This window comes from Streptomyces sp. NPDC087263, assembly GCF_044744645.1.
Taxonomy (GTDB): domain Bacteria; phylum Actinomycetota; class Actinomycetes; order Streptomycetales; family Streptomycetaceae; genus Streptomyces.
This window is the reverse complement of the sequence record NZ_JBIUYT010000006.1, coordinates 56,726-113,573: the sequence shown is the minus strand read 5'-3', so window position 1 is coordinate 113,573 and position 56,848 is coordinate 56,726. Positions and strand designations below refer to the sequence as shown.

Annotated in this window: 51 protein-coding genes and 4 pseudogenes (2 of these 55 cut by a window edge); 30 read left to right on the top strand and 25 right to left on the bottom strand. The window is 69.6% G+C overall.

Annotated features, from left to right (window positions below; all coding sequences use genetic code 11):
* Positions 1–570: the start of a ferric reductase-like transmembrane domain-containing protein gene (locus ACIPC1_RS20850; RefSeq protein WP_402518950.1), read on the bottom strand. It extends 768 nt beyond the left edge of the window; 570 of the gene's 1,338 nt are visible here — the first part of the coding sequence; it begins with the start codon at positions 568–570; its stop codon lies off the left edge, out of view.
* Positions 571–721: 151 nt separating this feature from the next.
* On the opposite strand from ACIPC1_RS20850, the gene ACIPC1_RS20845 reads away from it, so the two are divergent.
* Positions 722–1,420, top strand: coding sequence for a response regulator transcription factor (locus tag ACIPC1_RS20845; protein ID WP_402518948.1), 699 nt, complete (start codon positions 722–724; stop codon positions 1,418–1,420).
* Positions 1,417–2,841: an ATP-binding protein gene (locus ACIPC1_RS20840; RefSeq protein WP_402518947.1), complete on the top strand. Its 1,425-nt coding sequence runs from the start codon at positions 1,417–1,419 to the stop codon at positions 2,839–2,841. Before ACIPC1_RS20845 ends, ACIPC1_RS20840 begins: the two co-directional genes overlap by 4 nt.
* 51 nt (positions 2,842–2,892) lie before the next feature.
* Here ACIPC1_RS20840 and ACIPC1_RS20835 read toward each other — a convergent pair whose 3' ends face one another.
* Together ACIPC1_RS20835 and ACIPC1_RS20830 are read right to left on the bottom strand one after the other, a co-directional pair.
* A complete protein-coding gene (locus ACIPC1_RS20835; RefSeq protein ID WP_402518946.1) occupies positions 2,893–5,205 on the bottom strand; it encodes an FtsX-like permease family protein in 2,313 nt (770 codons plus the stop codon).
* Positions 5,202–5,918 (bottom strand): ABC transporter ATP-binding protein, encoded by a 717-nt coding sequence (locus ACIPC1_RS20830; RefSeq protein WP_402518944.1) that lies wholly within the window; start codon positions 5,916–5,918, stop codon positions 5,202–5,204. Before ACIPC1_RS20830 ends, ACIPC1_RS20835 begins: the two co-directional genes overlap by 4 nt.
* A 139-nt stretch (positions 5,919–6,057) precedes the next feature.
* On the opposite strand from ACIPC1_RS20830, the gene ACIPC1_RS20825 reads away from it, so the two are divergent.
* Positions 6,058–6,942, top strand: a complete 885-nt coding sequence (locus ACIPC1_RS20825; RefSeq protein ID WP_402518943.1) for a sensor histidine kinase — start codon at positions 6,058–6,060, stop codon at positions 6,940–6,942.
* Positions 6,939–7,631 carry a response regulator gene (locus tag ACIPC1_RS20820; protein WP_402518942.1) on the top strand — a complete coding sequence of 231 codons (693 nt, stop codon included), beginning with the start codon at positions 6,939–6,941 and terminating at the stop codon, positions 7,629–7,631. The genes ACIPC1_RS20825 and ACIPC1_RS20820 overlap by 4 nt, the downstream gene beginning before the upstream one ends.
* A gap of 90 nt (positions 7,632–7,721) precedes the next feature.
* On the opposite strand, the gene ACIPC1_RS20815 is transcribed toward ACIPC1_RS20820, so the two are convergent.
* Positions 7,722–8,897, bottom strand: coding sequence for a PucR family transcriptional regulator (locus tag ACIPC1_RS20815; RefSeq protein WP_402518940.1), 1,176 nt, complete (start codon positions 8,895–8,897; stop codon positions 7,722–7,724).
* 184 nt (positions 8,898–9,081) lie between these two features.
* Between ACIPC1_RS20815 and ACIPC1_RS20810 the strand changes: the two genes are divergently transcribed.
* Positions 9,082–10,869, top strand: a complete 1,788-nt coding sequence (locus tag ACIPC1_RS20810) for an FAD-binding dehydrogenase (RefSeq protein ID WP_402518938.1) — start codon at positions 9,082–9,084, stop codon at positions 10,867–10,869.
* Between the two features lie 311 nt (positions 10,870–11,180).
* Here the strand turns inward: ACIPC1_RS20810 and ACIPC1_RS20805 are convergent, their stop codons facing one another.
* Complete coding sequence (locus ACIPC1_RS20805; protein WP_402518937.1) at positions 11,181–13,169, bottom strand: hypothetical protein; 1,989 nt, start codon at positions 13,167–13,169, stop codon at positions 11,181–11,183.
* 1,001 nt (positions 13,170–14,170) lie between these two features.
* Here ACIPC1_RS20805 and ACIPC1_RS20800 point away from each other — a divergent pair.
* Complete coding sequence (locus ACIPC1_RS20800; protein WP_402518936.1) at positions 14,171–14,683, top strand: tetratricopeptide repeat protein; 513 nt, start codon at positions 14,171–14,173, stop codon at positions 14,681–14,683.
* A 299-nt stretch (positions 14,684–14,982) separates the two neighbouring features.
* Here ACIPC1_RS20800 and ACIPC1_RS20795 read toward each other — a convergent pair.
* From ACIPC1_RS20795 to ACIPC1_RS20785, 3 genes and pseudogenes are all read right to left on the bottom strand, one after another.
* Positions 14,983–15,234, bottom strand: a pseudogene (locus tag ACIPC1_RS20795) (biotin carboxylase N-terminal domain-containing protein); the annotation flags it as partial.
* A gap of 62 nt (positions 15,235–15,296) precedes the next feature.
* The gene (locus ACIPC1_RS20790; RefSeq protein ID WP_402518934.1) at positions 15,297–16,952 is read right to left on the bottom strand and encodes a purine-cytosine permease family protein; all 1,656 of its coding nucleotides are present in this window, start codon (positions 16,950–16,952) and stop codon (positions 15,297–15,299) included.
* A gap of 118 nt (positions 16,953–17,070) precedes the next feature.
* The gene (locus ACIPC1_RS20785; protein ID WP_402518933.1) at positions 17,071–17,829 is read right to left on the bottom strand and encodes a GntR family transcriptional regulator; all 759 of its coding nucleotides are present in this window, start codon (positions 17,827–17,829) and stop codon (positions 17,071–17,073) included.
* Positions 17,830–17,957: 128 nt separating this feature from the next.
* Between ACIPC1_RS20785 and ACIPC1_RS20780 the strand changes: the two genes are divergently transcribed.
* The 9 genes and pseudogenes from ACIPC1_RS20780 to ACIPC1_RS20740 all read left to right on the top strand — a co-directional run.
* Positions 17,958–18,176, top strand: a complete 219-nt coding sequence (locus tag ACIPC1_RS20780) for a hypothetical protein (protein WP_402518932.1) — start codon at positions 17,958–17,960, stop codon at positions 18,174–18,176.
* Positions 18,157–18,423 carry a hypothetical protein gene (locus ACIPC1_RS20775; protein ID WP_402518930.1) on the top strand — a complete coding sequence of 89 codons (267 nt, stop codon included), beginning with the start codon at positions 18,157–18,159 and terminating at the stop codon, positions 18,421–18,423. Before ACIPC1_RS20780 ends, ACIPC1_RS20775 begins: the two co-directional genes overlap by 20 nt.
* A gap of 185 nt (positions 18,424–18,608) precedes the next feature.
* Positions 18,609–18,791: a hypothetical protein gene (locus ACIPC1_RS20770; RefSeq protein WP_402518929.1), complete on the top strand. Its 183-nt coding sequence runs from the start codon at positions 18,609–18,611 to the stop codon at positions 18,789–18,791.
* Between the two features lie 302 nt (positions 18,792–19,093).
* Positions 19,094–19,639 (top strand): hypothetical protein, encoded by a 546-nt coding sequence (locus ACIPC1_RS20765; RefSeq protein WP_402518927.1) that lies wholly within the window; start codon positions 19,094–19,096, stop codon positions 19,637–19,639.
* Between the two features lie 65 nt (positions 19,640–19,704).
* The gene (locus ACIPC1_RS20760; protein ID WP_402518926.1) at positions 19,705–20,214 is read left to right on the top strand and encodes a hypothetical protein; all 510 of its coding nucleotides are present in this window, start codon (positions 19,705–19,707) and stop codon (positions 20,212–20,214) included.
* A gap of 778 nt (positions 20,215–20,992) precedes the next feature.
* Positions 20,993–21,220, top strand: a pseudogene (locus ACIPC1_RS20755) (polymorphic toxin type 44 domain-containing protein); the annotation flags it as partial.
* Positions 21,221–21,244: 24 nt separating this feature from the next.
* Positions 21,245–21,379, top strand: coding sequence for a hypothetical protein (locus ACIPC1_RS20750; RefSeq protein WP_402519587.1), 135 nt, complete (start codon positions 21,245–21,247; stop codon positions 21,377–21,379).
* A gap of 204 nt (positions 21,380–21,583) precedes the next feature.
* Positions 21,584–21,877, top strand: coding sequence for a hypothetical protein (locus tag ACIPC1_RS20745; protein ID WP_402518925.1), 294 nt, complete (start codon positions 21,584–21,586; stop codon positions 21,875–21,877).
* Positions 21,878–22,004: 127 nt separating this feature from the next.
* A pseudogene (locus ACIPC1_RS20740) lies at positions 22,005–22,109 on the top strand (IS5/IS1182 family transposase); the annotation flags it as partial.
* Between the two features lie 701 nt (positions 22,110–22,810).
* On the opposite strand, the gene ACIPC1_RS20735 reads toward ACIPC1_RS20740, so the two are convergent.
* Entirely contained in the window at positions 22,811–23,971 is a 1,161-nt protein-coding gene (locus ACIPC1_RS20735; protein ID WP_402518924.1) for a magnesium and cobalt transport protein CorA, read from the bottom strand.
* A gap of 200 nt (positions 23,972–24,171) precedes the next feature.
* On the opposite strand from ACIPC1_RS20735, the gene ACIPC1_RS20730 reads away from it, so the two are divergent.
* Entirely contained in the window at positions 24,172–25,278 is a 1,107-nt protein-coding gene (locus ACIPC1_RS20730) for a winged helix DNA-binding domain-containing protein (RefSeq protein WP_402518923.1), read from the top strand.
* A gap of 66 nt (positions 25,279–25,344) precedes the next feature.
* On the opposite strand, the gene ACIPC1_RS20725 is transcribed toward ACIPC1_RS20730, so the two are convergent.
* From ACIPC1_RS20725 to ACIPC1_RS20710, 4 genes are all read right to left on the bottom strand, one after another.
* On the bottom strand, positions 25,345–25,989 hold the full coding sequence (locus ACIPC1_RS20725) for a LysE family translocator (protein WP_402518922.1): 645 nt from the start codon (positions 25,987–25,989) through the stop codon (positions 25,345–25,347).
* Between the two features lie 233 nt (positions 25,990–26,222).
* On the bottom strand, positions 26,223–27,014 hold the full coding sequence (locus ACIPC1_RS20720; RefSeq protein ID WP_402518921.1) for a S1 family peptidase: 792 nt from the start codon (positions 27,012–27,014) through the stop codon (positions 26,223–26,225).
* 279 nt (positions 27,015–27,293) lie between these two features.
* Positions 27,294–30,128: an AAA family ATPase gene (locus ACIPC1_RS20715; protein ID WP_402518920.1), complete on the bottom strand. Its 2,835-nt coding sequence runs from the start codon at positions 30,126–30,128 to the stop codon at positions 27,294–27,296.
* Between the two features lie 152 nt (positions 30,129–30,280).
* The gene (locus ACIPC1_RS20710) at positions 30,281–31,120 is read right to left on the bottom strand and encodes a LuxR C-terminal-related transcriptional regulator (protein ID WP_402518919.1); all 840 of its coding nucleotides are present in this window, start codon (positions 31,118–31,120) and stop codon (positions 30,281–30,283) included.
* A gap of 101 nt (positions 31,121–31,221) precedes the next feature.
* On the opposite strand from ACIPC1_RS20710, the gene ACIPC1_RS20705 reads away from it, so the two are divergent.
* On the top strand, positions 31,222–32,901 hold the full coding sequence (locus ACIPC1_RS20705; RefSeq protein ID WP_402518917.1) for an AMP-binding protein: 1,680 nt from the start codon (positions 31,222–31,224) through the stop codon (positions 32,899–32,901).
* Positions 32,898–34,505, top strand: a complete 1,608-nt coding sequence (locus ACIPC1_RS20700) for an AMP-binding protein (protein WP_402518916.1) — start codon at positions 32,898–32,900, stop codon at positions 34,503–34,505. The genes ACIPC1_RS20705 and ACIPC1_RS20700 overlap by 4 nt, the downstream gene beginning before the upstream one ends.
* Positions 34,506–34,514: 9 nt before the next feature.
* Here ACIPC1_RS20700 and ACIPC1_RS20695 read toward each other — a convergent pair whose 3' ends face one another.
* On the bottom strand, positions 34,515–35,300 hold the full coding sequence (locus tag ACIPC1_RS20695) for a hypothetical protein (protein WP_402518914.1): 786 nt from the start codon (positions 35,298–35,300) through the stop codon (positions 34,515–34,517).
* 274 nt (positions 35,301–35,574) lie between these two features.
* On the opposite strand from ACIPC1_RS20695, the gene gcl reads away from it, so the two are divergent.
* Positions 35,575–37,359, top strand: coding sequence for a glyoxylate carboligase (gene gcl / locus ACIPC1_RS20690; protein WP_402518913.1), 1,785 nt, complete (start codon positions 35,575–35,577; stop codon positions 37,357–37,359).
* A 169-nt stretch (positions 37,360–37,528) separates the two neighbouring features.
* Here gcl and ACIPC1_RS20685 read toward each other — a convergent pair.
* The 4 genes and pseudogenes from ACIPC1_RS20685 to ACIPC1_RS20670 all read right to left on the bottom strand — a co-directional run.
* Positions 37,529–38,131: pseudogene (locus ACIPC1_RS20685) on the bottom strand (TIGR04222 domain-containing membrane protein); the annotation flags it as partial.
* Between the two features lie 136 nt (positions 38,132–38,267).
* Positions 38,268–38,498, bottom strand: a complete 231-nt coding sequence (locus ACIPC1_RS20680) for a hypothetical protein (protein WP_402518911.1) — start codon at positions 38,496–38,498, stop codon at positions 38,268–38,270.
* Between the two features lie 597 nt (positions 38,499–39,095).
* The gene (locus ACIPC1_RS20675; protein ID WP_402518909.1) at positions 39,096–39,989 is read right to left on the bottom strand and encodes a 2-hydroxy-3-oxopropionate reductase; all 894 of its coding nucleotides are present in this window, start codon (positions 39,987–39,989) and stop codon (positions 39,096–39,098) included.
* A 44-nt stretch (positions 39,990–40,033) separates the two neighbouring features.
* A complete protein-coding gene (locus ACIPC1_RS20670; RefSeq protein ID WP_402518907.1) occupies positions 40,034–40,873 on the bottom strand; it encodes a TIM barrel protein in 840 nt (279 codons plus the stop codon).
* 167 nt (positions 40,874–41,040) lie between these two features.
* Between ACIPC1_RS20670 and ACIPC1_RS20665 the strand changes: the two genes are divergently transcribed.
* The 7 genes from ACIPC1_RS20665 (at position 41,041) to ACIPC1_RS20635 (ending at position 46,948) form a co-directional block, all read left to right on the top strand.
* The gene (locus ACIPC1_RS20665; protein ID WP_402518906.1) at positions 41,041–41,301 is read left to right on the top strand and encodes a hypothetical protein; all 261 of its coding nucleotides are present in this window, start codon (positions 41,041–41,043) and stop codon (positions 41,299–41,301) included.
* Positions 41,298–41,666 (top strand): helix-turn-helix domain-containing protein, encoded by a 369-nt coding sequence (locus ACIPC1_RS20660; RefSeq protein WP_384383214.1) that lies wholly within the window; start codon positions 41,298–41,300, stop codon positions 41,664–41,666. The genes ACIPC1_RS20665 and ACIPC1_RS20660 overlap by 4 nt, the downstream gene beginning before the upstream one ends.
* Before the next feature lie 174 nt (positions 41,667–41,840).
* The gene (uraD, locus tag ACIPC1_RS20655) at positions 41,841–42,359 is read left to right on the top strand and encodes a 2-oxo-4-hydroxy-4-carboxy-5-ureidoimidazoline decarboxylase (RefSeq protein ID WP_402518905.1); all 519 of its coding nucleotides are present in this window, start codon (positions 41,841–41,843) and stop codon (positions 42,357–42,359) included.
* Positions 42,356–42,754, top strand: coding sequence for a hydroxyisourate hydrolase (gene uraH, locus ACIPC1_RS20650; protein ID WP_402518903.1), 399 nt, complete (start codon positions 42,356–42,358; stop codon positions 42,752–42,754). Before uraD ends, uraH begins: the two co-directional genes overlap by 4 nt.
* Before the next feature lie 5 nt (positions 42,755–42,759).
* Positions 42,760–43,707 carry a factor-independent urate hydroxylase gene (pucL, locus tag ACIPC1_RS20645; protein ID WP_402518901.1) on the top strand — a complete coding sequence of 316 codons (948 nt, stop codon included), beginning with the start codon at positions 42,760–42,762 and terminating at the stop codon, positions 43,705–43,707.
* Positions 43,708–43,838: 131 nt separating this feature from the next.
* Positions 43,839–45,227, top strand: a complete 1,389-nt coding sequence (locus tag ACIPC1_RS20640; RefSeq protein ID WP_402518899.1) for an 8-oxoguanine deaminase — start codon at positions 43,839–43,841, stop codon at positions 45,225–45,227.
* Positions 45,228–45,616: 389 nt separating this feature from the next.
* Positions 45,617–46,948, top strand: coding sequence for a nucleobase:cation symporter-2 family protein (locus ACIPC1_RS20635; RefSeq protein WP_402519517.1), 1,332 nt, complete (start codon positions 45,617–45,619; stop codon positions 46,946–46,948).
* 146 nt (positions 46,949–47,094) lie between these two features.
* Here ACIPC1_RS20635 and ACIPC1_RS20630 read toward each other — a convergent pair whose 3' ends face one another.
* Positions 47,095–47,910, bottom strand: a complete 816-nt coding sequence (locus ACIPC1_RS20630; protein WP_402518898.1) for a chitosanase — start codon at positions 47,908–47,910, stop codon at positions 47,095–47,097.
* A gap of 138 nt (positions 47,911–48,048) precedes the next feature.
* On the bottom strand, positions 48,049–48,879 hold the full coding sequence (locus ACIPC1_RS20625; RefSeq protein WP_402518897.1) for a helix-turn-helix domain-containing protein: 831 nt from the start codon (positions 48,877–48,879) through the stop codon (positions 48,049–48,051).
* Positions 48,880–48,975: 96 nt separating this feature from the next.
* Here ACIPC1_RS20625 and ACIPC1_RS20620 point away from each other — a divergent pair, with 96 nt between their 5' ends.
* Complete coding sequence (locus ACIPC1_RS20620) at positions 48,976–49,821, top strand: NAD(P)H-binding protein (RefSeq protein WP_402518895.1); 846 nt, start codon at positions 48,976–48,978, stop codon at positions 49,819–49,821.
* On the opposite strand, the gene ACIPC1_RS20615 is transcribed toward ACIPC1_RS20620, so the two are convergent.
* Positions 49,794–51,308 carry an MFS transporter gene (locus ACIPC1_RS20615; RefSeq protein WP_402518893.1) on the bottom strand — a complete coding sequence of 505 codons (1,515 nt, stop codon included), beginning with the start codon at positions 51,306–51,308 and terminating at the stop codon, positions 49,794–49,796. The two genes, ACIPC1_RS20620 and ACIPC1_RS20615, sit on opposite strands and share 28 nt — an antisense overlap.
* A 66-nt stretch (positions 51,309–51,374) precedes the next feature.
* Here ACIPC1_RS20615 and ACIPC1_RS20610 point away from each other — a divergent pair, with 66 nt between their 5' ends.
* Positions 51,375–51,776, top strand: coding sequence for a winged helix-turn-helix transcriptional regulator (locus ACIPC1_RS20610; protein ID WP_402518892.1), 402 nt, complete (start codon positions 51,375–51,377; stop codon positions 51,774–51,776).
* Between the two features lie 130 nt (positions 51,777–51,906).
* Here the strand turns inward: ACIPC1_RS20610 and ACIPC1_RS20605 are convergent, their stop codons facing one another.
* Genes ACIPC1_RS20605 through ACIPC1_RS20590 form a run of 4 tightly spaced genes read right to left on the bottom strand, consistent with a single transcriptional unit; the run spans position 51,907 to position 55,610 of the window.
* On the bottom strand, positions 51,907–53,112 hold the full coding sequence (locus tag ACIPC1_RS20605; protein ID WP_402518890.1) for an ABC transporter permease: 1,206 nt from the start codon (positions 53,110–53,112) through the stop codon (positions 51,907–51,909).
* Complete coding sequence (locus ACIPC1_RS20600) at positions 53,109–53,810, bottom strand: ABC transporter ATP-binding protein (RefSeq protein ID WP_402518889.1); 702 nt, start codon at positions 53,808–53,810, stop codon at positions 53,109–53,111. Before ACIPC1_RS20600 ends, ACIPC1_RS20605 begins: the two co-directional genes overlap by 4 nt.
* Complete coding sequence (locus ACIPC1_RS20595; RefSeq protein WP_402518887.1) at positions 53,807–55,093, bottom strand: efflux RND transporter periplasmic adaptor subunit; 1,287 nt, start codon at positions 55,091–55,093, stop codon at positions 53,807–53,809. The genes ACIPC1_RS20600 and ACIPC1_RS20595 overlap by 4 nt, the downstream gene beginning before the upstream one ends.
* A complete protein-coding gene (locus ACIPC1_RS20590) occupies positions 55,086–55,610 on the bottom strand; it encodes a hypothetical protein (protein ID WP_402518886.1) in 525 nt (174 codons plus the stop codon). The genes ACIPC1_RS20595 and ACIPC1_RS20590 overlap by 8 nt, the downstream gene beginning before the upstream one ends.
* A gap of 200 nt (positions 55,611–55,810) precedes the next feature.
* Between ACIPC1_RS20590 and ACIPC1_RS20585 the strand changes: the two genes are divergently transcribed.
* Both ACIPC1_RS20585 and ACIPC1_RS20580 read left to right on the top strand, forming a co-directional pair.
* Positions 55,811–56,467 (top strand): response regulator transcription factor, encoded by a 657-nt coding sequence (locus tag ACIPC1_RS20585; RefSeq protein WP_384383242.1) that lies wholly within the window; start codon positions 55,811–55,813, stop codon positions 56,465–56,467.
* Between the two features lie 110 nt (positions 56,468–56,577).
* A protein-coding gene (locus tag ACIPC1_RS20580) for a sensor histidine kinase (protein ID WP_402519514.1) crosses the window boundary here: on the top strand, positions 56,578–56,848 show its 5' end (the start). It continues 938 nt past the right edge of the window; 271 of the gene's 1,209 nt are visible here — the first part of the coding sequence; its start codon is at positions 56,578–56,580; the stop codon falls past the right edge of the window.

Here is a 56,848-nt window from a genome sequence, read left to right as displayed (position 1 = left end):
GGTGAACGTCGTACCGACCCCGACCTGGTGCGTGAACGCCAGCACCACGGCCACGTAGGTGTAGAGGTGGATGAAGTGCCAGGTCTCGTACGCCAGTCGGCGCCGGGCGTACCTCGCCGACACCGCGCCTATCACCATGATCAGCACCAGCGCCACGATCGCCCGCAGCACGCCCTCGACGGTCTCGGCCAGGTTCACCAGCTGGTCCACCGGACCCATCGACGAGGACTCGGCGTAGCCGAAGGTGATGAAGACGGCGTGTCCGAGCAGCGTCCACAGCAGACCGAAGCCGACCCAGCGGTGCCAGGACGTCAGCCGGTCCATGCCGATCCGCCGGTCGAGCCAAGGCAACCGGGCCACCAGCAGCAGCTGGAACGCCATCAGAAGAGCGCCGTACAGCCCGCACAGCCGCCCCAAAAGGATCAGGGCGTTCGTGTCGCGCGGGGACTGGAGGAAGAAGAAAGCCACCACGCCCACGTTCACCGCCAGCAGGGCGTACAGGCCCGCGCGGGCCACCACCTTCGGGCGTACCGCCGTGGGGGGCGGTTGGAGACGTTCGACAGTCGTCACGGACGGGAGCTCCTCGTTCGGGTCCGGGGACACCGAGCCTGCCGGGTGGGAGCTGTCGTTTTCCTGTCGGGTGACTTTCAACTTCTTACCGATACGCGTCCGGCGAGCCCGCGGGTATGGCGTCCGGAGACAGGTGAAGCACTATGGGCACGTGGAAAAAGTACGACTTCTCGTTGTGGACGACGATCCGCCCATCGCCGACCTGGTCGCGACGGTCGCCCGCTACGAGGGGTGGGAGGCCGTCACCGCCAACACGGGCGAAGAGGCGCTGAGCCGCGCCGCCGAGTTCCATCCGGACATCGTGGTGCTCGACCTGATGCTCCCCGGCCTCGACGGCTTCGGCGTCCTGGACCGGCTGCGCCGGACCGGCACGATGGTGCCCGTGGTGTTCCTGACCGCGCGGGACGGCGTGGCCGACCGGGTCGCGGGCCTCACCCGGGGCGGCGACGACTACCTCGTCAAGCCGTTCGCCGTGGAGGAGCTCATGGCGCGGCTGCGGACCGTGCTGCGCCGCGCGGCCGGTCCCGGGTTCCAGCGGTCCGTGCTCAGGGTGGCCGACCTGACGATGGACGAGGACACCCGCGAGGTACGGCGCGACGAGAAGCTCCTCACACTCACCCCCACCGAGTACGAGGTGCTCCGCTACCTGATGCGCAAGTCGCCCACCGTGCTCACCAAGGCCCAGATCCTCGACCACGTATGGGAGTACGGCTTCGGGGGCCGCTCCAATGTCGTCGAACTGGTCGTCAGCCGTCTGCGCCGCAAGCTCGACGGCTTCGACGAGGCGGGCGAACCGCTGCTCCACACCGTGCGGGGCGTCGGGTACGTGGTGCGGCAGGTCGCGGAGTGATCCGCCGGTTCCGGGGGGCCTACCGCAGGATGCGCCTCGGCACCCGGCTGGCCCTGGGTCTTGGCGTGCTGTCGCTCGTGGCGTTCGCCGTCGTCGGCACGGCGCTTTCGATGTCCATGCGGGACTACCTGGAACGCCAGCTGAGCGAACAGATGAGGCTCGTCCAGCTCACCCAGACCGAGGACGTCAAGGCGAACGACGACATGCACGGCGAGCCGTACTGGGGCTGGTACACGGCCTCTTACCAGGTCTCGGGCGGTACGGCCACGATCCGGCTGCCCGCCGACGCGCCGGCGGACGACGCCGCACTCGCCGCCACTGCCGAGGCGCTGTCCGCCTCGGATTCCGACGAACTCGTCCGTATCGCCGACATCAAGGGGGAGGGCACCTACCAGCTGCGCGCCTGCGCCGTCGAACCCGGCGTGGTCCTGGTCACCGCGGCGCCCATGAAAGGCATCGACGACACCATGCGGCAGCTGGTGACGGTCCAGGTCGTCGCGTTCCTGCTGGCGCTGCTCGCGCTCGTCGTGATCGGCCGGGCGGCCCTGCGGCGCGGCCTGAAACCGCTCAGCGACATGGCGCACACGGCCCGCGGCATCACCTCGCACGACTTCACCGAGTCGGCCCGGCTGCCGGTCCGCGCCGACCGCGGCAACGGCGGCCCCGAGGTCGAGGAACTGCGCACCGCGTTCAACACCATGCTGGAGCACATCGACGACTCCCTCGCCGTCCGCACCGAGGCCGAACAACGCCTGCGCCGCTTCGTCGCCGACGCCTCGCACGAGCTGCGCACCCCCCTGATGTCGGTACGCGGCTACGCGGACCTCTTCCAGTACGCGGCCGCCAACGAGCCCGCGGAACGCGACAAGCACCTGGCCCGCCTGCGCGCCGAGGCTGCCAGGATGGGCGTACTCCTGGACGACCTGCTGTTGCTCGCACGCCTGGACGCCGGCGAGGTCGAGGCACCGCTCCGCCTGGTGGACGCCGACCTGGCGGAGCTGGCACGCGAGGCGGCCGACGCCTTCCGCGCCGGCCACCCCGAGCACGAACTGACCCTGACAACAGGGCCCGAGCCGGTCCGGCTGCGCCTCGACCCCCTGCGTATCCGGCAGGTACTCGACAATCTCCTCACCAACTCCGCGGTGCACACCCCGGTCGATACGAAGGTGTCCCTGGACGTGTCCGTCTCCTTCGGTGCGGCGGTGGTGCGGGTCGCCGACTCGGGCCCGGGCATTCCCGCCGACGACCAGGAACGAGTCTTCGACCGCTTCTACCGCGTCGACAAGGCCCGCACCCGCGACCGGGGCGGCAGTGGACTGGGCCTGGCGGTCGCCCTGTCCCTGGTGCGAGCCCACGGCGGCACGGTCGAACTGACCAGCCGCCCGGGTGCGACGGTGTTCACCATCAGGCTTCCCCTCTGATGTCCACCATCGGGCTCCCTCTCTGAGGGGAAGCCGTCGGCGTCCGTGGCCTCACTCGCTGTGCAGCACCTCCGCGATCGTCAGCCGCGCCGCACGCCGGGCCGGGACGTACGCCCCCAGGACCGCGATCGCGACGCCCGCCAGGGCCATGCCGGCCAGCGCCGGGGCCTGCCAGACGTCCGTCATGTACGAGGGCAGGGAGATGGACACCGCGTCCGCCATGAGCGGCACCACCAGGTGGTGGCCCGCGATGCCCAGCGGGATGCCGAACAGCGAGCCGATCGCGCCGAGTACGGCCATCGAGGTCACCATCATCGCGGTGACCTGCCGTGGCGTCATGCCGATGGACTTGAGCATGCCCAGATCCCGGCGGCGGTCACGGGTGTTGAGGACGACCGTGTTGAAGACGCCGAGCGAGGAGACCACGGCGAGTATCAGGGTGAGGACCGTGGCGGAGCCGATGATGGTCTGGACGATGGTGTTCGGCCCCTTCGGCGTCGGGCTGATCCCGGGGTCGGCGGCGCCTGCCGCACGTGCGTAGGCGACCGGATCCGTACCCTCGTCGAGCTTGACGTGGTAGGCGATGGGCTTCTCCTGGGGGGCCAGGGCCGTCATGGTCGACCAGCCGGTGGCGATCTTGTCCCCGGCGCTCTCCATGAACTCTCCGACGATGGTCACCTCCTCCTGGCGGTCGCCCTTCGCCAGCTCGAGGTGGTCGCCGACGGCCAGGCCCCGCACTCGCAGGAAGGCCGAACCGGCCACGACCTCGCCCGTGCGCTGCATCCACCGGCCCTCGGTGAGCACGTTGTCCAACTGCGGCCGGTCCCCGCGGCGGCCCTCGAACGTCACCTGCTGTGTGGTGCCCGCGATGTGCACGTCCGCGTCCGCCCGGGCGGTGACCTCGCTCGCGCCGGGCAACGAGCCCAGCAGCGACTGGAGTTCGAGATCGCTGTGCACCGGCTTGATCTCCGTGCCCTGCTGGTATCTGCTCGCGTAGACCGTGACCTGGTAGGCGTCGAGTCCCGCCTCCCCGAACCTGGTCATCGTCGTGGCCAGACCGGTCGCGAACGTCACGGTGGTCACCCCGAGGACCACCGCGGCGAGCGTGAGGCCGCTCCGGCCCGGCCGGGCGAACGGCAGCCCAAGGCCCAGGCTCATCGACCGCGGCAGCCTGCTGCCCGCCAGCCGGCGCTGGATGCCCAGCGCCCGCCCGGCACGCGGGGCACTGCCCGCGCTGATCGCCCGCGCCGCGGACAGCCGGTGCGCGCGCGCCGAGGGGGCGAGCGCGGCAAGGACGCAGACGCCGGGCATACCGAGCAGGGCGAGAGCGTTCACCCAGGTCGGGATGCCGACAGTGCCGTGGAACACCCCCGCCTCGGGCCCGGTGAACACGAACTCGAAGAAGGGACGCGCCAGGGCGTTGCCGAGAACGGTGCCGAGCACGCAGCCGGCGAACGCGGGGACCGAGGTCATCGTGAGGTAGACGGCGACGACCTGTCCCGGCGTGAACCCCAGGGCCTTGAGGATCCCGATGTGCCGCAGGCCGGAAACCACCGCGCCGCCCACCACGTTGGCGACGATGAGCACCGCCACCACGATCCCGAGGATGCCGAAGGCCATCAGGTACGGGGCGTACGCCCGCGCCGAACTGCCGATCGCCTGCTTGAGGGTGAGATACGACTGGGGAGAGGTCAGCGCGTCCTTCGGCAGCCCTTCGGTGACGGAGACCAGGTTCGCGTCGATCCGGCTCTGCGACGAGGCGTCCGTGAAGCGGAAGAGCATCTGAGTGGTCGTCGGGTGCAGTGCCGCCATCTGTTCGGGGGCGACCCAGGCGTCGGCGGTGCGGCTCAGGTCGAAGGCGAACCCGACGATGGTGAGGGCCGGGCCCGAGGACACCTGGACCTTCCTGCCCAGGTCGTCCGGGCCCCAGCCCGGGTACCGGTTCACGACGATCTCGCCGGGCCCGGTGGCCCAGCGGCCCGCCCAGAGGTCCAGCCGGCCCACCGGGCCTTGCGGGTCGGAGCGGCCCACGACCGTGGTCGCGCCGTTCACGGGGTATTGGGCGGGATCCATCGGCAGGTCGATGGTGACCTGGGCGAAGGGCCCCGCGGCGGCCGCGACCCCGGGCTGCCGGGCCGTCTGCGCCAGCTGCGCGTCGGACACCTTGGAGGGATCGAACGCGGCGACGACATGCGGGCCGCGTTGCGCGGCGAACGCCTTGTCGAACGGCGCGGACGCCGCGTCGACCAGGCCGAGTGCGATCACCATCGCCCCGGTCGAGGCCAGCGTGACCAGCGCGATGACGAGTGTCTGGAGCCTGCGCCGCCGCACCGCCGCGCGGGCGGCCCGCCACACCGCCCTCATGCGGACGGCTCCAACGCGTGCTCGCCGGTCACCCGGCCGTCGGCGACCTCGACAAGCCGGCTGGCGCACCGCCGGGCGAGCTGCTCGTCGTGCGTGACCAGGATCAGCGTCTGGCCGATCTGGTTGAGGTCGAGCAGCAGGTCCATCACCTGCTCGCCGGCCCGGCTGTCCAGGGCGCCGGTCGGCTCGTCGGCCAGCAGCAGCGCGGGGCGGTTCATCAACGCCCGGGCCACGGCGACGCGTTGGCGTTCGCCGCCGCTGAGCACCGCGGGATAGGCGTTCCTGCGGTCCGCGATGCCGAGTTCGTCGAAGAGCTCGAGCGCGCGGCGACGGGCCTGCCGGGCGGGACTGCCGGTCAGCTGCGCGGCCAGGGCGACGTTGTCCAGCGCCGACAGGTCGTCGATCAGGTTGAAGAACTGGAAGATCATGCCGATGCGACGCCGCCGGTACAGGGCGAGTCCCTTCTCACTCAGTCCGCCCACGTTCTCGCCATGCACCACGACCGTGCCGCCCGTCGGACGGTCAAGACCGGCGATCATGTTGAGCAGGGTGGACTTGCCACACCCCGAGGGACCCATCACGGCGACGGCCTCCCCGGCGCGGATCTCCAGCGACACGCCGTCCAGCGCCGTCGTCTCGCCGAACTCCTTGCGTACGCCGTCGAGTTGTACGACGGGTTCTTCTCTGCTGTTGTTGCTGCCCTCGGTGACCATGTACAGGACGCTAATTCGGGCGCCGTGCCCAGGACATCCCTCCCCGGGTGGCAAACCGACCCGCTCCTCATCCTGGAGATGCAGGGCCCTGCGTCCACCGGCCGATGCGGACCGGGCGGTCATCTGCGAAGGTGAGCCCGTGGGGAAGTGGGAGCTGGACGCGCTGGTGGCGGCGCTCGGGGTGGCATGTACGGCCGCCGGATGGCTGGGGGTCGCGTGGGCGGGTACCCGGCGCCGGTGGCAGTCGGCAGTGGGGGAACGCGGCTGGCTCCTTGAGCGGGAGCGGCAGAGCGCCGCCCAGGACGCGGTCGCGGCCGAACGCGACCGCATCGCCCGGGAGTTGCACGACATCGTCAGCCACAATGTCAGCCTCATGGTCGTCCAGGCCGGGGCCGCCCGCGAGGTGCTTGGCACGATGCCCGACGAAGCCGCGAAGGCACTGCGGGCCGTCGAGGACGCGGGACGCGGCGCGATGACCGACCTGCGACACCTGCTGGGCTTGCTGGCCCCGTCACAGAGCGGCGAGGAGGAGGACCAGGACGTGGACTTGGGCGCGGGCGGTGCGAGAAGGTACTACGGCGGTACGGCGGGACTGGCGCCCCAGCCCGGCCTCGGCCGCCTTGGCCAACTCGTCGACCGGATATCGTTCGCCGGGCTGCCCGTCGAGGTGCGGATCTCCGGCGAGCCGCGCCCGCTGCCGGCCGGGATCGACGTGACCGCGTACCGGATCGTCCAGGAGGCCCTGACCAACGCGCTCAGACACGGCGACGGCGGCAGCGCCGAGGTGACCGTGCGGTACGCGGACCACGCGCTGCGCGTGGAGGTGCTGAACACCGGCCCGAGCATCCTGACCGGCGGTGCGCCGGTGCCGTCGCTGCCGGTCCCACGACACCGGGAGGGCGCGGGCCGCGGACTGCTGGGCCTGCGCGAGAGGGTCGCGGTGTACGGCGGGGACCTGGACGCCCGGCGCCGTCTCGGCGGCGGATTCCGGGTCCGGGCGCGCATCCCGCTGGACCGGCCGTGAACGCAGGCGTGGGCGAGCGTGCCCCCCGTGTGCTCGTCGTCGACGACCAGACGCTCATCAGGACCGGCTTCCGGCTGATCCTCACCGCCCGCGGCATCGAGGTCGTCGGCGAGGCGGCCGACGGCGCGGAGGCGGTGGCGGCGGCCCGTGAACTCCGTCCCGACGTCGTGCTGATGGACATCCGCATGCCGAACATGGACGGCCTGGAGGCCACTCGCCGCATCCTGGCGCAGGCTCCGGACTGCCGGGTCCTCATGCTGACGACCTTCGACCTGGACCGCTATGTGTACGCGGCGCTGTCGCTCGGAGCCAGCGGTTTCCTGCTGAAGGACGTCACCCCCGAACACCTCGCGGCGGCCGTACGCCTCGTCGACACCGGCGACGCCCTGCTGGCCCCGTCGATCACCCGACGCCTGGTGGAGCGCTTCGCCTCGGACACCGGCCGCCCACCCGCACCGCACGCCGACCTCGCGTCCCTGACACCCCGTGAGCTGGAGGTCCTCACCCTGCTGGGCCGAGGCCTGTCCAACACGGAACTGGCCGGCGAACTGACCCTGAGCGAGGCCACGGTGAAGTCCCACGTGGCCCGGATCTTCGCCAAACTGACCCTCCGCGACCGCTCCCAGGCGGTGGTCCTCGCGTACGAGACGGGGCTCGTCAAGGCGGGGGAGCCGGGAGCGAGTTCCTAATCGCGGATGCGCGGAGGGTGCTGGACCGGCTCGGACGGATGGCGCTCCACCGTCAGTGCTCCGACGGGCACACCAGGTGAACCGGGTTGCTCACCGATCCAGGGACTCCCCGCCGGGCCGCAGCCAGGTGGTCAGGGCCCACCACCAGTGCAGGGTGCTCAGTGGCCCGGAGCGGCTCTCCGCCGGGGCGTCGGTCAGTGATTCGCCGGTGATCTGCTGGAGTCGGCCGAGCCGGTAGCGAACGGTGTTGGGGTGGGTGAACAGGGCTGTCGCGGTCTGGTCCAGACGACGGCCGTTGTCGAGGAAAGTCAGTGCGGTGAGCGCGAGTTGGCGGTGGAAGGTGTCCGACTGGTCGAGCCCGTTCAGGAAACGAGCGCTCAGCACGGAGCCCAGTAGCGGCTGGTCCGCCAGGGCGATCTCGGCGGCGAAGTCCGTGAGGTCGTACAGTCCGCGTCGGCCCTGGCGGCGGCCGATGTCCACCGCGCGTACGCACAGCCGGTAGAGCGGGCGAAGTTCGTTCAGGGGAGCGGCCGGGGAGACGACGGCAAGGGTGGTCGCCTCGATCTCCTCGCGTGTGGGCGTGCGGGGGCACAGGCCGACCAGATGCCCTTCGACCAGCCCGAAGGTCCCGCGCGGCGCGGCGGGTCGGCTCATCGGCGGACGTGTGTGCGCGGGGTCACCCATGTCCCGGACCAGGCAGTGGTGTTGGCCGCCGGGGCGGATGCCGGCCCGCACCAGTTCCTCGGCGGACGGGGTGACACCGCCGACCAGTAACTGCCGCAGGATCCGGGTCAGGGCACCGAGCGGCTCGTGCGGCGTGCCCTGCTCCGCGGCACGGTATCCGTTGATCACGTGACGCTCGACCGCGTCCCCGTACTCCTTCAGGCGCATGACCATCGTGAGCAGGGCGCCGTCGGACAGCCCGTCGGACCGGCAGCGGTCGACCATGATCTCCGTGGTGCGCGTGAACGCCGCCTGGAGGCCCTGTAGTACGGCGGTCATCGGGACGCCCTGGCCCGCGCGGTCGGCGCCGAGCAGCAGGGCGGCGGTGAAGTCCTGCTCCTCGACCCGCTCGAAGGTGTCGAACCAGGTATCGGCCGCGCGGATCATGGCGGTGACGTGCGAGCGGGTCTCCGCCTCGGCGAGCCGGGCCAGTTCGGGCGACCGGCCTCTCGCCGCTTCGACGAGGGCACCGCACACGTCCACGTCCACGACCATGCTCCGCAGGATCCCGGCCACCGAGTCGTGCTCGTCGGCGACGTTCACGATCACCCTCCCCGTCCAGGACTGTCACCGGACCACAACAAAGCGGTGGAGCGTTGGAGCCGGGCTCCTACCACACCGCTGTCATCGACTGATTTCCTGAGGGCTACCGAAGGTAACAGGACAGCTGTCGCAGTAACACCCTAGGCGTCGCCATGCCCCGCGCATCTCTTCTGGAAGGCAGCCCATGGAGAACTCAGCGACCCCGTCGGGCGTCAGCCGCCGACACGCCCTGACCGTGACGGGGGGCGTGCTCGCCGGTGCCGCCCTCGCGGCGAACGCGTCGTCGGCCTTCGCGGCCGGTTCCTCGGACGCGGACGCGATCGTCGTCGGCGGCGGCCTCGCCGGTCTCGTCGCGACGGCGGAACTGGTGGCCGCGGGACGCAAGGTACTGCTCCTCGACCAGGAGCCCGAAAGCAACCTGGGCGGGCAGGCGTTCTGGTCCTTCGGCGGTCTGTTCCTGGTCGACTCCGACGAGCAGCGGCTGATGGGCGTCAAGGACTCCCGCGAACTGGCGTGGCAGGACTGGCTGGGCACGGCCGGCTTCGACCGCGGCGTCACCGACCCGGGCGGCCAGGACTACTGGGCCCACAAGTGGGCCGAGGCGTATGTGGACTTCGCCGCGGGGGAGAAGCGGTCCTGGCTGTACGAGCTGGGAGTGCGCTGGTTCCCGATCGTCGGCTGGGCCGAGCGGGGCGGCGGCCTCGCGGACGGGCACGGCAACTCGGTGCCCCGCTTCCATGTCACCTGGGGTACCGGTCCGGCCGTGGTCGAGCCGTTCGAGAAGAAGGTACGGGCCGCGGTCGCGGCCGGGAAGGTGACGTTCAAGTTCCGGCACCGCGTCGACGAGGTCGTCACGACCGCAGGCGTCGTGACCGGCGTCCGCGGGGCGGTGCTTGAGCCGAGTTCCGCCGCGCGTGGCAAGGCCAGTTCCCGCACGGTGGTCGGGGACTTCGAGCTGAACGCCCCGGTCGTGATCGTCACCTCCGGCGGCATCGGCGCCAACCACGACCTCGTACGACAGAACTGGCCGGCTCGGCTCGGCACCCCGCCCAAGACCATGATCACCGGTGTGCCGGCGTACGTGGACGGCCGGATGCTCGCGATCACCGAGCAGGCGGGCGGGCGGATCGTGAACCCCGACCGGATGTGGCACTACACCGAGGGCCTGCGCAACTACGACCCGATCTGGGCCAATCACGGCATCCGTATCCTGCCGGGTCCTTCGTCGATGTGGTTCGACGCCACCGGCAAGCGCTTCTCGGCCCCCGACCTCCCCGGCTACGACACCCTCCACACCCTCAAGTCGATCACCACCTCCGGCTACGACTACTCCTGGTTCGTCACGACCCAGAAGATCATCGCGAAGGAGTTCGCGCTGTCCGGCTCCGAGCAGAACCCGGACCTCACGAACAAGGACATCCTGATGCTGCTCTCGCGCATCTGGCAGACCCCCGAGCCGATCGAGAGGTTCAAGAAGAACGGCGTCGACTTCGTCGTCGCCACCACGCTCTCCGAACTGGTCCGCGGGATGAACAAACTGACCGGCGAGGGCCTCATCGACCTGGCCGATCTCCAACGCCAGATCGATGCGCGGGACCGCGAGATCGACAACCCGTACACCAAGGACGTCCAGGTCATGGGCATCCGCAACGCCCTCGCCTACCCCGGGGACTCGCTCAGCCGTACCGCCGCGGCTCACAAGATCCTGGACCCCAGCGCCGGCCCGCTGATCGCCGTACGCCTGAACATCCTCACCCGCAAAACCCTGGGCGGCCTGCAGACCGACCTCTCCGGCCGGGTCCTGGCCGCCACCGGCGCCCCCGTTCCCGGTCTGTACGCGGCCGGTGAGGTCGCCGGATTCGGCGGCGGCGGAGTCCACGGATACCGCTCCCTGGAGGGCACCTTCCTGGGCGGCTGCCTCTTCTCCGGCCGCCAGGCGGGCCGAGCGGCAGCCGCGGCCACCGCGACCTGAGGCACCGTGAGCCCTCAAGGCGTCCAGAAGCCTTGAGGGCCAGGTCCTGTCGTCACATTCCCCCTCCGCCGCCCGGAGGGCGGCCTCGCGGCGTCAGGGCCAGGTGTATTGACCCGCAGGGTTGTTGACGCGGCTGATGGGTGGGTGTCCGTCCAGGGCGGTGTGGCAGCGGTGGTGGCGGCGGTGATGCCGCCGCCCAAGGCGTCCCAGGACACTTGACCACAAGTCGACCCATCTGCCTGTCCGGCCGTCGACAGCGGAACGGGGAGGCGCCCGGTGCATCGCCCGGGTGCCTCCCCGTCCTGCGGTCCTCAGCGCACGGTGACCGCGGCCGTCGTCGCCGAACCGTTCGTCCAGCCGGACAGCTTGGCCGTCACCGTCGCGGTGATCTTGTGGCCCTTGTCGGCCTTCACCAGCACGTACGTCGACTTGGTGGCTCCGCTGACGGTCTTGCCGTCGCGCTTCCAGACGTATGTGTACGAGGTGGCCGTCGGCGACCAGGTGCCGTGGGTGGCGGTGAGCCTGTGGCCGGTCCCCGCCGTGCCGGTGAGCGCGGGCGCCTTGGTGGCCTTCAGGGCGGAGCCGACCGCGACCGTGACTGCGGCGGAGGTGGAGGGCGTCGACCCGGCGCTGTTGGTGACGGTGGCCCGGCAGGACAGCTTGTGCTTGTAGTCGGAGGCGGTCAGGGTGCGGGTCTTGCCGGTGGCACCGGAGATGACTGTGCCGTCACGCAGCCAGGACCAGGTGGCCTTGGCGTCGGTACCCGTCCAGGCGGCGTCGCAGGTGACCTTGGAGCCCGTACGGACGGTTCCGCTCAGCTTGGCCTTCGAGGTGATCGCCGGCTTGGTCAGCAGGGTCTGCCACTGGGCCGAGACCTGGCTCGTGTAGTCGCCGCTGCCCACGGCTCTGCGCGACAGGACGGTGGCCCGGCCGTCGGGACCGGCGGCGACCTCGCCGTACAGCGCCTCCGTGCTGGAGACGTCGGGGACGGGCGCGCTGTTGAGGGCGGTCGCCTTGCTCCAGGTGCCGTCGGCGCGGACCGCCCACTCGAGGTAGTGGTCGTTGCCGTTTTCGGCGCTCGGTATCTGCGGCCAGACGACCTGGACGGTGCCGTCGGCGCCGATGGAGGCGTCCACGTCCCAGGTGGCGTAACCGGTGGACAGCGTCTTCGGCGTGGACCAGGTACCGGTGCTCGCGGAGCGGGTGACCGACCGTACGGTCGACTCACCGTCGGCGCTGCTCCAGCCCACCCACACGTAGGTGAGGTCGCCGTTGGGCGCGGTCAGCGGGTCGCTGCCGTCGGCGTAGTAGAAGGTCGACGCGACCGCGGTCTGCACATCGCCCCAGCTCGCGGAGGGGGACGTCCGGGTCACGGAGTTCAGGTCGTAGCCGGACCCGGAGGCGTTCGCGCCGTGCCACAGCACCGTGGTGGCGCCCTTGGCGTCCGACGTCACCTGGACGACACCGTCCGTGTAGGCCACACCGGGCAGCACGGCCCCGTCGCTCCAACTCCCGTCGGCCGTGGCACGGGTGGCGGTGAGGACGGTGTGCCGGATGCCGACGGCGGTCTGGTCGTAGACGTCCCACACCGCGGTGGCGGAGCCGTCGGGGGTGACGGCGAGCGCGAGGTCGTAGACGGAACCGGTGGTGACCGAGGCGAGCGGCTGGGCCGCCGACCAGGTGGTGGCGCCCGGGGCGCGGGTGGCCGTCATGACCTTGTAGTCGTTGAACTCGCCCTGCTGCCATACGGCGGTGAGGGTGCCGTCGGCCGCCGAGGCGAGCCGGGGCAGGCCGAGCAAGGTGCGGCCCGAGTACGAGGCGATCGGTACCGGATCCGACCAACCGCCCTCCGCCGGGGTCCAGGTGGCGGCGACGGCGGCCAGGTCGCCGTCCACGCCCCTGCCGTCCACCCAGGTCACGACGGCCTGCCCGGTGGGCGTCACGGTCAGGACCGCCGGGGAGGTGCTCTCGCGGCCGGTGGCCAGAGTGTGGGAGGTGCCCCACGTGTTGCTTCCGGCGGCCTTCACGGCGACGTCGAAGTTCCAGTTGACGCCGTCGGCCGTCAGGTCGCGCCACAGGGCGAACGTGGTGCCGTCGACATCGGTCTCGACGTCGATCAGGGTCTGCCGCCCGTCGGCACCGGTCAGCGCGGTGGCGGCGCTCCAGGGACCGGCCGCCGTCGTGTATCCGGCGGCGGCCGCGGGGATCGCGGGGACCAGAGCGGTGACGGCGGTCACCGCAGCGGTGAGCGCCAGGGTGGCGGATCTCGGTCGGCGTATGCGAGACGTGCTGGGTACCACGACGGCTCCTGTGTGTGGTGGGGTCTTGCTGAGGGAACTCGACGTGGGGGGAAAGTCCGAGGTGACGGTACCTGACCTGGTGGAACACCTCGCTCTTGGGATGGTCTAGAGACGATCAAGGTTTCCTCAGGCGCCCACCGGTCCCGGCTTCGCTCGGGCGTCCGCGAGACCGGTCGCCCACTCCTCCTCGCCCCACCGGACCGCGGATGGGCACAACTGCCGGTACTGCATGGCCCACTTCCAGCGCCGGCCGCTGGAGCTCAGCAGGGGCGGCACTCTCGATGAGGAGATTCGGCGACTGACGTCCCGGGTATCGCCCAGGTCGGCGGGGTGAGCCTGGGCGACCGGGTCGTGGCCGAGATCCGGGCCATTCTTGCAACCGGTCCGTGGGCTGGGATTTTCACGCCGGTCTCGGTCGGGCTCGTCGCGTGACCCTGCATCGCTCCGCTGTTGACCGTGGCCGTCAGGTCACGAGCCGCAGTACGTCCGTCATGCCGCCGTCGCGGACCGGGTTGTCGCCGACGTTCTCCCGTCCCGACCGGGGCCACGCCGACGATCCGTGGCCGCGGAGCGGTCCGGAGCACATCCCAGGACACGGGCGCGAATTGCACGCGACCGGGAGAAGCAGTGAGTCGGGGTGAGGTAGGCAAAGAACATGCGCTCAGAAGGTGCCTGCCCCGTTGCCGCTCTGAGGTGCGGAGTGGGGTGTAGCGGGTCGCTGAAGTCTTCGAACTTGCGCGCGATCCGGCGGAATTCGTACGAGAATCCAGGCCACATCGTGGTGTTGCCACCGTGCTTGTCCAGGTACCAGCTGGAGCAGCCGCCGACACCAGCCGGTCCGAGGGCAGCACCATCAGGATGCGATCTGCAGACGTTGGTGTCCGTCACGGGGCGCTCCTCACTCGCTGCATCAGTTGAGGCGAGGGTCGGGGCGCCGCTTCCCGTTTCGTTCCCGCCGGCTTCCGGTCCGGCGGAAGCCGGCGGCCTGTGAAGATGTGCGCATGAGTGCACAGGACAAGGAAGACCGGCCCGGGAACCTGCTCGCCGAGGCCGTCCGGCTATGTGAGGAGGAAAGGCTCGAGGAAGCCAGAGAACACCTGTTGGCCCTGGCCGCCAGATTCCCCGACAACGCCGAAGTGGCCTACTGCACGGCCGGGGTCCATGACGTGCTGGGGCTGGAATCCGAGGCCGTCCCGTTCTACGAGAGCTGCCTGAGCGGGACAGGACTGTCGGACGAGGACCGCCGTGGCGCGCTGCTCGGCCTCGGAAGCACCTACAGGGTGCTCGGTCAGTACACGCGTGCTGTCGAAACCCTTCGTCTCGGCGTACTGAAGTACCCCGACGACGGAGGCCTTCAGACGTTCCTCGCCATGGCGCTGTTCAACACCGGAGACCATCACGAAGCCATGCAGATCCTGCTGAGACTTCTCGCCACGACGAGCCAGGACCCCTACGTGCAGCAGTATCGGCGATCCATCGAGCAGTACTCCAAGGACCTCAACGAGACCATGTGAGCCTCGTCGACCGAGACTGCGGCATGAAAAAGGCCCGGTCGGTTTCCCGGTCAGCATTCCTACTGGTCAGAAGGAGCGCGGTGGCAGATCCCGCGCAGAGGGATCCCGCTGAGATGTCGCGGAAGAGACGAGCCGGCCCGGTGAACTGCTGCGCTCTGCGGGCAAGGGGCTTTGACGAGCACGAATGACCTTTCAGGTGTTTCACGCTCGTGCGTGCTGATCCGGCGAAAACCCCAGGGAAGTCCCAGGAGCGTCCCACGCTCCGTGACCACTCTTCCGGCTCTGTCCAGGGTGCCGGAGAAGCCGTAGCCGGGGTGGACCGCTCCGGCGCCGATGGCCAGGGCCGCTTCGAGCACCAGGTCGGCACGCAGGTAGCTGTCGGTGGCGGGCGCCGGACCCAGTCGTACGGCCTCGTCGGCCATCCGGAGGTGTGGGGCGGTGCGGTCGGGGTCGGAGTACACCGCCACCGTTCTCGGGCCGAGAGTGTGCGCGCTGCGGATGGTGCGGCAGGCGATCTCTGCGCGATTGGCCACGAGCAGGGTGTCGAACACGGCGGCAGCTCCTCCGGGAGGGGCGGCCGGGCGGCGATCTGCTCGCCGCCCGGCCGGCGGGTTCAGGCGGCGGACGGCTGTGCGGGCAGTACGTGGTCGCCGACCTTGTCGGTGCTCAGGCACAGGGAGCAGACGTGCGCGTCGTGGGTCTGGCAGGCGGCCAGGTCGGGGCGCTCGTAAGGCTGGTGGCAGACGTGGCAGTCGTACGTCGTCGCGCTGGGGTTGCCCTCCGTGTCGAGCCGAGGCTCGTTGATGCCGTCGTCGGTGCGGCGCAGGTAGTACTTGCCCTTGGTGACGGCGGCCATCAGCGGGGTGAGGGCGAAGGCGAGGACGGCCGCGGCGACGGGGGAGTACGGCTGGAGGGTGTCGCCGAGGGCGTGGAAGTACATGGCGATGGAGAGGCCGGAGGCGGCGACGAAGGCGACGACACCCACGGGGTTGACGGCGTAGAGCATGCCGCGGCGGAACTCGGGCTGGAGCGGGGACAGCTTCAGCAGGTACTTGTTGACGCCGATGTCGGTGGCGACGGTGACGATCCAGGCGATCGCGCAGTTCGAGTAGAAGCCGAGGATGTCGTTGAGGAAGCTGAACATGTCGGCTTCCATCAGGGCGAGCGCGAAGCCCAGGTTGACCAAAACGAAGAGCATGCGGCCGGGGTAGTGCTTGGTGACGCGGGTGAAGGAGTTCGTCCACGCGAGTGAGCCGGAGTAGGCGTTGGTCACGTTGATCTTGATCTGACTGATCACGACGAGGGCCACGGCCAGCGGGAGGACCAGCCAGGACGGCATCATCGCGTCGAAGGCGCCCTTGAACTGCTGGATCGGCTCGGACGCGACGTCCGGGCCGACCTTTGCGAGGATGTAGACGGCGAGGAAGACACCGATGGCCTGCTTCAGCGCGCCGAGCACCACCCAGCCGGGTCCGGCCATGATGACCGCGGTCCACCAAGTGCGCTTGTTCGCCTCGGTCTTGGGAGGCATGAAACGCAGGTAGTCGATCTGCTCACCGATCTGTGCGATGAGGGAGAGGCAGACGCCTGCGCCGAGGAGTACGGAGGCGGTGTTGACGCCGCCGTCGCCGTCGGTGCCCGCGTAGTTGAGGAAGCGGTCGACGGTGCCCGGGTCGTTGGAGATCAGGTAGACGAGCGGGGCGACCATCAGCACGAGCCAGACCGGGGTGGTCCACACCTGGAGCTTGCTGAGTGCCTTCATGCCGTAGATCACCAGCGGGATGACCATCAGGGTGGAGACCAAGTAGCCCAGCCACAGTGGGAGTCCGAGGCCCAGCTTGAGGCCCTGGGCCATGATCGAGCCTTCTAGGGCGAAGAAGATGAAGGTGAAGCTGGCGAAGATGACGCTGGTGAGGACCGAGCCGTAGTAGCCGAAGCCGGAGCCGCGGGTGATCAGGTCCAGGTCGATGTTGTAGCGGGCGCCGTAGTAGGCGAGCGGGAAGCCGGTGACGAAGATGACGACGGCGGCCACGGCGATCGCCACGAGCGCGTTGCCGGTGCCGTGGGCCAGGCCGATGCCGGCGCCGATGGAGAAGTCGGCCATGTAGGCGATGCCGCCGAGCGCGGTCGTCGCCACGACCATCGGGGTCCAGCGGCGGTAACTGCGGGGCGCGAAGCGGAGGGTGTAGTCCTCCAGGGTCTCCTTGGTTGCCTGGCTGGTTGGGGAGACCGGCGCTGTGGCTGTCTTGGATGACTCGGTGGTGCTCATGATCAGCCCTTCGGGGGTGCGGGGTGGCGCTGGGTGGGGAGCGGTGAGCGGTGGGGCACCCCCGGTCGGCGTCGTCGGCAGCCGGGGAGTCGAAGGCCGGGATGGACTTCCCGGGGTTTCAGAGGAGGCCTGAGTGCAGGGCCATCTGCGTCATGGCGCGCTGGGCACACTCCGACACCGCGGCCATCGAGTCGCCGACGTGGGCGTGCAGGGCCCGGTAGCCCTCGTCGAGGCGGCCGTCGCGGACGAGCTCCATGATCTCGATGTGCTCGGTGATGGTTGTCTCCACCCGGTCCTGGGTGAGGAAGTCGTACATCCGCACCCGGCGGATGCGCTCGTTGACCGTGACGAGTGCATCGGTGAGGGCGAGGTTGCCGGAAGCGCGGGAGAGCTCGGCGTGGAACTTCTCGTCCTGGACGACGAACCGCGGGTCCGGTCTTGGCGGCTGCTCACGCATCGCGTACCAGCGGTCCAACTCGGCAGTGAGGAGCGCCGTTTCGTGCTTGATCGAGGAGTCCTCGATGACGCGGGTGATGCCGCGCAGCTCCAGGGTGACCCGGAGCTCGTAGAAGTCCCTGAGCTGGGTGAGGTTGGGGATCGTGACGAAGAATCCGCCGTCGCCCCGCTCGATCAGTCCGTCGGACGCCAGCCGCGCCAGCGATTCGCGTACCGGGGTACGCGACACCCCGAAGCGCGCGGCCAGCCGCATCTCGGCCAGCCGCTCGCGAGGGCCGAACCCGCCGTCGAGCACGGCTGCGCGCAGCTGGGTGTAGACCGCCTCGCGCAGCGAGGAACCCGTTGACGGCACCGCCGGTGCGCCGGAGGCGACCGACTGTGTGTCAACTGTGTCCGACTGCGTATACAGCCCTGTATCCATAAGCGGACACGCTAGAAATCGCTCGTTTCCCGGAAGCCCCTCGTGCTGTGAACTGCTCGTTTCCGGGATCTCACGCCCGTGGCGCTCGGGTCCTCGCGCCCGTAGGGCCTTCGAGCACCCGCCGTGACGTGGACACCTGGCACCTGGACCAGAGCTTCCCCGACACCGGTGATGCCTCCTCGGCCAGCCTGTGGCTGAAATCCATCCAGAACACCGGCAAGGCCAACAGCACTACCGCCGCGATGCCGCCGGTGGTCTTCGGCGGCGTCCAGCTGTCCAACCACGTGGAGGGCAGAATACGAGGCCGATGTTGCTGCAGCGGCCAAGATGTTCACCAAGGATGGTGACCTCACCGCGGAAACCATCGCGCGTTCCCCGAGAATCATGGAGGGTTCCAAGTTGGATAACCCCCACCTGCAGGAGTACTTCGAGGCGCACGGCGGTATTGATCAGTGGGGTAAGTTCGCTACTCCGCGGCTCAACATCCCGGGACGCGAGGGGACTTTCGATATTCATTTCTATAAAAATGAAGTGAGTGGAGAAATCTACTATTACGACTACAAGGTGAAGCTGGGTGGAGGGACGAGAAGGTGAGAGTTCGTTATCTGGGTGCCCCGGATGCGCCTCCCAACTCTGTTGATGGCAGATACCAATTCATTCCAGGGCAAGAATACGTCGTACTCGAACTGCATATACGGAGTGACGGTTCATCCTCCCTGCGAATCGAGCACTCGCCAGGTGACCTCGCTGGCCTGTACAGCGGGAAGTACTTTGAGCAGGTGTCTGACGCCATTCCTTCTCAGTGGAGTGTGGAGATCTATCGGCGAGGCGGGCTGAGTATGGGGCCGAAGGACTGGATCGCAGGAGATTTCTGGGAACGCATGATGGAACGCGACCCGGAAGCGGAGGCTGCCTTCGAGGTGATACGCGACGCGATCCTGGCCGAGGATCCTGTCGCCTGATCCAGTCAGTCAATAGATGCGGCGGCTCCAGAGGGTCTTTCTCCTCTCGAAGCCGCCGCACCCGTCTTGTCCCACTCGGCGACGCGTCCTCCGATCGGTCCCATCCTCTCCGTCGACCCGTCCTCGCCCCCGACGGCCACGAGTCCCTCAACGGCTACGCCTACGCCAGCAACACCCCAGCACCATGTCCGACCCCACCGGTCTACGGCCGATCACGGACTGCGAGCGTGGGTGCGGCGACGGCACGGGCGGCATTTACCACGACTCCATGACCATGGGCGTGCCCCAACGGGATCGGAGTCGTGGCGGCCGCCGTGGCCGTCGCCCCCGTCGCCCTGGGCGGGGGATGCCTGGCCACCGCCCCGGTATGCGCCGCGGAAATCGCGGAAATAGCGACCGGCGGCGCCTCCGGCGGAAGCGCGGTTGTCGGCGCCGGGACAGTTGTGGCTGGCGCAAGTGTCACTGCCGCCGCCAGAAGTGCCAGAGGTGCCGAAGCAGCAGCCCTGGGCCTCCGGCGAGAACAGCATGTGGCCGAAATGATCGGTGGCGTTGTAGCCAAGGACGCAAAGGGCCAGGACATCAAGATTACTATGCCCAATGTGGGCTCCAGTGGCCTGGATGCGATCGGACCGAATGCGGAGTACGTCCTCGTAGGAGGCGGAGCGAAAGCGAAGAATCCCGCAGATTTCGGAAGGACTCTCAAGATCAACAAGTATGCTGCGGATGAGGCAGGTGTGCCGGCCCACTATTATCTGGACGCCTCCAATATGCCCGAGTCTGCAATCAAGCAAGCACAAAAGATGTTCGGTGTCGAAAATGTTCACCTCTTCAATATGCCAGGAGAGTAGATATGGGGGACGGTTATATCCGGTGGTACCGGGAGTCCGGGAAGGACTCGGTCTTCTCTGGCCAGGTGGCTGCGTTTGATCAATGCGGCGTCACTTTTGCTCACCCGGAAACCGGCGCCGCGACCCTAATCAATGTTGACGGCGACGATATTCCCGTCAACATCGAGACGCTTGCGTGTTTGATCGGGCTCAGAATTTCGTCTGTCACTGTGAATTGGTGGATTTCTTCTGACACCAGTTTGGTAGGCAACTACTCGCACGAGCCGCTTGGATGTGAAATTCAGACCTTCTGGCTGGGTGGGCTGAATTTTGAGGAACTGGAAGTGGCTAGGTCTGCCGTCGTGACTGCAATTGGACAGGTGTCGGCCCCGACACGCGCCCTGGTTTACGATCCCCAGGGGGCCACAGATGCCGATGGTTGGGATTCAGTGATCCTCTATGACGGTAGTGAACTTCCTGGCGTCGTCGATTCGCTGCTTCTGGGCCCGGAGGTTGCGGATCGAATCCTCTCCGCTTCGGGGCGTTTGCGTGGCGAGGTGTTGGAGCACAACCTCACCAGAATCATCGCGACTTGAGCTTGTCGTTTAAGCTCGGCGGCGAATGAGGTCTCGAACTTGATCGGCGTTCTCGCAGGTCAGTGGGCATGATGGCGGCCTTCGTGTTGATCCTGTGTTCTGAAATGGAGGCAGAGGATCAATCAGCACGAAGGCCGTGTCGTGCGTTTTGTGCATCACGGTGCCCTCTCTAACCTGGTTGACGACTGACCAGTTGGGGCAGATGCGGTGTCAGGGAAGCGGTGAAGCTCCTGGTAGATCGGTTCTGGACTACGAACTGCTCGGGTCTCCTGTTATCCGGCGAGGTGGAGCACGACAACGGGGGCTCGTCCAACGGCTACGCCTACGCCAACAACACCCCCGTCACCAAGTCCGACCCCACCGGCCTACGGCCGATCACGGACTGCGAACACGGCTGCAGCGACGGCAACGGCGGCACCTACCGGGACCACATGACGATGGGGCCCAACGGGACCTGGGTCTACCACTCCACGCAGACCTACAAGCTCGGGAGCCTCAGCGGCCTCAGCGGCCTTGGCGGAGTCTTCACCATCACCGTCAAGAACGACGGCGGAAAAATCACGCTCAAGGCCACCTTCAAGGAAGGACCTGAGCCCAAACCCGACCTGAAGGGCGGGGACCTGTTCTCCCAGATGGAGAGCTACATGCACGACGAACTGACACACAACGCACGGTCCGACGACGCGAAGACGCTCCAGGGGCTGCTGCGACCGTGGGCCTGGTACGACGGACTGGCCGGACGTAACCAGGGAAGCGACACGACCGCAGCCCTCGCCCTGTGGGGCGCAAAGGTCTGTCCCAAGGTCTGCGAGTGGGACCACAAGCCCAAGCTGGACAAGAGTTCGACTTCGCCCAGAAGGGCTATTTCATCGACGTTCCGGGCACCGACTACAAGGTCTTCTACGACAGGTGGTCGAACGTCCATTACGGCTGCGTCGGTCGGGCCGCTGGTTTCGACTCCGAGACGCTCCTCGAAGGAGCCTCCGTCGCCGACCCCATCCTCGTCGGACAGGACGACCCCGGAGACCACATGACGATGCAGACCGGGGTCGACCTCTTCGATCAGCACGGCCTCGACCTGACCAGGGAACAGTTCCACGCCGCGGTGATCGACACGATCGGGCAGATGTACGCGAAGGAAGTGGACCAGGTGAAGAAGAAGTAAGTCAGGCGACCGGCCCGGCCCATCCGTCAAGGGCCGGGCCGGTCCGCGCTGGTCAGGTCTTGCTGAGCGAGTGGATACGGTGACGAGTCGTGTGGCTGGGGTGCTTTCCGGAGCCGACGGCGTTTGGGGGGACGTATGGGGAACCGACGGCTGCATGGATGTCTCGGCGCAGTAGTGGGGCTGGCTCTCGCTGCGCTCACGGCCATGCTTTTGGGCAGGGCGTTGAACGCCTGCGACGCAGGAGTGAGCAACGCGGCCAACAGCACCTTCCTACTCTTCCTCTTCATCCCATGCCTCTGGGCTGTCCTGCTCCTGGGCTGGGTGACGGTGGGCGCTCTCCTCGGGAACCGCCCCCTCCTCCACGCCCTCGCCCTCGCGGTGACACTCCTCGCCCTTTCCTGGTGCGCCCTCTCGCTGTTCTGGAGCGGCACCACCTACGACTGCCCCAGCGGCGTACCCCCGTGGTGGCCGGGCTTCCTTCCCGCCCCGGGGTTCTGAGAGGAGTGAAAGCTGCGGATGCGCGAGAGCGGCGGCGATATCGGCCTCGACGGCCGGACCGGTCCGTATCGCGACCGGGCCCGTTAACCCTCGCTGCTCGGGTCCCTGAGTCAGTGACCGGTAACGAAAGTCCTGGCGGCTACTCCGCAAACTCCGCTGCTCGACCACCCGCATCACCGGCCTCGTCCAGGCCGTACTCACCCTGCATCACGTCGGCTCAACCACAGGTTGAAAAAGCCTCAGCACCGATGTCCCGACCGGCGGGTGATGGTTCACGGTGTCGTCGTACCGCTTCTGCGAACGTTCCGTCAGATCCCCTGTCCTGCAGAGGAGTTGGCCGATGCTGGAGACGGCGAAGGTGAGGTAGAGGGCGAAGCTGGGGATCTGGAGGGGGTCCCAGGGGAACTCGTGGGCCGTGGAGGTGGGGTGGATCTCCTCGTAGTCCCGCTCGCGGCCGAGCCCCGCTGACGGAATCTGTGGAACGCCAAGTAGACGTGGCGAGGGCCGACCTTGGGATGTTGGGGACGACAACAGCCCCGCCGAACGAGGAAGGCAGCAGTAGTCCGACGCGCGGCACTGCATGGTCGCTGGCGTAGATCCAGTTGTGAGGAGCGGCGAGGTGGCGCGTTGATGTCACTGTCTGTGATGCGCTGCGGGGCCGGCGGCCTCTGCCGGGACTGCCGAACAGGAAGCCAGGCGGGCTCGTTGTGGGAGACGCAGGGCGTGGGCAGTCATTCGCTTCTCCCCGGAGTCTCCCCAGCGTTCTCCGGCGCCAAAAATACCTGGTCAGAGGCTTGTTCGACGCGGGGCGAGGAGATCACCCGCGTCACTTCTCCCCAGGGACTCCCCAGAGCCCGTCAGAGCTCAGTTCTCGGGAGGTGCGTGAGCACCTCATGCGAGGGGCTTGAGGGGTTACTGCCGGTACTGCCTGGCCTAGAGCCAGTCCCGCCGCTTGAAGATGAAGTACAGGCTCACGCACACCACTGCCATCAACCCGACCGCGAAGGGGTATCCGAAGGTCCAGCCCAGCTCGGGCATGTGATGGAAGTTCATGCCGTAGATCGTCCCGACCAGCGTCGGGGCGAACAGGATCGCCGCCCAGGACGAGATCTTCTTGATCTCCTCGTTCTGTTCGAAGCCTGCCTCCGCCAACGCGCGCATTTCGGCGTTCTGTTGCTGGGTGACGAGGGTGGCGTTGACGGTGAGGATGTCGGTGAGGGCCTGGCGGAAGCCGTCGACCTGTTCGCTGGTGTGGGTGACGTGGTCGGCGACGTCGCGGAGGTAGCGCTGGAGTTCCTCGTCGGTGCGGTACTTGGAGAAGCCGGCCATCAGGGCGTGCAGCATGCCGACCAGGGGGCGGGTGGCGCGCTGGAACTCGACCATTTCCCGGGAGAGTTCGTAGATACGGCGAGACGCTTTGGGGTCGCCGCGGAAGACCTCGGTCTCGATCTCGTCGATGTCGTTCTGGACGCCGGACACGACCGGGACGTAGCCGTCGACCACGGAGTCGAGGATCGCGTAGAGGACGGCTTCCGGGCCGAGCTTCAGCAGTTCAGGGGTGTCCTCCATGCGGCGGCGTACCGCCGAGAGGTCCGGCGCAGCGCCGTGCCGGACCGTGATCACGAAGTCGGGGCCCACGAAAACGTGCAGTTCGCCGAAGTCGACCTCCTCCAGCGCGTCCACATAGCGCGCCGCGCTCAGGACGACGAACAGCGTTTCGCCGTAGCGCTCCAGCTTCGGGCGCTGGTGCGCCTCCATCGCGTCCTCGACGGCGAGTGGGTGCAGATCGAACTCGGCGGCCAGGGAATGGAGTTCGGACTCCGTCGGGCGGGCAAGGCCGATCCACGCCATGCCGTCCGGTTGTTCGCGCAGCTCGCGGAAGGTGTCGGCCAGGGTCTCCGGGGTCGCGACGCGCACGCCGTCGCGGTAGAGCGCCGCCTGTACGACGCTGTCGGCGTCGGCGGGTTCCGGCGACGCCGGGTCGGGGCGAGGGGTCGGCGGCGGGGCGGGTGGCGCGGTCGGCGGGGTGAGGGCGCGTCGCCACACGGATTTCCTGGCGCCCTTCGAGGCTGGGCGAGCGTGGCGCTCGGACATCGCGGCTGCCTCCCCTGTCGTCTGTCGTCTGTCGTGGAGTGAAGCGTGAAGCGTGAATGTGGTCGAACGTACGTTTCTGTGATCACGGAGCAGGATATACGGGTCAAATGTCCGCGGCGCGGGGGTGTGCCGCCCCGAGGTACGGATTCCCCAGGAAATGAGGACAGAAGCTGTCCGCAAGTCCCGTTACCGTGCGGAGCATGACGAAGATGACCTCCGCGGCCCCCGTGCTCGGCACCCGCGCCCTCAACCGCGCGACCCTCGCCCGGCAGCTTCTCCTGCGCCGGTCCGCCCTCGGCACCAAGGACGCCGTCGAGCACCTCCTCGGCCTCCAGGCGCAGAACGTCAAACCGCCGTACTACGCACTCGCCGCCCGGCTGGACGACTTTGCCCCCGAGGCCCTGTCGCGGCTCATGGCCGACCGCGAGGTCGTCCGCCTCGTCACCATGCGCTCCACCATCCACACCCACAGCGCCGACGACGCCCTCACGCTGCGCCCGCTCGTGCAGGCCGCGCGCGACCGGGAACTCCACCAGTTCCGCAAGGGGCTCCAAGGCGTCGACCTGGACCGGCTCGCCTCGATCAGCCGGGAGCTGGTGGAGGCCGAGCCGCGCACCATGAAGCAGCTGCGTGAGGCTCTGCTCGCCGAATGGCCGGACGCCGACCCCTTCGCGCTCTCGGTTGCCGCCCGCTGCCGGCTCCCCCTCGTCCAGGTCACCCCGCGCGGCCTGTGGGGCCGGAGCGGCCAGGTCACGCTCACCACCGCCGAGCACTGGCTCGGCCGCCCGTCCGAGCCGGCACCCGCCCCGGACGCGACCGTCCTGCGTTACCTCGCCGCCTTCGGGCCCGCCTCCGTCAAGGACATGCAGACCTGGGCCGGCCTGACCCGGCTGCGCGAGGCCTTCGAACGGCTCCGACCCGAGCTGGTCACCTTCCGCGACGAGAACGGCGTCGAGCTCTTCGACCTCCCCGACGCGCCCCGTCCGGACGCCGACACCCCGGCCCCGCCGCGTTTCCTCCCCGAGTTCGACAACCTGTTCCTCTCACACGCCGACCGCTCCCGGCTGGGATCCGCGGACCTCAAGGGCCGGACGTGGAAGGGCAACCAGGCGTACTGCGTGCTGCTCGTCGACGGTTTCCTGGCGGGCGTGTGGCGGCAGGAGGGGGAGATCCTCACGATCGAGCTCTTCGGCACGCTCACGGAGTCACAGCGGAAGGAGGTCGTGGAGGAGGCCGAGCGGCTGGTGACGGTGATGGGCGGCTCGTCGCCCTCCTCGGACATCCGCTTCGGGACAGTCGTCAAGTAGGACTCGGTCGTCAAGCAGGACTCAGCCATCAAGCAGGGCGCGGTCCCGGCCCGTCACCGATGGGCCTCAGTCCCGGCCCGTGACCGCCACCGTCACCCCGAGGCCGATCATCGTGCAGCCCCCCGCCCCGCCGAGCAGCGACAGGCGGCGGTCCGAGCGGGCGAACCAGGTGCGGGTGGCCGACGCGGTCAGACCCCACAGGGTGTCCGTGACGAGGCCGATGGAGATCGGGACCAGGCCCAACAGGAGCATCTGCAGGGGGAGTCGGCCCGCCGAGTGGTCCACGAACTGGGGGAGTACCGCGGCGAAGAAGACGATGCCCTTGGGGTTGGTGACGCCGACCAGTGCACCGTCCAGGACCGTGCGGAGATCCCCGCGGGCCGGAGTGGTGTCACGCGTCGTGATCGCCGAGGCGTTCAGTTCCTTGCGGTGCCGGAACGCCTGCACGCCGAGGAACACGAGGTATGCGGCGCCGGCCAGCTTCACGGCCAGATAGACCGTCACCGAACGCTCGACCAGCGAACCGATGCCGAAGGCTACCGCGACGACCAGCAGATACGAGCCGACGACGTTGCCGAGAGCCGTCGCCACCGCGGTGCGGCGGCCGTGCGCGAGCGCCCGCCCGATGACGAACAGCACGCTCGGTCCCGGGATCACGATCACCAGGAGCGACATCGCGGCGAAGGCGAGGAAACGGTCGGTGGACACCATGGTGGCCATTCAAGCAGGCCGCCCCTCGTGAGGATCGACCGAATCCCGCCGCGGGTTCCCAACAGGCGTATGCCCGTCGGCGGTTCCGGCTGTGGGGGAAGCCGGCCGCCGACGGGCAGGTAGTGGAGAGGGGGCGCTGCGGGCCGCTCGTGGAGGCCCGCAACGCCCCCCGGCTTTCACCTGAGGGGTACTCAGGAGCTCATAGGTGACTGCGATTTGAACCAGGGTGCGAACTAGGAGTTGACCTGCGTGGCCACCAGGCTGGAGAAGGTCGTCAGGCGGGTGTAGACGCCCGGGTAGCCGGCCTCGGCGCAGCCTTCGCCCCAGGAGGTGATGCCGGCCAGGACGCCGCCGATGAGCAGCGGGCCGCCGCTGTCGCCCTGGCAGGTGTCGACACCGCCGGAGGTGTATCCGGCGCAGACCATGTCGCTGGCGATGTAGTCGGAGCCGTACGAGCTCGTGCAACTGGTGCTGGAGACGATCGGGACGGTCGCGGTCCGCAGCTGGTTGGAGGAGCTGCCGCTCTCGGAGGTGGTGCCCCAGCCGAGGACGCGGGCGGTGGCGCCGGTCGCGTACACGCTGGTCTGCGAGGAGGTCACGTAGGACACCGGGGTGTACGACATCGCCGTCGACAGGGTCAGTACGGCCACGTCGTTGCCGTTGGTGGCGTCCGTGTAGCTGGGGTTGATCCAGATCTTGCTGACTTTGCTGACCGTGCCGTTCGTGCCGTTGAGGTACGTACGGCCGCCGATGACGCGGACGCCGCTGGTGGTCTCGCCGACCATGCAGTGGGCGGCGGTGACGACCTTCGTGGCCGAGACGAGCGTGCCGCCGCAGAACTGGTTCTGCGAGGCGTCCGTGATCTGCATGACGAACGGGTACGCGGTCGTGGTGGTCGTCGTGCCGCCGACGATGGGCTGGGGGGCGGCGACGGCACCGGGTGCGCCGAGCAGCGCCGTCGCGGCGGCGGCAGCTGTCGCCACACAGAGCGCGGCGGTCTTCTTGGCGCGGTTGAGCCCGAACATGGTTCTCCTCGGAAGTTGCCGGTGGGGGACGCGCGGGTGTGGGGGGTGCTGCACGACGCCGGTGGGCCGGCGCCGTGTGCCCGGGCGAGCGGCACTGGGATCAGGCTAGAAGCGGAACCCCGCCAACCCAATGGGGGAAGCCCCTAAGGGAGTTGGAGGAGGGATAACCCTTGCTGTGCGGCAGCTGGGTTTAGCTTGTGATTCCGTCCGGTTGGTCCCGTATCTCTTATCCGGAAGGCAGGGGGAGCAGGTGCCTGCTCTTCCGGATGTGACGGAACGTCAGCCTGGCCGGTGCCCGACCGCCAGCCGGACTATGTCGACCCGCGAGCGGATCCCCAACTTCCGGTACACCCGCGTCAGGGTGGCCTCCACCGTCTTCACACTGATGAACAGGCGCGCGGCGATCTCGCGGTTGGTGGCGCCCTCCATGACGAGCGCGGCAACCTGCCGTTCGGTCGCGGCGAGGCTGTCCAGAGAGGCGGCCGCGAGGCTGTCGGGGTCGGTGGACGCGAGGGGCGAGGCTGCCGGGAGGGCCGCGGAGGCCGTCTCGACCTGGCGCAGCCACGGCAGGGCGCGGCAGCGGCGGAAGAGCCGGGTCGCCTCGTCGTACGAGGTGGGCCCTGGCCGTGCGGCGCGCAGCCCGGCCAGGGCGTAGGCGGCGCGGGCCTCCTCGAGGCGGTAGCCCAGCTTGCGGAGCCGGTCCTGGGCCGCGGTCAACTGCCGGGTGGCGATGCCCTGTTCGCCGCGTGCGGCGCGTACGAGGGCCTCGGCGCGGTCGAGTACGGCGAGCACGCTCTCCCGGCCGAGCCGCAGCGCCTGCTTCCGCGTCGCGTCGATGACGTCCTGTGCCTCGTCCGGTTCGCCGATCCGTACCAGCGCCTCGGCGAGGTCCCCGTGCCAGCGGCCCCGGGCGGGATCGACGACCCCGAGGCGCTCCTCCAACTCCCGTACGCGCCGCAGTGACCGGACCGTCGCCGACGCGTCCCCCGCCACCAGCTGGGCGTGGCCGAGGGCGCCGAGGGCGCGTGAGAGGTAGATCAGGTCGCCGTCCTCCTCCGCGCGGTCCACGGCCTCCTGGGCGAGCGTGAGTGCCTGGTCCACGTCGCCGCCCGCGGCCTCGGCGAGCGAGGTGAACATGGCGGTGGCCGCCTCGCCGATCCCGGTGTCGCGGGCCAGGCGCAGGCTCTCGCGGGCCAGGTCGAGGGCCCGGCCGCAGTGACCGGAGCGCAACTCGGTCTCGGCGAGGCCGCGCAGGAAGTGGACCTCGCTCTCGACCATCCCGCGCCGCCGCACCTCGCGCAGCAGTGCGGTGATGGTCGTACGCGCCTCGGCGAGCTGGTCGCCCATGATCAGCCAGCGGAAGCGGGCGGCACCGGCGCCGTTGTGGTCGCACGCCACCCTGGGGTCCTGCGGCTCGCGCATCGCGCGCTGGATGGTCGCCGGGGCGCCCGGATGCCCCATCAGGGTCTCCATCTGTGCCTGGAAGCCCAGCGCGAGGAGTTCGGTGGGCCGGTCCCCGGCGAGGGCCGCGAGCTCCGCCGCGCAGGCGGCCTCCTCGCGGGCCTTGGTCATCTCGCCATCCATGAGCAGTGCCCGCCAGGCGAGTTGGTAGCGGACGAGGGCGAGCAGTCGCGGGTCCTCGCCGGCGTCCGCGAGCGCTTGCGGGAAGACGGCGTCGATCTCGGCCATGGCCTGTCCCGCGGCGTCGATGACGACCATCCAGGCCCGTACGCGGTCCGCGGGCACGGTGGCACGAGCCAGTACCTGGCGTGCGATGTCCCGCGCGAGGTCCGTCTCGCCGGCCGTGAGCGCGTCCTCGGCGGCCTGCAACCGGCGCTCGTCCGGGCCCGGCACGGTGTCCGGCGGGGTGTGCCGGGCCGCCAGCAGTCCGAGCCCCGCCGCGACCGAGGGCGCGCCCCGGTCCCGGGCCGCCGCGGCTGCTTCGCCGAGGCGGGCCGCGACGTCCGGGTCCGTACCCGTGGCGGCCAGGGCGAGGTGGCGGGCGCGCTCGATGGGGTCGGAGGCCGCCTCGGACAGCGCGGCATGGGCGGCGCGCCGCTCCTGCGCGCTCGCCTGCGCGTACAGGGCGGCGGACACGAGGGGGTGCGCGAACCGGATCACCGGCGCCTCGCGCTCCGTCGCCAGCAGGCCGAGCGAGGCCGCCGAGGCCGTCTCCGCCTCGGCGTTCTCCCGACCGGCGGCGTGCAGCAGCGCCAGCGTGGGCCGCGCCCCGGCGCTCGCCACGAGCAGGGTGCGGCGGGCCTCGGCGGACAGCATCTCCAGCCGGCTGAGTACGAGCGCGCTCAGCGAGGTCGGCACCGGCAGGGGTTCGCCGGGGCTCGGCGGGGTCGGGCTCTCGGCCAGGGCGCGGCCCAGCTCCAGCGCGAAGAGCGGGTTGCCGCCGCTGGTGCGGTGGATGTCCCGCACGGTCGAGCGGGGCAGGCCGGTGTAGCCGCGCTGGCCGAGGAGCTCGGCAACATGCGCCCGGGAGAGCGGGTTGAGCCGCACGGCCAGGGTGTCCGGCGGGGACGCGCGTAGATATCGGTCGTGCTGCTGCCCCTGCGGTTCCGTGTCGGTGCGTACGGCACACAGCATCCGTACGGGCATGCCACCGAGTCGGCGGGCGGCGAAGCCGAGCAGCTCCGCGCTGGCCGGGTCCAGCCATTGCAGGTCGTCGGCGACGACCAGTACGGGTCCCTGGGCGGCCAGGGCGCGGAACGCCGACAGGACCGCGAGCCGCAGGGCCAGCCCGTCGCGTTGCAGGGTGGATTCGCCGCGGCCGGTGAGCGCCGACTCCAGGGCGGTGCGCTGCGGGCCGGGCAGCTGCGCGGACACCTCGTCGACGACCAGACCCAGGAGGTCGGCCAGGGCGAGGAAGGGGAGGTGGGATTCGGACTCGGTGGCCGAGCAGCGCAACACGGTCTGTGCAGATTCGGTGTATTCCGAGACCAACGCCCGCAGGACGGTCGACTTTCCAATTCCCGCGGGGCCGTGCACCAGCACACTGCCGCCGCCGGAGAGCTGTTCGCGCGCCCCGGTGAAGAGCTCCTCTCGGCCGATGGCCAGGTCAGGGCGGGGTCTCGCAGGTTCCTTGAAGTCCCCTCGCACGGTCACCGCTCCCCTCGTGTGTCGTGTCCTGACCAATATTAGGCAATGTGTCATTGAATTACGGACGGTAGGGACGGTGAGGGAAATAACAGGGAGCGGTATAAGGTATTTCAGAGCGCCGCCGACTGAATGAAAAAACGCCAGGAATCCGTCGGCGGTTACGGCAGCAGCCCGGCCCGCCGCGCGGCGACCACCGCTTCCCACCTGGTATGGGCGCCCAGCCTGTGCATCGCCGACCGCAGATATCCCTTCACGGTCTCCGGGCGCAGTCCCAGTCGCTCCGCCGCCACCGCGTTCGTCGCGCCCGCGGCGACACAGGCGAGAACGTCCACCTCGCGCGGTGGGAGGCCGACCTCGTGCGAACCCGGCCCCGGCGACACCGCCCCGGCCAGCCGCCCGCAGACCGCGAGGAGTTCGGCCCGCAGCGCGGGATCGAGAACGCGCGGCGCCAGCGCGCGCAGCGCTCCGTGTGCCTCGCGCACCTCCTCCCACGCCGCGTTCCCCACCTCGGGTGCGGGCTCCCGCGCGAGGGCCAGCAGCGCCCGTGCCTCGTCCTTCACGACCAGCGCCTGTTCCACGTCCCGGGCCGCCGCCATCGCCGCGCCCAGCGTGCGGTCACCCAGCGGCTGGGACGTACGCAGGGCGCCGTACAGCACACCGCGCACCCGGCGCCGTACGACGACAGGGACCGCAAGGACGGAGCGCAGCCCCTCCGTCGCGACCGCCACGTCGTACTCGTGGCTGATCTGCCGCGAGGACCGGTAGTCGGTCACCGCGCACGGCCGGGCCAGAGCAACCGCCTTGCCGCCCAGGCCGTTGCCGGTCGACACCGCGAGCGCGCTGAGCGCGGCCGTCGCCGTACCGCTGAGCTGGCTGATGCACACACGGTGGCTCCCGGAGTCGACCAGACCGCCGAAGGCGACCGGCAGTCCCGTGGCGCGCCGCAGTTGTACCAGTGCGCCACGCACCTCCACCGCATCGGCTGTGTCTGCTGTCACCTGATCGCCCCTTCGTCGCGGCACACCCCCGTTCGGGGGTGGTGAGACCTGGTTCACGGCATACACGATGGTAGGCGGCTGTCCGGCAATGAGGAGGACGCATGACGGTGACGACGAACGCGACGGAGCAGTTCCGCACCGCGCGGGACTTCCTGTTGGCCCACCGCGAGGACTACGCCACGGCCTACGAAGGCTTCGACTGGCCCCGTCCGGACCACTTCAACTGGGCGCTCGACTGGTTCGACGTCATCGCCCGGGACAACGACCGCACGGCCCTGCACCTCGTCGAGGAGGACGGCTCGCGGACCGAGGTCTCCTTCGCCGCCATGTCCGAGCGCTCGAACCGGACGGCCAACTGGCTGAGCGCGCAGGGCGTCCGCGCCGAGGACCGCATCCTCGTGATGCTCGGCAACCAGGCCGAACTGTGGGAGACGGCCCTCGCCGCGATGAAGCTGCGCGCCGTCGTCATCCCGGCGACCCCCCTGCTCGGCCCCGCCGACCTGCGCGACCGCGTCGAACGCGGCCGCGTCCGGCAGGTGATCGCCCGCGCGCAGGACACCGGGAAGTTCGACGAAGTCCCGGGCCGCTACACCCGGATCGCGGTCGGCGGATCGCGGCCCGGATGGCTCTCGTACGAGGAGGCGTACGCCGCCGACGCGGCCTTCGAACCCGACGACGTCACCCACGCGGACGACCCGCTGATGCTCTACTTCACCTCCGGCACGACGGCCCGCCCCAAGCTCGTCGAGCACACCCACGTCTCCTACCCGGTCGGTCATCTGGCGACGATGTACTGGATCGGGCTCAAGCCCGGCGACGTGCACCTGAACATCTCCTCGCCCGGCTGGGCCAAGCACGCCTGGTCGAACCTCTTCGCGCCGTGGAGCGCGGAGGCGACCGTCTTCATCCACAACTACACGCGTTTCGACGCGGGCCGGCTGATGGCGGAGATGGACCGGGCGGGCGTGACGACCTTCTGCGCGCCGCCCACCGTGTGGCGCATGCTCATCCAGGCCGACCTGACCCAGCTGCGCACACCGCCGCGCGAGGCCGTCGCCGCCGGTGAGCCCCTGAACCCCGAGGTCATCGAGCAGGTGCGGCGGGCCTGGGGCGTCACCGTCCGGGACGGTTTCGGGCAGACGGAGACCGCGGTCCAGGTCTCCAACAGCCCCGGGCAGCCGCTGAAGACGGGCTCGATGGGGCGGCCGAGCCCCGGGTTCCGCGTCGAGCTGCTCGACCCGGTGTCCGGCGCACCGGGCGCCGACGAGGGCGAGATCTCGCTGGATCTGTCGCTCAAGCCCGTGGGCCTGATGACCGGCTACCACGGCGAACCGGACCGAACCGCCGAGGCCATGGGAGGCGGGTACTACCGCACGGGTGACATCGGCTCGCGCGACGCCGACGGCTACATCACCTACGTGGGCCGCTCCGACGACGTGTTCAAGGCCTCCGACTACAAGATCTCGCCCTTCGAGCTGGAGAGCGCGCTCCTGGAGCACGAGGCGGTGGCCGAGGCGGCCGTGGTGCCCGCGCCGGACGAGCTGCGCCTCGCGGTGCCGAAGGCGTACGTCGTCCTCGCGGCAGGCTGGGAGCCGGGCCCCGACACCGCCAAGGTCCTCTTCGAACACTCCCGCACGGTCCTCGCGCCCTACAAGCGCATCCGCCGCCTGGAGTTCGGCGAACTCCCCAAGACCGTGTCCGGCAAGATCCGCCGTATCGAGCTGCGCGAGGCGACGGCCGCGGGCTCGGACGCCGAGTACCGCGAGGAGGACTTCCGATGAGTGAGCCGTCGTACGCGCACGGGACGAGCACCACCGCGTTGCTGGGGGACACCATCGGGGCGAACCTGGACCGGGCCGTCGAGGCCTGGCCCGACCGGGAGGCGCTCGTCGACGTGCCGTCCGGGCGACGCTGGACGTACGCCCAATTCGCCGCGGACGTAGACCGGTTGGCGTGCGCGCTGCTCGCCAGTGGCGTCGCCAAGGGCGACCGTGTCGGCATCTGGGCGGTCAACTGCCCGGAGTGGGTGCTCGTCCAGTACGCCACCGCCCGCATCGGCGCGGTCATGGTGAACATCAACCCGGCCTACCGCACCCACGAGGTCGAGTACGTCCTCAACCAGGCCGGCATCTCGGTGCTGTTCGCCTCGCTCAGCCACAGGGCGAGCGACTACCGGGCGATGGTCGAGCAAGTGCGCGGCAGGTGCCCGCAGTTGCGGGAGACCGTGTACATCGGCGACCCGAGCTGGGACACGCTGATCGGGCGTGGCATCCCCGAACTCTCCGATGACCTCCGGATCCGCGCGAGCGAGCTGTCCTGCGACGACCCGATCAACATCCAGTACACCTCGGGGACGACCGGCTTCCCCAAGGGCGCCACCCTCTCCCACCACAACATCCTCAACAACGGCTATTTCGTGGGTGAGTCGATCGCCTACACCGAGCAGGACCGGATCTGTGTCCCGGTGCCCTTCTACCACTGCTTCGGCATGGTGATGGGCAACCTCGCGGCGACCTCGCACGGCGCGTGCGTCGTCATCCCCGCGCCCTCCTTCGACCCGGCGGCGACCCTGCGCGCGGTCCAGGAGGAGCGCTGTACGTCCCTGTACGGCGTACCGACCATGTTCATCGCGGAGTTGAACCTCGCCGACTTCGCGACGTACGACCTGTCGTCGCTGCGCACCGGCATCATGGCGGGCTCGCCCTGCCCCGTCGAGGTGATGAAACGGGTGGTCGCCGAGATGCACATGGCGGAGGTGTCCATCTGTTACGGCATGACGGAGACCTCGCCGGTGTCCCTGCAGACGCGGCGCGACGACGACCTGGAGCACCGCACCGGCACGGTCGGCCGGGTCCTCCCGCACATCGAGGTGAAGGTGATCGACCCGGTGGACGGGGTGACACTGCCGCGCGGCTCGGCGGGCGAACTGTGTACCCGCGGCTACAGCGTCATGCTCGGCTACTGGAACGAGCCCGAGAAGACCGCCGAGAGTGTCGACGCGGGCCGCTGGATGCACACCGGCGACCTCGCCGTGATGCGCGAGGACGGCTACGCCGAGATCGTCGGGCGCATCAAGGACATGATCATCCGGGGCGGCGAGAACATCTACCCGCGCGAGATCGAGGAGTTCCTGTACGCCCATCCGAAGATCGCCGACGTCCAGGTGGTCGGCGTGCCCCATGAGCGTTACGGCGAGGAGGTGCTCGCCTGCGTCATCCCGCGCGACGTGGCCGACCCGCCGACGCCGGCGGAGCTGCGGGCCTTCTGCGAGGGGCGGCTGGCGCACTACAAGATCCCCAGCCGGCTGCGGATCCTGGAGTCCTTTCCCATGACGGTGTCGGGGAAGGTGCGGAAGGTCGAACTGCGGGAGTCCTACCAGGAGTGAGAGCGGTGCTCAGGCGCCGGTCGCGACGAGCTCGTCTGCCGGGCCGTTCACCGGCTGGGGAGTGCCCGTGAGGTCGAGGACGAAGAGGGGGACGCCGAGGGTGTCGGCGCGGGCGCGGGCGTCGTCCGCGAAGCCGGCGAGGGAGAAGTACACGCATCCCGCGGACTCCGTCATCGCCGTCAGCCACAGGCACTCCACGTCACGCAGCGAGGCGGGCCGGACCGTGGGGTCCACCTGGGCCAGGATCCCGCGGGCGGCAAGGCCGATCCCCGACGGGGGCCGTTGGTCCGCCCGCCTGATGTCCCGGTAGCCGAGCCAGCGCAGGTACAGCGCGGTGGCCGTGACGGCGTCCCGGGCGGTCCGGATGGTGACCGGCCGGAACGCGGGGCGGAGCGCGGGCGAGGTGTCCTCGGGGGTGGGCGGCGGGCTGTCGGCCGGATGGGCCCGGGGGCTCGGGACGGTCTGCGGGCGGGTGTCCTCGTCCGTGTCGCGGCTCGCCTCGGCGACGGCGCCGGGTGTGTGCTGCGCGCGGCGTATCCCTCGTACCGGAATCCGCAGCTCTGTACCGCAGGAGCACCCCAGCTCGGGAGCGGGCCACTGGTCCTCGCGGCCGCAGGCCTCGCAACGGACCGTGACCCAGTCCTCGTCCCAGGTGCGGTAGGTGACGGCCGCCGGTTCCGCGAGGCGGTCGAGCGGCGGTGTGACGGGGGCGCCGCACACGCAGGGATAGGACAGCGCCGCGTACAGATGCTCGCGGCGGCAGGCCGGGCACCGCACCGGCACGCTCTCGGCCATGGCCCACTCCAGGACGTCGTCACGTCGTCACGTCGGGACAGCCTGTCCATAGTCCTCCAGCGAGGGGGCCTCCGACAGGGAAACGGTCCGACAGCCTCCGGCGGCACTCTTGACGCCTCTCGGCGCTCCACCTACATTGCTTCCAGATAGTAGAAGTTAGTTTCCGCAATACGGAATTCGGACAGGGAAGCCGCTGCGGAACCGCAAACGGAATCACCAGCTCTCCGCGGGCGCGACGGGAGCGAGAAACCGACAGCCGAAGCAGGAGTACTCCATGGCTCGTATGACCGCTGCCCGCGCGGCAGTCGAGATCCTCAAGCGCGAGGGCGTCAGCAACGCGTTCGGCGTCCCGGGCGCGGCGATCAACCCCTTCTACGCGGCCCTCAAGGCCGCCGGCGGGGTCAACCACACCCTCGCCCGCCATGTCGAGGGTGCCTCGCACATGGCGGAGGGCTACACCCGGACGCACCCGGGCAACATCGGCGTCTGCATCGGCACCTCGGGACCGGCGGGCACCGACATGATCACCGGGCTTTACTCCGCCACCGGCGACTCGATCCCGATCCTCTGCATCACCGGCCAGGCGCCGACCTCCGTGATCCACAAAGAGGACTTCCAGGCCGTCGACATCGCCTCCATCGCCAAGCCGGTGACCAAGATGGCGATCACCGTGCTTGAGCCGGCCCAGGTCCCCGGCGTCTTCCAGCAGGCCTTCCACCTCATGCGCTCGGGGCGTCCGGGCCCGGTCCTCATCGACCTGCCCATCGACGTCCAGCTCGCCGAGATCGAGTTCGACCCGGAGACCTACGAGCCGCTCCAGGCGTACAAGCCCGCCGCCACCCGCGCCCAGATCGAGAAGGCGATCGGACTGCTCAACGAGTCCGAGCGGCCGCTGATCGTCGCCGGCGGCGGTGTCATCAACGCCGACGCCTCCGAACTCCTCGTCGAGTTCGCCGAGTTGACGGGTATTCCGGTCGTCCCGACCCTCATGGGCTGGGGCATCCTCCCCGACGACCACGACCTGAACGCCGGCATGGTGGGCCTCCAGACCTCGCACCGCTACGGCAACGCGACCTTCCTGGAGTCCGACTTCGTCCTCGGTATCGGCAACCGCTGGGCCAACCGGCACACCGGCAAGCTGGACGTCTACACCGCGGGCCGCAAGTTCGTGCACGTCGACATCGAGCCCACCCAGATCGGCAAGATCTTCGCCCCGGACTACGGCATCGCCTCCGACGCCAAGGCCGCGCTGAAGCTGTTCGTCGAGGTCGCGCGCGAGCTGAAGGACGAGGGAAGGCTCCCGGACCGCAGCGAGTGGGCCGCCTCCGCGCAGGAGAAGCGGGCAACTCTCCAGCGCCGTACGCACTTCGACAACATCCCGATCAAGCCGCAGCGCGTCTACGAGGAGATGAACAAGGCCTTCGGCCCGGAGACCCGGTACGTCACCACCATCGGGCTCTCGCAGATCGCCGGCGCCCAGATGCTGCACGTCTACCGGCCGCGTCACTGGATCAACTGCGGCCAGGCGGGCCCGCTCGGCTGGACCATCCCGGCCGCGCTCGGCGTCGCCAAGGCCGACCCGGAGGCCCAGGTCGTCGCGCTCTCCGGCGACTACGACTTCCAGTTCATGATCGAGGAACTGGCCGTCGGCGCCCAGCACAAGATCCCGTACGTCCATGTCCTGGTGAACAACGCCTACTTGGGCCTCATCCGGCAGGCGCAGATCGGCCTGGACATCAACTTCCAGGTCAACCTGGAGTTCGAGAACATCAACTCGCCCGAGCTGGGCGTCTACGGCGTCGACCACGTCAAGGTCGTCGAAGGGCTCGGCTGCAAGGCGATCCGCGTCACCGACCCTAGTGAACTGGGCGCCGCCTTCGAACAGGCCAAGAAGCTCGCCGCCGAGTTCCAGGTCCCCGTCGTCGTCGAGGCGATCCTGGAGCGCATCACCAACATCGCGATGAGCAAGACGAACGACATCAGCAACGTCGTCGAGTTCGAGGAGATCGCGACCGAACCGGGCCATGCGCCCACCTCGATCAGGACGTTGAAGGTCTGACCCGCGGGACACGGCAGGCCATACGTCCGGCAAGGGGCGGCTCACTGGGAGGAGAGCCGCCCCTTCGTCGTGCGAGGCGTGCGAGCCGTCCGAGGGTCCAAGTTGTGCGAGTCGTCCAAGCTGTCCGAGGCGTCCGAGAGGTCCAAGTCGTCCGAGGCGTGCGAGCCGTCTAAAAGGCCGCTCCGGCTGCCCCGAACCCACCGCCGTCCGAACCCTGCGACGACCGCTCCTGCTCGGCCGCCCCGCCGCGCCCCAACAGCCCGGCGTCACGGGCGAAGCGCGGTGACAGCGCGGTCAGTGCCTCGTCGTCGTAGAGCGCGACCGCGAGCAGCACGTCGTCCTTCGAGAGGCCCTCCCGTCCGGCGGGCAGGGGCAGTTGGGCACGAAGATCGTCGAGAGTGTGTCGGGCGGTCCGTGTCCGGGCGCGCGGGAAACTGCGCAGCAGCCCTGCCGCGATCAGCTCGGCGCGCAGGTCCTCCAGCGACGTCCGTATCCGCGGCTGCTTCAACAGGTCCCGTACCCCCGCCGGCCGGGAATAGAGGGAAATGTGCACCGCCTTCTCCAGAGGATGACCCGCAAGCTGCGCAGCCACCCCCGAGGTCCGCATCGTGCCCGCCCGTGCGGAGTTCGCGGCGCCCTCCAGGTGCAGGGCGAGTGCGGCGACCTTCACGGCGGCGAGTGGTCCGCCGCGCAGCAGTGCGACGGCGTGTGGCCCAAGCTGAATCAACGCGCTGTCCATGGTGTCCCCCCGAGGACGAGGCCCGCCGCCCCCGTGTCGGCGGGCCCCGTGTGCTGAGAATGTGCCCCTGCCCGGGGGGAGTTGAAGCCCCCGGGGCCGTGTTCAGAGGTTGATTTGAGGGTTCCGTACCCCGCGTACGCCTGCTGGTGTACCCACCAGGGAGCCGGGCTCACGGCTCGGTGTGCTCCGACAGCCCCGGCCACTCGTCGGGGCCGCCGCCCTGCCAGTCGATGATGTCGCTCTCCTCGACCTCGATGGCGTCGAGGTCGACGTCCGCCCGGCGCAGGATGTCGACGACGTCATCGAGGTGGTAGGCGACACCGAGCGTCTCGTCCCCCGCGGTGACCCGCCGGGACCCGTCAAGACCTGGGGTGTGCACGACGATCCTGGGATGGTTCATGACCCCAGGCTGCTGCGCGTCGGCCCGATCCGCACCCCGGGTACACGACAAAGCGCCGGATACGGGGTGCCCCGTACCCGGCGCTCTGGGCCGGTGATCTGCGAAGTTGTGCCGTCCGAGGGTGCGAGGCCGGGCGCGCCAGAACATTCGCGCCGCCGGACGGAGTCGGTGAGCGTGCCATAGGGACGTGCCGCACGGCCGGGTGCCGCTGAGCGTGCCGTACGACTCGGTGTGGATCGTGCCGTGCGGCTGGGACCGCGGCGGGTGCGATGGAGCCGGGGCCGCCTTCCCTCAGGTCGAGAAGGGGGCCCCGGGACCTTTACCACCGCACTGGCTCGCACGCCGCCGCGGTCCTCGGCCTGCCCGCCGCCGACCGTGTGACCACCCCTGATCCGGGTCCACGGCCGTGGCGGGCGTGCGCCCCGGATCAGACCTCCCGTCGGATCCCGGACGCAGCCATTGAGTTGAGCGCCGGATAGGGCGTCAACGGTTCATTGAAGTCCAGAGTGTGAATCCGGGCCACGGTGGCGCATGGGCGCGACAGGACAGGTGTCAGCGCCGCCGTGGCCCGGAAGTCTTGAAGACGTCGGCCTGGGCTCAGAGTTGCGCGCCGGAGAGGCGCTCCACGCCCCGCAGCAGGGCCGAGTGGTCCAGGCCCCCGTCGCCCTGCGTGCGCAGGCTGGCGACGAGCTGCGCCACCACGGCGCCGACCGGAAGAGCCGCGCCGACGTTGCGGGCGGCGTCCGTCACGATGCCCATGTCCTTGTGGTGCAGGTCGATGCGGAAGCCCGGCTTGAAGTCGCGGTTGAGGAAGTTGTCCTTCTTCCGCGTCAGCACGGTCGAACCCGCGAGGCCGCCGTTGAGGACGTCGAGGGCGGCCTTCAGGTCCACGCCCGACTTCTCCAGGAAGACCACGGCCTCGGCGCACGCCTGGATGTTCACGGCGACGATCAGCTGGTTGGCGGCCTTCACGGTCTGGCCCGAGCCGTGCCGACCGCACAGCACGATGGTCCTGCCGAGGGCCTCGAAGATCGGCTCGGCCTCGTCGAAGTCGGCCTGCTCGCCGCCGACCATGATGGACAGAACGGCCTCGACCGCACCGGCCTCACCGCCGGACACGGGCGCGTCGAGTACCCGGATGCCCTTCGCCCCGGCCGCCTTCGCCAGGTCCACGGAGGTCTGCGGGGTGATGGAGGACATGTCGATCAGGAGTGCGCCGGACCGCGCGTTCTCCAGGATGCCGTCGGGGCCGTACGCGATGGCCTCGACGTGCGGGGACGCGGGCACCATGGTGATCACCACGTCGGCGTCCCGTACGGCCTCGGCGATCGAGCCCGCCGCCGTGCCGCCGGCGCCGGCCAGCCGCTTCAGCTTGTCCTGCTCCAGGGTGAAGCCGGTGACGTCGTATCCGGCCTTGATCAGGTTCTCGGACATGGGGGAGCCCATGATGCCGAGACCGACCCATGCGACCTTGGGGAGATTGCTGCTCATGAGGGTGCCTCTCTGACTGCTGTGATACGTCGGTGAGTTGCCGCTCAGCGGGCGGCTCGGGCCGCTGCGGGCAGCCACGCGAAGGACTCGGCGCTCGGCCGGTCGCCCGGCTTGTACTCCAGGCCGACCCAGCCCTCGTAACCGGCCTTGCCCAACTGGTCGAGGAGGTCCTCCAGCGGGAGGGCGCCGGTGCCGGGCGCGCCGCGGCCCGGGTTGTCGGCGATCTGCACATGGCCGGTCTTGGCGGCGTACTGCTCGATGACCGACGGCAGGTCCTCGCCGTTCATGGACAGGTGATAGAGGTCCATGAGGAACTTGGCGTTGTCGAGCCCGGTGGCCTCGTTGACCTTGTCGACGATCTCGATGGCTGCCGGGGCGCTCACCAGCGGGTAGAGCGGCGACTCGGGCTTGTTGAGGGCCTCGACCAGCAGGATCGCACCGATGCGGTTGGCCGCGCGGGCGGCCAGTACCAGGTTCTCCAGGGCGAGTTCGTCCTGCTCGGCCGGGTCCACGCCCTCGACACGGTTGCCGTACAGGGCGTTGAGCGCCCGGCATCCGAGGGACTCGGCGAAGTCCGCGGCCACGTCGATGTTGGCGTGGAACCGCACCGACTCCTCGCCGGGGATCGACAGGGCGCCGCGGTCCGGGCCCGGTAGTTGTCCGGCGTAGAAGTTCAGGCCCGTGAGCTGGACGCCCGCGTCCTCGATCGCCTGCTTGAGGGCGTCGAGTTCGGACTGCTCGGGGGTGGGGGAGTCGACCCAGGGCCACCACAGCTCGACCGCCGTGAAGCCCGCCGCGGCCGCGGCCGCGGGGCGCTCCAGGAGCGGGAGTTCCGTGAAGAGGATCGACAGGTTGACGTTGAAGCGCTGGTCTGCGAATCCCATGGGGGTCGGCGCTCCCTTCCTTATCAGCGGGTCGGGTGTACTGGTGATTCTGGGCTGATTCCGTATTGCGGAAGTTCGTTTCTGCTTAATGGAAGATTGCCGCCGTGTGTCGGGGGTTGTCAAGAGGGGGCTGCCGGAAAATCGACACCGGGCAGTAGGTTGAGCGCGTGCGATTGAGAGTGGAGTTCACGACCGAGCCCTTCGACCTCGACGAGGCGCCGCCGCACGCGCTGGTCGCCCGTGAGGTCATCGAGGCCGCCGAACTGGACGCCGTGGATGTCGGCCCGTTCGGCAACACCGCGGAGGGTGGTGCGGACGCGGTCCTCGGCGCGGTCGACGCGCTGCTGCGCAAGACCTTGGCGGCGGGCGCCACCCGGGTCTCGTTGCAGGTGAACGTCGTCGGCACCGCCGAGGAGGGCGATAAGTGACCGGTTTCGGGGACGACCCTTTCGTCTCGGCCGTCAAGCCGCTCGTCGACGCCATGGGGGGCGAGATGCTGCCGGTGGACCAGGCGGGCGCCGATGACGTCGTGCTGTCCTGGGAGGGCGCGGACGTCGTCGCCGTACGCCTGCCCCAGCTCGCCGACTCCCTCGACCACATCCTGGCCGCCCTGGAGCGCAAGCGGGGCAGGCCGCTGGCCGACCTCGACCGCAAGGCCAAGCAGGAGGTCGTACGGATACTGGAGGCGCGCGGCGCCTTCTCCGTGCGGCACGGCGTGGAGACGGTGGCGAGCGCCCTCGGGGTGAGCCGCTTCACCGTCTACAACTATCTGAACCGGGAGAAGGACTCCTGACCTGGGGATATGTCGTAGGCCTCGCTGAAGGCCTGCCGGTTGTGACCCGCCGCCGTCCGGACGATCCGGGCGGCGGCTTTTGTTACCCGAAGTTTTCAACAAAGTGTTGACGTGAAGTTTCCGAGGGCGTTAGCTAGCCGCAGCCCGTCCAGCAACAAGGCCACGGAGGCTCCCGTGACTTCGAGTTCCTCGACACCGGGCCTCGCCCGGTTCAACGCCCTGGAGGAGCATGCGGCAGCCGCCGCCCTCCACGAGGCGTGCGCCTCATCCACATGGGGGAGCGGTCTGCTCGCCCGCCGCCCCTTCGCAAGCCTCACCGACCTCCTCGCCGCCAGCGACGCCGCCATGGCCGACCTGAGCACCGCGGACCTGGCGGAGGCGATGGCCGGGCATCCGCCGATCGGCCGGCCCAAGCCGGGGGACCCGACCTCCTCCCGGGAGCAGCGCGGCATGGCCGGCGCCTCCGAGGAGCTCAAGGAGGAGATGCTCGAACTGAACCTGGCCTACCAGGAGCGGTTCGGCCACGTCTTCCTGATCTGCGCCACCGGCAGGACCGGCGAGCAGATGCGCGACGCGGTCAAGGAACGGATCGGCAACGCGCCGGGGCAGGAGCGCGAGATCGTCCGCGCCGAGCTCGGCAAGATCAACCGCATCCGTCTGGCCAATCTCGTACAGCAGGAAGATGACGTATGAGCACCGACAGCACAGCCTCCGTGTCCACGCACATCCTGGACACCAGCGTCGGGCGCCCCGCCGGGGGTGTCGCGGTTCAGCTCGCGGCCCGCTCCGGGCGTGACGCGGACTGGCAGGCACTCGGCGGCTCCGCGACCGACGCGGACGGCCGGTGCAAGGACCTTCCGGCGCTGCCGCAGGGGACGACCCATGTACGGCTCGACTTCGCGGTCGAGGAGTACCAAGAGAAGAAGCAAGCCGATGCGCAGCAGGACGCCCCCGCGAATCGGGACAGCGGTGCGACCGGAGTGTTCTTCCCCGAGGTGACCATCACCTTCGCCGTCAGGCCGGGCGAGCACTACCACGTACCGCTGCTGCTCAACCCGTTCGGCTACTCCGTTTACCGAGGGAGCTAGCAGACATGACCGACAACGCCCGTCCTGCCCGTCCTGTGATCCTGGGGCAGAACCAGTACGGCAAGGCCGAGAACCGCGTCGTGAAGATCACGCGGGACGGCGACACCCATCACATCAAGGACCTGAACGTGTCGGTCGCGCTGAGCGGCGACATGGAGGAGGTCCACTACTCGGGCTCCAACGCGAACGTCCTTCCGACGGACACCACCAAGAACACGGTGTACGCCTTCGCCAAGGAGCACGGCATCGAGTCCGCCGAGCAGTTCGGCATCCACCTCGCCCGGCACTTCGTGACGAGCCAGGAGCCGATCAGGACGGCGCGCATCCGGATCGAGGAGTATTCCTGGGAGCGCATCGAGACCTCGGACGCCGACTCGAAGTTCATCGGCGCCGACGAGGCCAAGCACTCCTTCGTGCGCAAGGGCCAGGAGACCCGGGTCACCCAGATCACCTATGACGGCTCGTCATGGGAGGTCGTCTCGGGGCTGAAGGACCTCGTCGTGATGAACACGACCAACTCCGAGTTCTGGGGCTACGTCAAGGATAAGTACACGACGCTGCCCGAGGCCTACGACCGCATCCTGGCCACCCAGGTCGCCGCCCGCTGGCGCTTCAACTGGTCGGCCGACGACCAGCAGATGCCCAACTGGGAGAAGTCCTACGACCAGGTCAGGAAGCACATGCTCCAGGCCTTCGCGGAGACGTACTCGCTCTCCCTCCAGCAGACCCTGTACCAAATGGGCTCGCGGATCATCGACAACCGCAGCGAGATCGACGAGGTCCGCTTCTCGCTCCCGAACAAGCATCACTTCCTGGTGGATCTGAAGCCGTTCGGCCTTGAGAACGACAATGAGGTCTACTTCGCGGCGGACCGCCCGTACGGGCTCATCGAGGCCACCGTCCTCCGCGACGGCGTCGAGCCGCGGATCCCGGTGGACCTCACCAATCTCTGACCCCTGCCCGGTGCCCCCGTCCGGCCGGCCGGGGGCACCCCCTCCTTCGGCACCCGTGGCCTCCCCGCCGCGGTACTCAAACCTCCTAGGGTCCTGCCGTGCCCACCTCCGAGAACGAAGAAGGACGCACCATGGCAGCATCGGCGGAAGTCCAGCGGATCGTCATCGAGAACTGTGCGATCGCGACGGTGGACGCGGGTGACACCGAGTACACGTCGGGCCACGTCGTCGTCGCGGACAACCTCATCGAGTCCCTCGGTGCGGGCAGGGCCCCGCAGGGCCTGGAGAACGTCGTACGCCGCATCGACGGCACCGGGCACCTGGTGACCCCGGGCCTGGTCAACAGCCACCACCACTTCTACCAGTGGATCACCCGGGGTCTGGCCACCGACCACAACCTCTTCAACTGGCTCGTCGCGCTCTACCCGACCTGGGCGCGCATCGACGAGCGGATGACGTACGCGGCCGCGCAGGGCTCCCTCGCCATGATGGCCCGCGGCGGCGTCACCACCGCCATGGACCACCACTACGTCTTCCCGAAGGGGTCCGGCGACCTGTCCGGCGCGATCATCCGGGCCGCGCGGGAGACGGGCGTCCGCTTCACCCTGGCCCGCGGCTCGATGGACCGCAGCGAGAAGGACGGCGGGCTGCCGCCGGACTTCGCCGTCGAGACGCTGGAAGGGGCGCTCGCCGCGACCGAGGCGACGGTCGACGAGCACCACGACACCTCCTTCGGCGCGATGACGCAGGTGGCCGTCGCGCCCTGCTCACCGTTCTCCGTGTCCACCGAACTGATGCGGCAGGGCGCCGAGTTGGCCCGCCGCAAGGGCGTACGGCTGCACACGCACGGCTCGGAGACCGTGGAGGAGGAGCAGTTCTGCAAGGAACTGTTCGGCATGGGCCCGACCGAGTACTTCGAGTCGACGGGTTGGCTCGGCGAGGACGTGTGGATGGCGCACTGCGTCCACATGAACGACTCCGACATCGCCGCCTTCGCCCGTACGAAGACGGGTGTGGCCCACTGCCCATCCTCCAACGCCCGTCTGGCGGCCGGGATCGCGCGCGTTCCCGACATGCTCGCGGCCGGCGTCCCGGTCGGCCTCGGTGTCGACGGCACCGCGTCGAACGAGTCCGGCGAACTCCACACCGAATTGCGCAACGCGCTCCTCATCAACCGCCTCGGCGCACACCGCGAGGCCGCCCTCAACGCCCGTCAGGCGCTGCGCCTGGGCACCTTCGGTGGCGCCCAAGTCCTGGGCAGGGCTGCGGAGATCGGCTCCCTGGAGCCGGGCAAGCTCGCCGACCTCGTGCTGTGGAAGCTGGACACCCTGGCCCACGCCTCGATCGCCGATCCGGTGACCGCGCTGGTCTTCGGCGCGGCGGCCCCGGTCACCCTCTCCCTGGTCAACGGCCGGCCGGTCGTCGAGGACAGCCGGCTCCTGCACGTCGACGAGGACGCCATCGCCCGCTCCACACGGGACCAGGCACAGCGCCTCGCGCGCATCGCCGCGCAGGCCTGACGTTTCGGCTCGACGCACACCGCCGTACAGGCCCGAACAACCGAAGATCTCCGGCCGAGGGGGACGGCCCCCGGCCGGTAGCCGTGGACCCGAGCGGGGTCCATGGCGGCCGTGTCCGGGGCGTGCATGGATGTGCGCGCCCCGGAGCGGTCTCCGTTCGCTCAGGCGGTCTCCGTTCCTCCCGAACGATGTCTGTCACCCCCGCCCGCGAACGGTCTCCGTCCCGGTCCCGCACGACCGCGCATCACCTCCCTGAACCCCGCGTCAACGCCGACGTGTAACCGACCGGAGGAGCCGCCGTGGCCGCCCAGCAGCCCGAGCCCAGCACCGACGCACAACCAACTGGCCAGCAGAAGCACCCGGTTGACGAGAAACTCCCGCCCCTGAAGATGGCGACCAGTGGCCTCCAGCACGTCGCCGCCATGTACGCCGGAGTCGTCGCGCCGCCCCTGATCGTCGGTGCCGCCGTCGGTCTGAGCGCCACCGAACTGACCTTCCTCACCGGCGCCTGTCTGTTCACGGCGGGCCTCGCCACCTTCCTCCAGACGATCGGCTTCTGGAAGATCGGCGCCAGGCTGCCGTTCGTCAACGGCGTCACCTTCGCGGGTGTCGCCCCGATGACCGCGGTCGTCGCCTCCACCAAGGACAAGAGCGATGCACTGCCCGTCATCTTCGGCGCGGTCATCGTCGCGGGCGTCCTCGGTTTCATGGCCGCACCCTTCTTCAGCAAGGCGGTCCGCTTCTTCCCGCCCGTCGTCACCGGCACCGTCATCACACTCATCGGCGTCTCGCTGCTGCCGGTCGCCTTCGGCTGGGCGCAGGGGCCCAACCCCGGGGCGGACGACTACGGTTCGACGACCTATCTGGGCCTGGCCGCCGCCACGCTCCTCATCGTGCTGCTGCTGCGCCGCTTCACCCGCGGCTTCGTCAAGCAGATCGCCGTACTGCTCGGCCTCGTCATCGGCACGCTCGTCGCGATCCCCTTCGGCGTCACGGACTTCGGACCGGTGGCCGACGCGGACGTCGTCGGCTTCCCGACGCCGTTCCACTTCGGCGCACCGCAGTTCCAGATCGCCGCGATCCTCTCGATGATCGTGGTCATGGTGGTCTCGATGACCGAATCGACCGCGGACATGCTGGCGTTGGGCGAGATCGTCGAGCGCCCGGCCGACGAGCGGACCATCGCGGCCGGCCTGCGCGCCGACACCCTCGGCTCGGCGCTCAGCCCGCTCTTCAACGGCTTCATGTGCAGCGCCTTCGCGCAGAACATCGGCCTGGTCGCGATGACCAGGATCCGCAGCCGGTACGTCGTCGCCACCGGCGGCGGTTTCCTCGTGCTGATGGGCCTGTGCCCGATGGCCGCGTCGCTGATCGCCGTCGTACCCCGTCCCGTTCTCGGCGGCGCGGGCGTCGTCCTCTTCGGCTCGGTCGCGGCCAGCGGCATCCAGACCCTCGTACGAGCGGGCCTGGAGAAGGACAACAACGTCCTGATCGTCGCCGTGTCACTGGCCGTCGGCATCATCCCGATCACCGCGCCGGAGTTCTACCACGCCTTCCCGGAGACGGCGAAGATCGTCCTGGACTCGGGGATCTCGACGGGGTGCGTGGCCGCCGTGCTCCTCAACCTCGTCTTCAACCACCTCGGCAAGGGGCAGGACGCGGACGACGTGACCCATCCCATGGAGGCGGGCGACGATCTCAAGGCGGTCCCGGCCCACTGACGCCCCGGGCATACGGAGGGCGCGGCACCCAGGGGTGTCGCGCCCTCCGCCGTACGTTTGCTCAGGCCGTCGCACCTTTGGTCAGGCCGTCGTACGTTCGCTCAGGCCGTCGTACCTTTGGTCAAGCCGACGTACCTTCGGTCGGATCAGCCGATGTGGAAGCTGTCGCCGTACACCTTCCAGTCCAGCGGCGGATTCAGGCTCAGGTTCCGCTTCTGGACGAAGACCCGCTGCGCGGTGTCGACCCGGCTGGTGTCCGAGTGCGCCTCTTCCTGCTTCATCGCCCAGACGCGGGCGTCGAGGAACGCGTTCAGGTACGTCACCTCGTCGCCACCCTGGGCCGGCGGCCTGGCCTTCGCCAGGGCACGCCGCCGGATGCTGCCGAAGCTGGTGCTGTCGCCGCCGTTGCCGTGCATCACGATGGCGTCGTAGTAGGTGAACTGGCCCAGGACGCCGATCCCGTCGGCCTTGCCCTGCTGTACGGACGGGTTGAAGTAGACGCGGTCGCGCTCGTCGTTCTGGGCCTGCTGGAACGCCGAGTCCTGGGCCGCCCTGGCCCAGTCGCCGCGGAACCCGGGGTCCAGGCCCTGGTGCGAGTCGGTGCCGTCCACGTTGCGCAGGGCGGGCAGGTACTTGGCCAGTACGTTGCCGGGCTTGCGCTGTGCGTACAGCTCCACGAGGTCGAGCATGTCGCCGGTGCCGGAGCAGAAGCCGATGATCCCGGCCGTGTAGCCGCGCCCGTCACCGATGTCCTCGATGTACTTGTACTGCGCCTTCCAGTCCAGCGAGGAGTTCTCCGCGCTGGACACCAGCTTCATGGCGATCTCCTTCTTCGCCGGGTCGTCCAGGCCGACCGCCGCCGCGCTCGCGGACTGGGTCGCGATGACAGGACCTGCCACCAGTGAAGCTCCGATCAGGGCGAGCAGGGTGCGGCGTGACGTGCGTATGTGGGGGGTGTGCACGGTACCTCCGTTGGGGAGAGTGACGCTTCCACGTACTGTTAGGAAAGTTTCCTACCAGAGATTGCGGTTGACGTATACCCGTCAGGAAGGGATGGGATGTTCCATGGCCGTACGGCGCCGGGCGGCCGTATCCGGGTTTCAGGCGCGGCGGTAGGCCTGGCAGGGCTGGGGCCCGGGGAGGCGGCCGGTGAAGAACGACGTGGGCGGAACGCCCATCAGCGTGCGGAAGTCGGCGGTCATGTGTGACTGGTCGTAGTAGCCGGTGGCGATGGCCAGTTGGGCCCAGGGGGTGTCCGGCGCGCTGCGCGCGTGCGTGAGGATGTGGCGTACGCGGGTGATGCGGGCGTAGTGCTTGGGGGAGACGCCGATGCCGTCCGCGAAGAGATTGCGCAGCTGGCGTTCGCTGACGGCGAGACTCGTCGCCAATTCCCCCACAGCCACGGGTAGATGGCCCACGTCCGTCGACATCGCCGCGAGCGCCGCGCGCAGCAGTCGCGTACGTGACGGGTCGGCCGGGGCGAGTCGTTCGGGCAGGGCCTCCGCCAGGTGGGGGACCACCTGTGCGGGCTCCAACGGAAAGAGTTCGTCGGCCAGTTGGCGAGCATGGTCGCCGGGGAAATCTCGCAGTGGTATGACCCGGCCGACAAGATCGACCGCCGGTACGCCGAGCAACTGGCGGGCCGCGCCAGGTCCGAGGCGCAGCTGCACACACGAGGCAAGCCGCTTGCTCGCATGGTAGGAGGCACGGGTGCGCGGTCCGACGACCAGGACATCGCGGCGGCCGTTCTCCTCGACCCGCACCACCATCTTCGTTGCGGCGTCCGGAACATGGGTGAACGGTTCGTGCAACTCGCCCTCGACGGACGTGAAAGCAGCGCCGACGAACCAGGGACGCAGCACCCCGGGCAGCGCCAGGCGCTCCTCGGCGAGACCGCTCGCGCCCGGCCTTGTCTCATACGGGGTGGTCACCCCTCCACGGTAGACGCGCCGGGGCCTTCGCCGGGCCCGGGAACCGTGCCGGAATCTCCTAGCGGCCGACCGCACCGGCTCGACACGGTGGAGGACATGATTCTAGTGACCGGTGCCACGGGCACCATCGGCAGTGAACTTCTGCGGCAGCTCGCGGCGCGCGGCGAGAAGGCCCGCGCGCTGACCCGGGATCCCGCCCGCGCCCAGGTGCCCGCCGGCATCGAGGTGGTGCGCGGCGACTACCACGAGCCCGCGTCCGTCGAGGCCGCCATGTCCGGGGTGTCCGCCTTCTTCTCCGTGGGCGTCCTCGGCCCCGGCGACGCGGACGCCGACGCGTACCTGGTCGCGGCGGCGCGGGCGGCGGGCGTACGGCGGGTCGTGAAGCTCTCCTCCATCGGTACGGGCGACCCTGCCCTGGGCAACTGGCATGTCGGCGGTGAACAGGCGGTCCAGGCCAGCGAGTTGGAGTGGACCGTGCTGCGCCCCTCGTCGTTCGCCTCCAACACGCTGAGGTGGGCGGAGGCGATCCACTCCGGCAGCCCGGTGCCCAACATGACCGGGACGGGCGCGCAGGGTGTCATCGATCCGCGTGACGTGTCCGAGGTCGCGGCCGAGACCTTGCTCGCGCCGGGGCACTCAGGCCGCACGTACACCCTGACCGGACCCGAGCTCCTCACCACGTCCGACCAGGCCGCCACCCTCGCCGAGGTCCTCGGCCGCCCGGTCACCACCGTCGACGTACCCCCGGACGTGCTCCGCGCGCAGTTCCTTGAGGCCGGAATGCCCGAGACCCGCGCCGAAGGCGTCCTGGCGGGTACGGTGTACGTCCGCAAAGGCGGGAACGCGGTGCTGACCGAGGACGTACGCCGGGTACTGGGCCGTGAGCCGCGTACCTACGACCGGTGGGCGCGCGATCACCGGGAGGCGTTCGCGCGGGGCTGAGGCTCGGCCTGGGGTGTCTCCTCCTCCACCGTGCCCGCGAAGGAGGAGGCACGCCCCGGCCTCAGCAGCACCGCCGCCAGTACCAGCGCGGTCGCGGTGATCCCCATGGCGACCGTGAACGCCAGCCGGTAGCCGTCCGCCGTCGCCGCGACCAGTTGCCCACCCTCGCCGAGCAGCCGTTCCGTACGGCTCGCCGCCAGGGTCGTGAGGACCGCCAGACCCAGTGAACCGCCCACCACCTGGGTGGTGTTGAAGAGCCCGGAGGCCAGTCCCGCGTCCTCCTCGCGGGCGCCCGACATGGCGAGTCCCGTGACCGCGGGCATCGCGGCGGCGAAGCCGGCGGCGAGGAGGAGCAGCGGAGGCAGCACGTCGGCCAGGTACTTGCCGTCGGCCGGTGCCCGGCTGAGCAGCGCCATACCCGCCGTGATGAGGACGAGCCCGACCAGCAGTACCCGGTACGGGCCGAAGCGGGCGATCGTGCGCGCCGACAGGCTCAGCATCAGCACCCCGATCGCGATCGGCGCGGGCAGGAACGCCGTGCCGGTGAGCAACTCGCTGTAGCCCAGGACGCGTTGCAGATAGAGCGCGCCGATGAACTGGAAGCCGAACATCCCCGCGATCATCAGGATCTGGACGCCGTTCGCACCCGTCAGGGCGCGGGAGCGGAAGAGCCGCAGCCGCAGCAGTGGGCGAGCTGCCCGTGCCTGCCGCAGGGTGAAGCCGGTGAAGAGGACCAGCGACACGGCGGCGAGGGCGAGGGTGGCGCCCAGCGTGCGGTCGCCTGCGCCGATGATCGCGTACACGGTCAGCATCAGTGCGCCTGTGACCAGTGCGGCTCCGGGATAGTCGGCGCCCTTGCCGAGGCCGACTCCCTGATCGGGGGCGAGGATGCGGAGCGCCGCGAGCAATGCCGCCGCCCCGATCGGCAGGTTGATCAGGAAGATCCAGTGCCAGCCGACCGCCTGCGTCAGCGCCCCGCCGAGGAAGGTGCCGAGCGCTCCGCCCCCCGCGCCGACCGCGCTGAACACCGCGATGGCGCGGGCCTGTTCGCGCGGCTCGGCGAACAGGGCGACCAGCATGCCAAGGACGACCGCCGAGGTCATCGCCCCGCCGACACCCTGCAAGGCGCGGGCCGCGACCAGCATGCCCTGGCCGGTGGAGACCCCGCACAGGACGGACGCCGCGGTGAACACGGCGAGCCCGGAGACGAACATCCGCTTGCGGCCCACCAGATCCCCGAGCCGCCCCACGAGCAGCAGCAGCCCGCCGAAGGGAATCAGATACGCGTTCACGACCCAGGCGAGGCCCGGGCCCGAGAAGCCGAGGTCGCTCTGGATCGCGGGCATCGCGACCGTGACGATGTTCCCGTCCAGGACGGTCATCAGCGTGCCCGCGCACAGCACGACCAGGGAGGCCCAGCGGGAGTAGGTTCGTGGTGCCGGTGGCACGGTGTGGGACTGCATGGCGATGACCTCGACGTTCTCCATAGGTGCACGACTTGTAACGGGGTACATCGTGAGTGACCATGGAGACCGGCATAAGGAGGCACTTCGATGTCCCAGAGGAACACCGGTGTTACCCCGCAGGCAGTGCACGCGCAGGCCTGCCCCGTCCGCGAGGTTCTTGACAGGGTCGCCGGAAAATGGAGCGTGCTGATCATCGTCGCCGCCGCGCACGGGCCGATCCGGTTCACCGAACTGGAGCGCAGCGTGGAGGGCATCAGCCGCCGCATGCTCTCCCTCACGCTGCGCAACCTGGAGCGCGACGGACTGGTCACGCGCACCGTCCATGCCACGGTGCCACCGAAGGTGGAGTACGAACTCACCCCGGTGGCCCATGAGTTGTACGAGACGCTGCTGTCCCTCACCGACTGGGCCGAGCGGCACCGCGGCACGATCGCCGAGTCGCGCGCGGCCTACGACGTCCAGCACCGGCCGGAGCTGCTGGACGTGTAGGCCGCGTTCTTGCGGTGTCGCACGGTTCGGGTCTTGCGGTACCACACGGTTCGGGTCTCAGGGCGTCGCGAGGTTCGCGTCTTGCGGTGTCGCGAGGTCCGGGTTCCGACGGCGTCGGGAGGTCCGCTTCTCAGGGCGTCGCGAGTGCCTCCGTCGGGGACAGGCGCGATGCCCGGATCGCCGGGTAGAGCCCGGCCAGGCCGCCGATCACCAGGGTGGCCGCGATGCCACCGGCCAGCGCCCAGGGCGGTACGACGGTCGGCCAGCCCTGGTAGAGGGCGTACCCGGCGGTGACGGTCAGGCCCAGCAGGGCACCCGCCGCACCGCCGAGGGCGGACAGCAGCAGGGACTCCGCCAGGAACTGCGTACGGATTTGCCGCCGCGTAGCGCCCAGCGAGCGGCGCAGCCCGATCTCCGCCCGGCGCTCAAGGACCGAGATGACCATCGTGTTCGCCACCCCCACCCCGCCGACGAGCAGGGCCACCGCGCCAAGGCCGAGCAGCAGCCCGGTGAACGCCTCGCCCGCGGCCTGCTTGGCGGCCAGCGCGTCCGAGGGCCGGGAGACCTGGACCTCGCTCGGTGCCTCGGGGTTGGCGGTGGCGCCCAGGACCTCGCGGACCGTCGTCACGGAGGTGTCGGCGGAGCGGGTGTAGACCGTGGTGGCATGCCCGTCGAACCCCAGCTCCGACTCGGCCACCGGCCAGCCGACCAGCGTCGCCGTGTTCAACTCCGGTGTCAGTTGGGATAGTTGGAGAATCCCGACCACCGTGAACCAGCTGCCGCCGACCCGCACCTGCGTGTCCGGGCTCGCCTTCCCGATCCCGAGCCGCTGGGCGGCCGTCGCACCGAGCACCGCCGCCGGATACCTGCCCGTTCCCCCGTTCAGCCAGGTCCCGCTCGCCAACTCGGCGCCGATCGTGGCCCGTAGAGATGTGCGTGCCGCGTACACCGCGATGCCGTTCGTCTGTGCCTCGGGGATCCGGTCGCTGCGGTAGACCTTCGCGTCCTCCGCCCTGCCGACCGCCGACACGGACTCCACACCGTCAATGCGGGACACCATGTCCTCCGCGGTGGAGGGGAGTTCGGACTCCCCGCCGGTCAGGGTGGAGCCCGGTGACACCGTGAGCAGATTGGTGCCGAGGGCCGCGAGCGCACGGTCGAGATCGGCGCGGGACGAGGACGAGATGCCGACGACGGCAACCATCGCCGCGATACCGATCGCGATGCCGAGCGCCGAGAGGAAGGCCCGCAGCGGCCGGGTGCGCAGGCCGACGGCGCCGACTCTGACGACATCGCCCGGGCCGAGGTGGGCGGGGCGCAGGAGATCCGTGGTCATCGGACCACCTCCGGCGCCCGGTCCCGTACGTCCTGCTCCGTCGTGTCCTCGACCACCCGGCCGTCCCGCATCCGCACCCGCCGTGGCAGCGAGTCGGCGATCTCCCGGTCATGGGTGATGATCACGACCGTGGTGCCGGTGCCGTGCAGTTCGCGCAGCAGCCGCATCACACCCAGGCCCGACACGGAGTCCAGCGCCCCCGTCGGCTCGTCGGCGAGCAGCAGCGGAGGGTCCCCGGCGACCGCGCGGGCCACGGCGACCCGCTGACGCTCACCGCCGGACAACTCCTGCGGCTCGTGGTGCATACGGTGCCCCAGGCCCACCCGCTGCAGCGCCTGCGCCGCGCGACGGCGGCGCTCGGCCGGCCGCAGCCCGGAGTAGAGCAGACCGTCGGCCACGTTCTCCAACGCCGTTGTCCCGCCCGCCAGATGGAACCGCTGGAAGACGAAGCCGATCCGGCGCGCCCGCAGCGCCGAAAGCCGCGCGTCCGACAGTGCGCCCGCGTCGTACCCCTCGACCCGCACACTGCCCGAGGAGGGCCGGTCGAGTGTGCCGAGCATGTGCAGCATGGTCGACTTCCCGGAGCCCGACGGGCCCACGATGGCGACGAGTTCACCGCGCGCGATCGTCAGGGACACCCCGGCCAGCGCGGTGACACCGCCCGGATAGACCTTGGTGACATCGGTCAGCGAGATCATGCGGGCATCCCCACCTTCGTACCCTCGGCGATGCCCTCGCCGGTGATCTCCACCCGCCCGTTCGCGAACAGCCCCGTCTCGACAGCCACGTACGCCGTGGTCGACCCCTGTACGACCTCGACGCCGAAACCGCCCTCCGGAAGCACCATGAGCGCGGCGATCGGAACGGTGAGGACGTTTTTGCGCTCGCCCGCGGTGAAGAAGACGTCGACGGCGGCCAGTACGTAGGACGCGGCCGCTTTCTGCGCCTTGGCGCCGTCCAACGCGACGGTCACTCTCACCTTGGTCGTCGGGTCCTGCTGCCCGCCGTCGCCGGGATCGATCTCGGTGACGACGTCCTTGATCCGCCCCTCGACGCTCGTACCGTCCGGCAGCCCGACGGCGACCTTCGTGCCCTTCTTCGCCAACCGGCGGTCGGCGGTGTCGAGTTCGAGCGTGACGACCTGGGCGGTGCCGGTGTACGACAGCACCTTCTGGCCCGGACCCGTGGCGGCGCCCTCCTCAACCTCCACGGCGTCCACCCGCACGGCGGCCGGCGCGAACACCACCCGGCCCAGCTCGACGGCCCCGGTCTCGTCCAGGCCCCGGTCCTCCTGCCACTCCTTCACCGCGTCGGCGGTCGCGTCGGTGTACTCGTCGTCGACCGTGAAGCCCGAGTAGCCGAGCGCGTCGAGGTTCCGCTCCAACGCCTCGACGTCCGCGCCCTCGACGCCGGGCAACAGATCGCGGTACGCGGGAGTTCCGCCGTACATGAGGGTCACGGGTTTGTCGTCGACCTCGTACAGGGTCCTGCCCCGGGTGATCTTCTCGCCGGCGTCCGGGAGTTCGGTGACGGTGCCGGGGACACGGCCGGTCGCGGTGGTCGCCGTCCCGTAGCCGAGTTCGCCGTCCTCGGACTGGCTGTCCTTGAGGGTCTGGCGGGTCACATCGGCGGTGGCCGGGGGGAGTTGCGTGGCGGACGCGGCGCCGGACCCGTCGCGTCCGGCCAGACCGAGACCGGCGGCCGCCGCTCCGCCGACCGCGGCGATGACACCTACGGCGATGACGGCATTGCGGCGGCGGCGCTTGTGGCGCCGGCGACGATTCGGCTCGGCCGGTTCCGAGGGAGAGGAGCGGGATTCGGGTTCTATGGTCTCGGACCGGGATTCGGGTTCTGCGATCTCGGGCAGGGGTTCGAAATGCGCCTGCGTGGACGGGACTTCGGGCCGCGACCGGTCGCTCGGCGTTTCGGATGGTGTGCGTTCGGGAGAGGTGTCGTCGGGCACAACTGCCGCCTCACTCATCGCCGGCCTTGTCGTTGGACGGACCTTCGCCGCCGTCAGGGGCGTACTTGTCGCACGTCTTCTGGGCCTTCGCGAAGTCAGGGTCCTCGGCGACGTCCTGATTGATCTGAAGGCCCGCGCTGCCGGGTTCCGGGTCGGGGAAGTCCTCCACCCCGTTGTCGCGCATGCACTGGGCGAGCTTGCGCACCCGCTCCTCCGCCTCGGGGTCGGCACTCGCGTCCCCGTTCTGCACGGGGTCGTACTTGCGGCAGGCCTCCATCGCCGCATCGACCTCACCCTTGGGCAGCTGACCGGTGATCCGGAGTCCCTTGCCGGGCTCCGGGTCCTCCACGTCCACGCCGTGCTCACGCAGACACTGCGCGAACTTCACCCCTTGGTCCTCCTGCGCGTTCTTGCTCGCTGCCACATCCGCCTCCACCGTGTCGCCGCCGGCACCACATCCCGAAAGGGACAGGGCAAGCGCCAGGGCGAGTGCCGGCGGTAGGGCGGCGAGTGTGCCGCGGGTCCGTTTCCGCATCGCGTCGTCTCCTCGTGTCGGGACCGGAGGAGTTCTCCGGCCAACTCGTCAGGAGGGAACAGGACCGGCTGTTTCTCCAGCGTTTCCACGGCACTTGAGTGTCTGGGGTGCGGCCTGTCGACGATCACTAACAGAAAGGAAACACAGCTCCCGGCACCCTTGCTGTGCGGAGCACTCCGCTCAGAGAGAGGTGTGACCGGATGCGGGTACTCGTGGTCGAGGACGAACCGATGCTCGCCGACGCGATCGCGGAGTGGCTGCGGGGCCATGCCCACGCGGTCGACACCGCGTACGACGGAGCGGCGGCGCTGGAACGGGCGACGGTCGTCGACTACGACGTGATCGTCCTCGACCGCGATCTGCCGCTCGTGCACGGCGACGACGTGTGCCGGGAACTGGTCGCCTCCGAGTCGAGCGCGCGGGTGCTGATGCTCACGGCGGCCGCCGAGGTCACCGACCGGGTCTTCGGCCTCGGCCTGGGCGCCGACGACTACCTCGTCAAACCCTTCGCCTTCCCCGAACTCACCGCCCGTGTACTGGCGTTGGGACGGAGATCGCGGCCCGCCGCGCCTCCTGTACTGCGTCGCGCGGGGCTCACCCTGGACCCGGCCCGGGGTGAGGTGTTCCGGGGCAGCCGTTACGTCCCCCTGTCGAAGAAGGAGTTCGCCGTGCTGGCCGAACTGCTGCGCGCCGAGGGGGCCGCGGTCTCCGCCGAGCAGCTCCTGGAGAAGGCGTGGGACGAGCACGCCGACCCGTTCACCGGGGCTGTTCGTCTCGCGGTGCTCAAGCTGCGCCGCAAGCTCGGGGACCCGGCCGTCGTGGAGACCGTCACCGGCGTCGGGTACCGGATCCTGTGAGCGACTCCGTGAGACACCCGGTGAGCGGGGCCGAGCCGCGGCCGACGATACGGTCCCGGTGGCCCCGCCGATTGCTTCCGCGCAGGATCACCCTGCGCGCCCGCCTCACCATGATCTACGGCGGCCTCTTCTTCGCGGGTGGTGTGGTCCTGCTCGGTGTCACCTATGCCCTGCTCACCCAGCAGCTCGACCGCTCGGGGCAGAAGGTCATCTCCGAGTCGCGGGCGGGCGCGGGAACGCCCTCCGCACAGCCGTCCGGTGAACCGCACGGTGAGCGGACACTGATCTCCGGCGGGGGTACGACGCCTCCGCGGGACTTCGACGACCTCGAACGATGGATGGGCGCCGAGAGCGACCGGCTCCGGGACGTCGCCACCAACT

Coding starts and splice junctions, on each gene's coding strand:
- ACIPC1_RS20620 (WP_402518895.1), top strand. CDS start 48,976: ATGATTCTAGTGACCGGTGCCACGGGCACCATCGGCAGTGAACTTCTG.
- ACIPC1_RS20735 (WP_402518924.1), bottom strand. CDS start 23,971: ATGTCCGAGCGCCACGCTCGCCCAGCCTCGAAGGGCGCCAGGAAATCC.
- ACIPC1_RS20830 (WP_402518944.1), bottom strand. CDS start 5,918: ATGGTCACCGAGGGCAGCAACAACAGCAGAGAAGAACCCGTCGTACAA.
- ACIPC1_RS20695 (WP_402518914.1), bottom strand. CDS start 35,300: ATGGCCGAGAGCGTGCCGGTGCGGTGCCCGGCCTGCCGCCGCGAGCAT.
- uraH (WP_402518903.1), top strand. CDS start 42,356: ATGAGCACCGACAGCACAGCCTCCGTGTCCACGCACATCCTGGACACC.
- ACIPC1_RS20590 (WP_402518886.1), bottom strand. CDS start 55,610: ATGCGGAAACGGACCCGCGGCACACTCGCCGCCCTACCGCCGGCACTC.
- ACIPC1_RS20790 (WP_402518934.1), bottom strand. CDS start 16,952: ATGAGCACCACCGAGTCATCCAAGACAGCCACAGCGCCGGTCTCCCCA.
- ACIPC1_RS20835 (WP_402518946.1), bottom strand. CDS start 5,205: ATGAGGGCGGTGTGGCGGGCCGCCCGCGCGGCGGTGCGGCGGCGCAGG.
- ACIPC1_RS20800 (WP_402518936.1), top strand. CDS start 14,171: ATGAGTGCACAGGACAAGGAAGACCGGCCCGGGAACCTGCTCGCCGAG.
- ACIPC1_RS20680 (WP_402518911.1), bottom strand. CDS start 38,498: ATGAACCATCCCAGGATCGTCGTGCACACCCCAGGTCTTGACGGGTCC.
- ACIPC1_RS20750 (WP_402519587.1), top strand. CDS start 21,245: ATGACGATGCAGACCGGGGTCGACCTCTTCGATCAGCACGGCCTCGAC.
- ACIPC1_RS20700 (WP_402518916.1), top strand. CDS start 32,898: ATGAGTGAGCCGTCGTACGCGCACGGGACGAGCACCACCGCGTTGCTG.
- ACIPC1_RS20745 (WP_402518925.1), top strand. CDS start 21,584: ATGCTTTTGGGCAGGGCGTTGAACGCCTGCGACGCAGGAGTGAGCAAC.
- ACIPC1_RS20810 (WP_402518938.1), top strand. CDS start 9,082: ATGGAGAACTCAGCGACCCCGTCGGGCGTCAGCCGCCGACACGCCCTG.
- ACIPC1_RS20635 (WP_402519517.1), top strand. CDS start 45,617: ATGGCGACCAGTGGCCTCCAGCACGTCGCCGCCATGTACGCCGGAGTC.
- ACIPC1_RS20675 (WP_402518909.1), bottom strand. CDS start 39,989: ATGAGCAGCAATCTCCCCAAGGTCGCATGGGTCGGTCTCGGCATCATG.
- ACIPC1_RS20720 (WP_402518921.1), bottom strand. CDS start 27,014: ATGTTCGGGCTCAACCGCGCCAAGAAGACCGCCGCGCTCTGTGTGGCG.
- ACIPC1_RS20730 (WP_402518923.1), top strand. CDS start 24,172: ATGACGAAGATGACCTCCGCGGCCCCCGTGCTCGGCACCCGCGCCCTC.
- ACIPC1_RS20775 (WP_402518930.1), top strand. CDS start 18,157: ATGTTCACCAAGGATGGTGACCTCACCGCGGAAACCATCGCGCGTTCC.
- pucL (WP_402518901.1), top strand. CDS start 42,760: ATGACCGACAACGCCCGTCCTGCCCGTCCTGTGATCCTGGGGCAGAAC.
- ACIPC1_RS20585 (WP_384383242.1), top strand. CDS start 55,811: ATGCGGGTACTCGTGGTCGAGGACGAACCGATGCTCGCCGACGCGATC.
- ACIPC1_RS20600 (WP_402518889.1), bottom strand. CDS start 53,810: ATGATCTCGCTGACCGATGTCACCAAGGTCTATCCGGGCGGTGTCACC.
- ACIPC1_RS20670 (WP_402518907.1), bottom strand. CDS start 40,873: ATGGGATTCGCAGACCAGCGCTTCAACGTCAACCTGTCGATCCTCTTC.
- ACIPC1_RS20595 (WP_402518887.1), bottom strand. CDS start 55,093: ATGAGTGAGGCGGCAGTTGTGCCCGACGACACCTCTCCCGAACGCACA.
- ACIPC1_RS20640 (WP_402518899.1), top strand. CDS start 43,839: ATGGCAGCATCGGCGGAAGTCCAGCGGATCGTCATCGAGAACTGTGCG.
- ACIPC1_RS20605 (WP_402518890.1), bottom strand. CDS start 53,112: ATGACCACGGATCTCCTGCGCCCCGCCCACCTCGGCCCGGGCGATGTC.
- ACIPC1_RS20725 (WP_402518922.1), bottom strand. CDS start 25,989: ATGGTGTCCACCGACCGTTTCCTCGCCTTCGCCGCGATGTCGCTCCTG.
- ACIPC1_RS20705 (WP_402518917.1), top strand. CDS start 31,222: ATGACGGTGACGACGAACGCGACGGAGCAGTTCCGCACCGCGCGGGAC.
- ACIPC1_RS20785 (WP_402518933.1), bottom strand. CDS start 17,829: ATGGATACAGGGCTGTATACGCAGTCGGACACAGTTGACACACAGTCG.
- ACIPC1_RS20610 (WP_402518892.1), top strand. CDS start 51,375: ATGTCCCAGAGGAACACCGGTGTTACCCCGCAGGCAGTGCACGCGCAG.
- ACIPC1_RS20615 (WP_402518893.1), bottom strand. CDS start 51,308: ATGGAGAACGTCGAGGTCATCGCCATGCAGTCCCACACCGTGCCACCG.
- gcl (WP_402518913.1), top strand. CDS start 35,575: ATGGCTCGTATGACCGCTGCCCGCGCGGCAGTCGAGATCCTCAAGCGC.